The sequence below is a fragment of the Sphingomonas sp. P3_C6 genome, assembly GCF_056402595.1.
In genome coordinates, this window is the sequence record NZ_JBFUHB010000008.1 from 114235 (window position 1) to 157712 (window position 43478).

Annotated in this window: 45 protein-coding genes (1 of these 45 running past the window's edge); 25 read left to right on the plus strand and 20 right to left on the minus strand. The window is 66.6% G+C overall.

All coding sequences use genetic code 11. The features are described 5' to 3' along the window. A protein-coding gene (locus AC1DT7_RS10960; protein ID WP_478035978.1) for a catalase crosses the window boundary here: on the plus strand, positions 1 to 157 show its 3' portion. Its footprint begins 1928 nt before the window's first position; the window shows 157 of its 2085 coding nt (coding positions 1929–2085); its start codon lies beyond the left edge, outside the window; its stop codon occupies positions 155 to 157. Between the two features lie 65 nt (positions 158 to 222). Next, complete coding sequence (locus tag AC1DT7_RS10965) at positions 223 to 1302, plus strand: sensor histidine kinase (protein ID WP_478035979.1); 1080 nt, start codon at positions 223 to 225, stop codon at positions 1300 to 1302. 21 nt (positions 1303 to 1323) lie between these two features. Here the strand turns inward: AC1DT7_RS10965 and AC1DT7_RS10970 are convergent, their stop codons facing one another. Continuing rightward, entirely contained in the window at positions 1324 to 2460 is a 1137-nt protein-coding gene (locus AC1DT7_RS10970; protein WP_478035980.1) for an aminotransferase class I/II-fold pyridoxal phosphate-dependent enzyme, read from the minus strand. Between the two features lie 198 nt (positions 2461 to 2658). Between AC1DT7_RS10970 and AC1DT7_RS10975 the strand changes: the two genes are divergently transcribed. Both AC1DT7_RS10975 and AC1DT7_RS10980 read left to right on the plus strand, forming a co-directional pair. Then, entirely contained in the window at positions 2659 to 3606 is a 948-nt protein-coding gene (locus AC1DT7_RS10975; protein ID WP_478035981.1) for a diguanylate cyclase domain-containing protein, read from the plus strand. A gap of 63 nt (positions 3607 to 3669) precedes the next feature. Continuing rightward, positions 3670 to 4227 carry a DUF2939 domain-containing protein gene (locus tag AC1DT7_RS10980; RefSeq protein ID WP_478035982.1) on the plus strand — a complete coding sequence of 186 codons (558 nt, stop codon included), beginning with the start codon at positions 3670 to 3672 and terminating at the stop codon, positions 4225 to 4227. Positions 4228 to 4278: 51 nt separating this feature from the next. Here AC1DT7_RS10980 and AC1DT7_RS10985 read toward each other — a convergent pair whose 3' ends face one another. The 4 genes from AC1DT7_RS10985 to AC1DT7_RS11000 all read right to left on the minus strand — a co-directional run bounded on the left by AC1DT7_RS10985 (position 4279) and on the right by AC1DT7_RS11000 (position 10477). After that, positions 4279 to 6228: a sialate O-acetylesterase gene (locus AC1DT7_RS10985; RefSeq protein WP_478035983.1), complete on the minus strand. Its 1950-nt coding sequence runs from the start codon at positions 6226 to 6228 to the stop codon at positions 4279 to 4281. 278 nt (positions 6229 to 6506) lie between these two features. Then, entirely contained in the window at positions 6507 to 7424 is a 918-nt protein-coding gene (locus AC1DT7_RS10990; RefSeq protein ID WP_478035984.1) for a polysaccharide deacetylase family protein, read from the minus strand. A 14-nt stretch (positions 7425 to 7438) separates the two neighbouring features. Beyond that, positions 7439 to 8689, minus strand: a complete 1251-nt coding sequence (locus AC1DT7_RS10995; protein ID WP_478035985.1) for an SGNH/GDSL hydrolase family protein — start codon at positions 8687 to 8689, stop codon at positions 7439 to 7441. A gap of 180 nt (positions 8690 to 8869) precedes the next feature. Then, positions 8870 to 10477 carry an alpha-glucosidase gene (locus AC1DT7_RS11000; protein ID WP_478035986.1) on the minus strand — a complete coding sequence of 536 codons (1608 nt, stop codon included), beginning with the start codon at positions 10475 to 10477 and terminating at the stop codon, positions 8870 to 8872. A gap of 149 nt (positions 10478 to 10626) precedes the next feature. Here AC1DT7_RS11000 and AC1DT7_RS11005 point away from each other — a divergent pair, with 149 nt between their 5' ends. The 4 genes from AC1DT7_RS11005 to AC1DT7_RS11020 all read left to right on the plus strand — a co-directional run bounded on the left by AC1DT7_RS11005 (position 10627) and on the right by AC1DT7_RS11020 (position 16450). Further along, the gene (locus tag AC1DT7_RS11005; protein ID WP_478035987.1) at positions 10627 to 11970 is read left to right on the plus strand and encodes an MFS transporter; all 1344 of its coding nucleotides are present in this window, start codon (positions 10627 to 10629) and stop codon (positions 11968 to 11970) included. A gap of 100 nt (positions 11971 to 12070) precedes the next feature. Next, positions 12071 to 13120 (plus strand): alpha/beta hydrolase, encoded by a 1050-nt coding sequence (locus AC1DT7_RS11010; protein WP_478035988.1) that lies wholly within the window; start codon positions 12071 to 12073, stop codon positions 13118 to 13120. A gap of 62 nt (positions 13121 to 13182) precedes the next feature. Beyond that, positions 13183 to 15867, plus strand: coding sequence for a glycoside hydrolase family 3 C-terminal domain-containing protein (locus AC1DT7_RS11015; RefSeq protein WP_478035989.1), 2685 nt, complete (start codon positions 13183 to 13185; stop codon positions 15865 to 15867). A 346-nt stretch (positions 15868 to 16213) separates the two neighbouring features. Continuing rightward, a complete protein-coding gene (locus tag AC1DT7_RS11020) occupies positions 16214 to 16450 on the plus strand; it encodes a DUF6894 family protein (protein WP_478035990.1) in 237 nt (78 codons plus the stop codon). Between the two features lie 21 nt (positions 16451 to 16471). On the opposite strand, the gene AC1DT7_RS11025 is transcribed toward AC1DT7_RS11020, so the two are convergent. Further along, on the minus strand, positions 16472 to 16750 hold the full coding sequence (locus AC1DT7_RS11025; RefSeq protein ID WP_478035991.1) for a hypothetical protein: 279 nt from the start codon (positions 16748 to 16750) through the stop codon (positions 16472 to 16474). Positions 16751 to 17034: 284 nt separating this feature from the next. Between AC1DT7_RS11025 and AC1DT7_RS11030 the strand changes: the two genes are divergently transcribed. Further along, the gene (locus AC1DT7_RS11030; protein WP_478035992.1) at positions 17035 to 17421 is read left to right on the plus strand and encodes a DUF6180 family protein; all 387 of its coding nucleotides are present in this window, start codon (positions 17035 to 17037) and stop codon (positions 17419 to 17421) included. Positions 17422 to 17451: 30 nt separating this feature from the next. Here the strand turns inward: AC1DT7_RS11030 and AC1DT7_RS11035 are convergent, their stop codons facing one another. Then, positions 17452 to 17796: a hypothetical protein gene (locus AC1DT7_RS11035; RefSeq protein WP_478035993.1), complete on the minus strand. Its 345-nt coding sequence runs from the start codon at positions 17794 to 17796 to the stop codon at positions 17452 to 17454. A 196-nt stretch (positions 17797 to 17992) separates the two neighbouring features. Between AC1DT7_RS11035 and AC1DT7_RS11040 the strand changes: the two genes are divergently transcribed. From AC1DT7_RS11040 to AC1DT7_RS11050, 3 genes are all read left to right on the plus strand, one after another. After that, the gene (locus AC1DT7_RS11040; RefSeq protein WP_478035994.1) at positions 17993 to 18328 is read left to right on the plus strand and encodes a hypothetical protein; all 336 of its coding nucleotides are present in this window, start codon (positions 17993 to 17995) and stop codon (positions 18326 to 18328) included. A gap of 377 nt (positions 18329 to 18705) precedes the next feature. Next, complete coding sequence (locus tag AC1DT7_RS11045; RefSeq protein WP_478035995.1) at positions 18706 to 19749, plus strand: rod shape-determining protein; 1044 nt, start codon at positions 18706 to 18708, stop codon at positions 19747 to 19749. A 139-nt stretch (positions 19750 to 19888) separates the two neighbouring features. Continuing rightward, positions 19889 to 20494: an outer membrane protein gene (locus tag AC1DT7_RS11050; RefSeq protein ID WP_478035996.1), complete on the plus strand. Its 606-nt coding sequence runs from the start codon at positions 19889 to 19891 to the stop codon at positions 20492 to 20494. A gap of 326 nt (positions 20495 to 20820) precedes the next feature. On the opposite strand, the gene AC1DT7_RS11055 is transcribed toward AC1DT7_RS11050, so the two are convergent. The 4 genes from AC1DT7_RS11055 to AC1DT7_RS11070 all read right to left on the minus strand — a co-directional run bounded on the left by AC1DT7_RS11055 (position 20821) and on the right by AC1DT7_RS11070 (position 23455). Then, positions 20821 to 21207 carry a VOC family protein gene (locus tag AC1DT7_RS11055; RefSeq protein WP_478035997.1) on the minus strand — a complete coding sequence of 129 codons (387 nt, stop codon included), beginning with the start codon at positions 21205 to 21207 and terminating at the stop codon, positions 20821 to 20823. Positions 21208 to 21379: 172 nt separating this feature from the next. Continuing rightward, a complete protein-coding gene (locus AC1DT7_RS11060) occupies positions 21380 to 22213 on the minus strand; it encodes an aldo/keto reductase (protein WP_478035998.1) in 834 nt (277 codons plus the stop codon). A 3-nt stretch (positions 22214 to 22216) separates the two neighbouring features. After that, positions 22217 to 22669 (minus strand): thioredoxin TrxC, encoded by a 453-nt coding sequence (gene trxC / locus AC1DT7_RS11065; protein ID WP_478035999.1) that lies wholly within the window; start codon positions 22667 to 22669, stop codon positions 22217 to 22219. Between the two features lie 63 nt (positions 22670 to 22732). After that, positions 22733 to 23455, minus strand: a complete 723-nt coding sequence (locus tag AC1DT7_RS11070; RefSeq protein WP_478036000.1) for a hypothetical protein — start codon at positions 23453 to 23455, stop codon at positions 22733 to 22735. 272 nt (positions 23456 to 23727) lie between these two features. Here AC1DT7_RS11070 and AC1DT7_RS11075 point away from each other — a divergent pair, with 272 nt between their 5' ends. The 3 genes from AC1DT7_RS11075 (at position 23728) to AC1DT7_RS11085 (ending at position 26357) form a co-directional block, all read left to right on the plus strand. Then, entirely contained in the window at positions 23728 to 24147 is a 420-nt protein-coding gene (locus AC1DT7_RS11075; protein WP_478036001.1) for a hypothetical protein, read from the plus strand. Further along, entirely contained in the window at positions 24144 to 24971 is an 828-nt protein-coding gene (locus AC1DT7_RS11080) for a ferredoxin--NADP reductase (protein ID WP_478036002.1), read from the plus strand. Before AC1DT7_RS11075 ends, AC1DT7_RS11080 begins: the two co-directional genes overlap by 4 nt. Positions 24972 to 25253: 282 nt before the next feature. Continuing rightward, complete coding sequence (locus AC1DT7_RS11085) at positions 25254 to 26357, plus strand: NADH:flavin oxidoreductase/NADH oxidase (protein ID WP_478036003.1); 1104 nt, start codon at positions 25254 to 25256, stop codon at positions 26355 to 26357. Between the two features lie 30 nt (positions 26358 to 26387). On the opposite strand, the gene AC1DT7_RS11090 is transcribed toward AC1DT7_RS11085, so the two are convergent. The 5 genes from AC1DT7_RS11090 to AC1DT7_RS11110 form a co-directional block, all read right to left on the minus strand. Next, positions 26388 to 27668, minus strand: a complete 1281-nt coding sequence (locus tag AC1DT7_RS11090) for an NRAMP family divalent metal transporter (RefSeq protein ID WP_478036004.1) — start codon at positions 27666 to 27668, stop codon at positions 26388 to 26390. After that, a complete protein-coding gene (locus AC1DT7_RS11095; protein WP_478036005.1) occupies positions 27668 to 27958 on the minus strand; it encodes a UvrB/UvrC motif-containing protein in 291 nt (96 codons plus the stop codon). Before AC1DT7_RS11095 ends, AC1DT7_RS11090 begins: the two co-directional genes overlap by 1 nt. Before the next feature lie 163 nt (positions 27959 to 28121). Further along, a complete protein-coding gene (locus AC1DT7_RS11100; RefSeq protein ID WP_478036006.1) occupies positions 28122 to 29279 on the minus strand; it encodes a winged helix-turn-helix domain-containing protein in 1158 nt (385 codons plus the stop codon). A 20-nt stretch (positions 29280 to 29299) separates the two neighbouring features. Beyond that, positions 29300 to 29560, minus strand: coding sequence for a hypothetical protein (locus AC1DT7_RS11105; protein WP_478036007.1), 261 nt, complete (start codon positions 29558 to 29560; stop codon positions 29300 to 29302). A 282-nt stretch (positions 29561 to 29842) separates the two neighbouring features. Then, entirely contained in the window at positions 29843 to 30916 is a 1074-nt protein-coding gene (locus AC1DT7_RS11110; RefSeq protein ID WP_478036008.1) for an FAD-binding oxidoreductase, read from the minus strand. A 145-nt stretch (positions 30917 to 31061) separates the two neighbouring features. On the opposite strand from AC1DT7_RS11110, the gene gntA reads away from it, so the two are divergent. Then, a complete protein-coding gene (gene gntA, locus AC1DT7_RS11115) occupies positions 31062 to 31769 on the plus strand; it encodes a guanitoxin biosynthesis heme-dependent pre-guanitoxin N-hydroxylase GntA (RefSeq protein WP_478036009.1) in 708 nt (235 codons plus the stop codon). Further along, positions 31766 to 32362 carry a DUF1989 domain-containing protein gene (locus AC1DT7_RS11120; protein WP_478036010.1) on the plus strand — a complete coding sequence of 199 codons (597 nt, stop codon included), beginning with the start codon at positions 31766 to 31768 and terminating at the stop codon, positions 32360 to 32362. Before gntA ends, AC1DT7_RS11120 begins: the two co-directional genes overlap by 4 nt. A gap of 15 nt (positions 32363 to 32377) precedes the next feature. Here the strand turns inward: AC1DT7_RS11120 and AC1DT7_RS11125 are convergent, their stop codons facing one another. Beyond that, positions 32378 to 32500 carry a hypothetical protein gene (locus AC1DT7_RS11125; protein WP_478036011.1) on the minus strand — a complete coding sequence of 41 codons (123 nt, stop codon included), beginning with the start codon at positions 32498 to 32500 and terminating at the stop codon, positions 32378 to 32380. 119 nt (positions 32501 to 32619) lie between these two features. Between AC1DT7_RS11125 and AC1DT7_RS11130 the strand changes: the two genes are divergently transcribed. Beyond that, positions 32620 to 33330 (plus strand): Crp/Fnr family transcriptional regulator, encoded by a 711-nt coding sequence (locus AC1DT7_RS11130; protein ID WP_478036012.1) that lies wholly within the window; start codon positions 32620 to 32622, stop codon positions 33328 to 33330. A gap of 3 nt (positions 33331 to 33333) precedes the next feature. On the opposite strand, the gene AC1DT7_RS11135 is transcribed toward AC1DT7_RS11130, so the two are convergent. After that, positions 33334 to 34569: a TolB family protein gene (locus AC1DT7_RS11135; RefSeq protein ID WP_478036013.1), complete on the minus strand. Its 1236-nt coding sequence runs from the start codon at positions 34567 to 34569 to the stop codon at positions 33334 to 33336. A gap of 137 nt (positions 34570 to 34706) precedes the next feature. Here AC1DT7_RS11135 and AC1DT7_RS11140 point away from each other — a divergent pair, with 137 nt between their 5' ends. Genes AC1DT7_RS11140 through dinB form a run of 3 tightly spaced genes read left to right on the plus strand, consistent with a single transcriptional unit; the run spans position 34707 to position 37798 of the window. Continuing rightward, positions 34707 to 36011 carry an acetamidase/formamidase family protein gene (locus tag AC1DT7_RS11140; protein ID WP_478036014.1) on the plus strand — a complete coding sequence of 435 codons (1305 nt, stop codon included), beginning with the start codon at positions 34707 to 34709 and terminating at the stop codon, positions 36009 to 36011. Between the two features lie 26 nt (positions 36012 to 36037). Continuing rightward, the gene (locus tag AC1DT7_RS11145) at positions 36038 to 36691 is read left to right on the plus strand and encodes a sulfite oxidase-like oxidoreductase (protein WP_478036015.1); all 654 of its coding nucleotides are present in this window, start codon (positions 36038 to 36040) and stop codon (positions 36689 to 36691) included. Between the two features lie 57 nt (positions 36692 to 36748). Next, positions 36749 to 37798: a DNA polymerase IV gene (gene dinB / locus AC1DT7_RS11150; protein ID WP_478036025.1), complete on the plus strand. Its 1050-nt coding sequence runs from the start codon at positions 36749 to 36751 to the stop codon at positions 37796 to 37798. 1 nt (position 37799) lies between these two features. On the opposite strand, the gene AC1DT7_RS11155 is transcribed toward dinB, so the two are convergent. Together AC1DT7_RS11155 and AC1DT7_RS11160 are read right to left on the minus strand one after the other, a co-directional pair. Beyond that, positions 37800 to 38573, minus strand: a complete 774-nt coding sequence (locus AC1DT7_RS11155) for a sulfite exporter TauE/SafE family protein (protein ID WP_478036026.1) — start codon at positions 38571 to 38573, stop codon at positions 37800 to 37802. Between the two features lie 403 nt (positions 38574 to 38976). Then, complete coding sequence (locus AC1DT7_RS11160) at positions 38977 to 39432, minus strand: winged helix-turn-helix transcriptional regulator (RefSeq protein WP_478036016.1); 456 nt, start codon at positions 39430 to 39432, stop codon at positions 38977 to 38979. 103 nt (positions 39433 to 39535) lie between these two features. Between AC1DT7_RS11160 and AC1DT7_RS11165 the strand changes: the two genes are divergently transcribed. Genes AC1DT7_RS11165 through AC1DT7_RS11180 form a run of 4 tightly spaced genes read left to right on the plus strand, consistent with a single transcriptional unit; the run spans position 39536 to position 42815 of the window. Beyond that, positions 39536 to 40360, plus strand: coding sequence for an enoyl-CoA hydratase/isomerase family protein (locus tag AC1DT7_RS11165; RefSeq protein WP_478036017.1), 825 nt, complete (start codon positions 39536 to 39538; stop codon positions 40358 to 40360). A 15-nt stretch (positions 40361 to 40375) separates the two neighbouring features. Next, positions 40376 to 41269: an alpha/beta hydrolase gene (locus tag AC1DT7_RS11170; protein WP_478036018.1), complete on the plus strand. Its 894-nt coding sequence runs from the start codon at positions 40376 to 40378 to the stop codon at positions 41267 to 41269. Positions 41270 to 41320: 51 nt separating this feature from the next. Then, on the plus strand, positions 41321 to 42415 hold the full coding sequence (locus AC1DT7_RS11175) for an NADH:flavin oxidoreductase (RefSeq protein WP_478036019.1): 1095 nt from the start codon (positions 41321 to 41323) through the stop codon (positions 42413 to 42415). Between the two features lie 49 nt (positions 42416 to 42464). Further along, positions 42465 to 42815, plus strand: coding sequence for a DUF1330 domain-containing protein (locus tag AC1DT7_RS11180; RefSeq protein WP_478036020.1), 351 nt, complete (start codon positions 42465 to 42467; stop codon positions 42813 to 42815). Positions 42816 to 43478: the final 663 nt, after the last annotated feature.

Below are 43478 nucleotides of genomic sequence, written 5' to 3' on the forward strand. Positions count from 1 at the left end.
TCTGAAGGCGATCGGCCATTCGCCCGAGGCGCAGCCGTTGCTCGACAAGGCCGGGGTCGTGCCGGACGACGGCGTCGTGCCGGCCGCCAAGGGGTTCACCGACGCGGCAGCGAAGCGCTATTGGGCACGCGAGCCCGGCGTACGCATGCTGGCCTAAGTCTTTTGGACGCCACGCCCGATTATCTGGTAGCGCATGCTTTCAGATAATCGGGACGGCTGATCATGGGTGACGATAGCGACGGTGCGCGGCCGGTCGAGCAATTGCTCGACTCCCCAGATCTTGCCGAAGCGCTGGAGAGCGACCGGTTCAAGCAGTTCCTCGACCACGTGCCCGTGGCGATTGCCGTCGCGGAACTTCACCCGAGCGAGTCCATCACCTACGCCAATCTCGAATTCGAGCGGCTCAGCGGGCAATCCGCCGGGTGGCTGGAGGGCAAGAGCTGGGAGGCGCTGCCCGGCAACGCGACCACGCCGGACGGGCGCGCGCTTAACGAGGCCGTCACCGGAAGCGAGGAATATATCGGCAGCTTCACCATCGCGCATGACGGTGACGAGACGACGGTCGATGCCTGGTCCAACGTGATCGAGGGCGATGACGGCATGCCGCTGTTCCGGCTCGTGGCCATGGCCGAGATCGGGCCGCGCACCGGCAATGAGGCGCTGGAGCAGAAGCTGCAGGACAGCGATACGCTGCTGCGCGAATTGCAGCACCGGGTGAAGAACAACCTGCAGATGATCACCGCGCTGATCCGGCTCGAAGCACGCAACCTGCCCGATGGCGCGACCGAGAAGCGCTTCGACCGGCTTGCCGGCAGGATCGATGCGCTTGCCCTGTTGTACCGGTCGCTGTCCGACGAGGGCGTTGGCGAGGGCATCGATCTCGGCAGCTATCTCAGCGGGATCGCGTCGTCGGTGATGCGCGCGCATGCCGTGGAGGGGATCCATCTGGATATGCAGGTCGATACCTGGCCGGTCTCGGTCAATGTGGCGATGCCTGCCGGGCTGGTCGTCAACGAGCTGCTGACCAATGCGCTCAAGCACGCCTTTGCCGGGCGCGAGGGCGGCACCATCACCCTGCACAGCATCGTCGACGACAGCGGATGCCGGGTCGTCGTGGCCGATGACGGGATCGGGCTGGCCGAGGGCGCGACCTGGCCCAAGGCGGGCAAGCTCGGCGCGCTGATCGTGCAGTCGCTGCGGCAGAATGCCAAGGCGCGGATCGAGGTCGAGTCGGCGCCGGGCGCGGGCATGCGCGTGACGATCTTCTTCGCGCGATCGGATGCGGCGCCGAACGAAGCCTGAGTCCCGGCTGCCGCCGTCGGATCAGTCCGCGTTGCGCTGGAGCCAGGCCCTGAACGCGGCCAGCCCCTCCGCCATGCCGGCGCGGCCGAAGCCGATGCGGAACCGGTCGGTCGGGGTCGGGCCGAGATCCGAGCCGTAGATGCCCGACGGCAGCAGCAGCACGCCGGCCTCCTCCACCAGCCTGGCCGTAAAGTCGTCGACGCTGCCGGGGCCGAGCCAGCGCGGATAGCCGACACAGCCGCCATCGGGCCGGCGCCATTCGAACAGGCCGGGATAGTCGGCGAAGAAACCGTCGAGCAGGGCGAGATTGTCGCGAACCAGCGCATTGTTGCGGGCGAGGATCGCTTCGCGGTTGCGCAGGGCGATGATCGCGAGATGCTCGCTCGGCGCCGAATTGCAGATCGACAGATAGTGTTTCATCCGCTCCATGCGGATGAGCACATCGCGGTCCGCGCAGGCGATCCAACCGATGCGCAGGCCGGGCAGGCCATAGGCCTTGGACATGACGCCCAGCGACAGGCCGCGTTCGTAGAGATCGGCGACCTGCGGCACCTGCTTGTCCGCGTCGGGGCCGAGCAGGCGGTACACCTCGTCGCTGAACAGCCACAGGCCGTGCCTGCGGCAGAGATCGACCAGCCCGTCCAGTACGTCCCGCTCGATGATCCGGCCCGTCGGGTTGTGCGGGAAGTTGATCGAGACCAGCTTCGTGTTCGGCCTGATCGCTGCGGCGACGCGCTCAAGATCGAGGCTCCAATTGTCATCCGGGTCGAGCGGCACGCCGGTGACCGCGCAGATCGACAGCGGCACCGTCTCCGCCGCCTGGTAATTGGGCGTGACGACGATGGCATGGTCGTCCGCCTCGAGCAGGATATGGCTGGCGATATAGATGCCTTCCTCAGCGCCGGCGAAGCAGAGGATGTCGGCCGCCTCGCGCCGGTCATAGGTGCGGGCGATTTCCTCGCGCAGCGCCGGCGCGCCATAGGTCTCGGTATAGCCGAGCCACAGCCGGTCGAACGCCTCGCGGTCGGCCGGGTCGGCCATGGCGAGCAGCTCGCTAAGGGTCATGCTCTGCGCGTCCGATGCCGTCAGGTGATAGCGCGCCGCGAACTCCCATTTGGAGAAATAGGTCTCGAGCCGGAAGTCCTGGAGGGCGGGCATGACGGATCCTTGGTTACGGTAACGAAGAACCGCGATAGGCGCGGGCGGTGCCGATTTCACGCCTTGAGCACGCAAAAATAAACGACACGGCTCGTGCCGATTTATTTCAAATCCTTACGCTGCGTTAACGACTTTCCCCTAGGCCGGTGTTATGAGGGGCACGGGCAGTGGAGGCGATGCGTGGATGGGGACCGCGCAATGAGCCTCGAGTGGATCCGCCAGGCGCAACACGCCGGCATGGAGCGAGGGGCAGGATCGGGGGATCTGCTCGATCGCGCTACGGCGCTGGCGGGGGTCGGCGCATGGTGTTGCGACCTGGCGGATGACACTCTCAGCTGGACGAGCGGGACCTATGCCCTGTTCGGCCTGCCGCACTGCTCCACAATCGACCGGCGCGACGTGGTCGCCATGTATGCGGATGAATCCCGCGAAACCATGGAGCTGTTGCGCGCCGATGCCATCGTCCGGCGCGGGCCATTCACGATGGACGCGAAGATCATCCGCGCCGACGGGGCCGAGCGCTGGATGCGGCTGACCGCCGATGTTGCCTGCGAGAGTGGCCGGCCGGTCAGGCTCTACGGCCTGAAACAGGACATCACCGACGACAAGGCGCGGCTCGAGACGATGCGGCGCATGGCCGAGCAGGATCCGCTGACGGGCCTGGCCAACCGCCAGCTGTTCCAGAGCCGCTTCCTCGATTGCGCCACGCCGCCAAAACCGCTGGGCGCGCTGATCCTGTTCGATGTCGACGGGTTCAAGCTGATCAACGATCGTTTCGGCCATGCGGCGGGCGATGCCTGCCTCCAGTCGATCGCCGACCGGCTGTGGGCCGGTTTTCACGATGCGCTGATGGTGGCGCGGATCGGCGGAGACGAATTCGCCGTGCTGACCGCCCCCGCCCCTCCCGGCATCCCGCTGGAGCAACGCGTCGAACGCAGGCTGACCCACCTGTCGGCCCCGATATCGTGGCACGGCGAACTGCTTCAGGTCAGCGCCTCGGCCGGGATCGCCGAAGCGCGCGATCCTTATGCGTTCGATGCCGAGGCCCTGTTCGCCGCAGCCGATGCGGCGCTCTATGCGGCGAAACATGCGGGACGGAACCGGGTGCGCCGGGCGCTGCCCGGGGTGCCGCACACCTTCATGTGAGCAGGCGATGTCGCCGCGGTCGATTGTCGGCTAAAGCCGGGATCGGCAACTATAGGGAACCGCATGAGCAGAAAATGGATCGCCGCCATGGTGGCGGCGCTGGCGCTTCTGGCCATCGCCTATGCCGGATCGCCCTATCTGGCGGCGCGTAACCTGCGCGAGGCGGCGATCGGCGCCGATGTCGACAAGCTCGATGCCGCGGTCGATTTCCCCGCGGTGCGCGACGGCCTGAAATCGCAGGTATCGGCCGCGATGACGAAGCGGCTGAACGACGACCCCGCGATGAAGGACAATCCGTTCGCAGGGCTGGGCATGGTGCTGATGCCGACGATCGTCGACCGGATGGTGGACACGCTGGTCACGCCCGACGGCATTGCGGCGCTGATCCGCCAGGGCCGGCCGGGTGCCGATACCGCCGGGCGCCGCACCCCCGACCCGGACATCACCTATCGCTACGGCTATGTCGGCATGGACCGGTTCCGGGTGCGGATGGTGAATCGCCAGCGTGACGAGCCGATGCCCTCGCTGATCTTCGAACGTCGCGGGCTTTTCTCCTGGAAGCTGGTTCGCCTCGAACTGCCCGACACCATGTTGGACAGGCCCGGCACGGCCAGGCCGTGAAGAACATCCTGTTCGTCTGCAGCCAGAACCGGCTCCGCAGCCCGACGGCCTTTAGCGGCTTGCCTTGATCGCCAGCTCGAACGGCGTGACCGGCAGGCCGCTCGCATCGGTCAGCGTACAGGTCGGGCTGTCGCCCCAGCAATAGCGGATGCGAGTGGCATCGACCGCGTCGGCCTTCACCACGACGGTCGCGCCGTCGATCCGGGCATCGGCGTAGCGGCACGATCCGGCGGCTGGGCCGCACAGCTCGAAGGCGTTGGGCCGGCCACTATACGCGGCGAGCGTACCGGTGATCTGGCCGAACGGAATGATCACTTCATTGGTAGCCCGCCGTGCGGCGCCGGGGACCGCGCCGGCCGGCGGCGCGACATCGCCATAGACGACATGGCGTGCGGCAATGGCGAGGCGGCGGCCGATATCCTGCTTGTTGGACGGGTGGAGGTTGGTCGCGTCACCGATATCGACGGTGACGATATAGGCGGCCCGCGCATCGGCCATGGCCGCGCGGCGCTGCGCCTCGCGCACCTGCGACCAGACCGATTCCACCGGCGCGGTCGGGCGCGGGCCGTAATTGGGGATCTGCACGATCAGGAAAGGCAGGTCGGCGCCGAAGCGCTGGCGCCAGTCGCCCATCATCGCGGCCATGGTCGCCTGATACTGGCTGCTGAAATAGATATCGGATTCGCCCTGATACCAGATCGCGGCCCTGAACCCGTAGCCGCCGATCGGGGCGATCATGCCGTTATAGAGCTGGGTGACGCCGTGGGTCGGACCCCAGGGCAGCTGCGGTGCGATCAGGCCGTTCGGGACCTCGGCATAGCGCCACGGGTTGGACAGCGGGACGGCGCTGCCGTCCTTCAGGCGGATCGCGCGCGTCCCGGCCGGGCCGCTCATCCCGCAATTGCGCCAGCTGCAGAAGATGTTGGTGACGATGACATTGGTGCCCGCGTGGAGCACCCCGGCGGGGATGTCGTGCAGCGCCTGTCTCGACCAGCTGGTGCCGCCGACGCCCTTGCCGTTGACCCAGCTCTGATCCTCCTCGTTGACCGCGCCGAGATCGAGGCTGGCGGGCTGCGCCGCCTGGGCCGCGGTCAGATCGACACTGGTGCGCAGCCACATCTGGCCGACGAACCCGTCGGGCGAACTGCCGGTCCACTGCGCCCAGGGGCCGAGCGCGGCCGGGGCGGTCTTCCAGTCGGTGACGCGGTAGGCGGGCTCCCACGGGTTGCCCTTCGCGGCGGCAGCGCCGTTCGCTTTCCACCAGCTTTCCCAAGTCGCATCCCAGCGGCGCTGCGCTGCCTGCGGGTCGGTGCGATACAGCGCGAGCATGTCCAGATCGGCATCATACTGGCCGAGCTTGCGCAGGCCCGGCTCGCTGACCCAGTCGCGCACGCGGCTGCCGCCCCAGGCGGCGACGACCAGGCCGACCGGGGCGTTGGTGGTCTGTTTCAACTCCCGGGCGAAATAATAGCAGCTCGCCGAGAAATTGCCGACCGTCTCGGGCGAGCCGACCGTCCAGGAGACGGGCGTGGCGAAGGTCGGGAGCGGGGCAAGGCTGTCCCTGGTGGCGATGCCGAGCTGGCGGATCTGGCCATCGTTGGCGGCGCGCATCTCGAAGGCCGCATTGCCGGCGGCGCGGACGGCGAACTGCATGTTGGACTGGCCGGTGCAGAGGAAGACGTCGCCGAGCAGGACGTCCCTGACCGACTGGGTCGCGGTGCCGCTGCTGGCCTCCAGCGTGTAGGGGCCGCCAGCGGGGAGCGCTGCAAGGGTGGTGCGCCACTGGCCGGTCTTGTCGGCTTTCGCGGTGGCGGATTCGGTGCCGAGTTTAACGGTGACGGTCGTGTTCGGGGCGGCCTGGCCATAGACGGGGATCGGCTTGTCGCGCTGGAGAACGGCATGGTCCTGGAACATGACATGGAGCAGCGGCGCGTCGGCGGCGATGGCGGGTGTCGCCAGTCCGAGAGCGCCCAGGATGATCGCGCGGAACGGCCCCTTCATCGTCACTCTCCCCCGTCCGCTCTTGTGCAGATCGTATAGGATATAGGAGCAGTGTTTCCGTGGGTTGTCCAGTGAGTCGGAAGCGCCAATTCCTCCCCGGAACGGGGAGGGGAACCACGAAGTGGTGGAGGGGCTCGGAGCGCGGCCACGTTTCCACCTATGCCAGTCTCTCAATTCGAGTCGGCATGAAGCGGGCCAGGCCGGCTCGCTCCAAGCCCCTCCACCATTCGCTGAAGACGCGAATGGTCCCCCTCCCCGAGCAAGCTCGGGCAGGAATTCTACTTGCAGATCGCGTCCAGCTCCGCCGCGTAATCGTGGCGGGCGGGGATCGGCAGGCCTTTCGCCTGGAGCTGGGATTCCGGACGACCCGGCGCGTCGGGCAGGCGCGGGTCCATATAACCCTTGTACCAGGGGTCGCGCTGCGCCTGCTCCAGCGTGACGAAGGTGAAGCCGCGGCTTTTGTAGAGGGCGATCAGTTGCGGCAGCATCTCCGCATCGAGCCCGCCCACATGCATCAGCAGGACATAGGGGATGTCATGGCCGAGCAGCGTCTTGAACACGCCGCGGCCATAGGTGATGCTGTCGTCGGCCGCGTCGAGATAGCTCTTCTTCAGCCACGCGATCGCGCGCTCGTCCTTCTTCGCGACGCAGCGGGCATAGGGCGCGTTCCACATATAGTCGCCGAAGCTCATCGTGACGCCCGCGATGCGATAGCCGCGATCGGCGAGCAGCGTGCGCACCGCCGCCTTCTTTTCCGGCGTGTCGCCTTCCGAGAGGTTGGGATAGCGGAACCAGTGCCAGTCCTGCCCCTTCATCCGATCGGCAACGACGCCTTCGCCCTTGAGCACATCCTGCTCGAACTCCGCCGTCGTGTGCGTCGCCAGGTTCATGTGCGACCAGGCATGGTTGCCGAGCGGCAGGCCTGCGGCGCGCCAGTGATCGAGCATCGCGGTCGATTCAGGCTCCTCCTCCGTCCGCACCCCGTTGACGAAGCCATAGACCGGCGGGAGCTTCGCTGCCTTCCACGCCGCGATGATCTTGTCGCCGATCTCCACCCGGGTCGTGCCCTCGGGCAAGGCGCTGTGCGAGGGCAGATCGTCCCAGGTGAACGCGATCTCCTGCGCCTGCGCCGCGCCGGCCGCGGCGACTGTCAGGCCCGTGGCGAGCGCAATGCTGCGCAGCATTTTCCCTGGCATGCTCATTCTCCGGATCAGCGGAACAGCGACAGGTCGACCGCCTCGCCCATCGCGCGATAGCCCGCGTCGCTGGGGTGGAGCGCATCGCCGCTGTCATAGGCCTTGGCCATGCGCAATGGGTCGGCCTTGTCGGCCACGGCCTTGTCGAAATCGATCACCCCGTCGAAATTGCCGGGCGTGCGGATCCAGCTATTGACGGCGGTACGCACCGCATCGCCCTCCGCCCCGTAATAGCCGGCTCCCTTATAGGGGAGCACGGTCGCGCCGATCACCTTGACGCCGCGATCATGCGCGCGGGCGATCATCTGGCGATAGGCGCCGGTGATGTCGGCGACCATGGGCAGGGTCGTCTTGGAGCGCGTCGCGCTGCCGATGTCGTTGATGCCTTCGAGGATCACGACATAGCGTATGCCGGGCACCGACAGCACGTCGCGGTCGAACCGGGCGAGCGCGGCCGGGCCGCTGCCGGTGTTGAGCAGGCGGTTGCCGGAGATGCCGGCATTGGCGACGGCGAAGCCGGTCTTGCCCGCCTTGGTCAGCCGTTCCGCCAGCACGTCCGGCCAGCGGCTGTCGGTGTCGCGGGTCGACTGCGCGCCGTCGGTGATCGAATCCCCGATGGTGACGATGGTCGCCGTCGCCCGACCGCCCGTCACGTCGATGCCGGTGAGCAGCGTGCGCATCATGCTGGTCGTACCGCCGGGCGGCGGCGTGGCGGCGGCGGCCTGGTTGCCCGGGACGACCTGCGCGGTGGCGACGCCAAGCGCATGGACGCTCAGGCTGAGCGTGTCGCCGGGCACGTAGATGCTGACCACGACCTTGGCGAGCGGGCCGGTCTTTAGCGCCACGGGATCGCTGACGACGGGTGCGCCGGCCGGGATGACCGGCGAGGCGTTGCCGTCAAAGGTGACGACCCGGTCGGAACCGGCCAGGACCTCGCCGTTCGGCCCGGCAAGGCCGATATGGACGGCGCCGATCGGCCGTGGATCGGTTGCGGTCTCGTTGGAGAGACGCAGCCGGACCGAGGTGCCCCCGGCCGAGAGACGCGCGACCATGCGGAACGTGACGTCCGATGTCGGGCCGGCCGCCGGCTGCGGTCGGGGCGGCGCCGGCTGGCCGGGCGGGGGCGGCGGTGGGAGGCCGGGGCGTTCCATCGGCACTGCCTGCCAGCTGCGTGTCCAGACTTTCGACTGGGCGCCGGCGGCGAGCGGCTGAAGCATCAACGCTGCGACGGCGAGTGACAGACAGGGACGGAAGCTTCTCAACATCTTCTCCTCTTTATGTCGTGCCGCCGCCTTGTGACGGTCAGTCCTTGCTCATTCCGGCCGGGCCGAGATAGCGGTACCATAGCGAGCGAAGAGCGCGACTCCAACTGGCTCGTACGGGGATGTTCGCTCACCTTCTCCGGCGGGCGGCGTGACATAGTGCGGCGAGTGGATAAGCGGGAGTCACGCACGCCGTTCCGCGATCACCCCGGCGAACGGGCCGAGCTGCCATGGCTCGACCTCGCCGACCTGCTCGATCACCTGCCAGGCTGCCGCATCCTCGGGCGCCCAGTCCCGCGCCGCGGCCGCAAAGCTGAACACACACAGCAGCCGTTGCGCGCCCGACACCCGCTCGAACGCCAGCACGTCCTCCGGCGTTTCGAGAAACCGGATCGCGCCCGTCCGCAATGCCTCGTTCGCCTGCCGCGTCGCCAGCAGCCGACGTGTCAGGGCAAGCATCGAGGCGCCGTACCGCTCCTGCCGGTCGACCGCGAGCGCAGCATGGTCCGGCCCGAACGGCAGCCACGGCGCGCCGGTCGAAAAGCCGAGCCCCGCCTCTCCTGCTGCCCAGGGCATCGGCGTGCGGGCGCCGTCCCGGCCGAGGGTCAGCGGCCAGTTGGCGATCGCCTCTGGGTCGCGCAGCCGGTCGAACGGGATCTCGACCTGGGTGAGGCCAAGCTCCTCGCCCTGATACAGGAAGATGTTGCCGCGCAGCGCCACGAGCAGGAGCATCTTCATCCGCGCAAACGCCACCTCATGCCCTGGCGGCGCCCAGCGGGATACGGCGCGCGGCGCGTCGTGATTTTCGAACGCCCAGCTGGGCCAGCCCATGCCGGGCGTATCGGGCCAGCGCTCCAGCACCGCGCGCACCAGCGCCGGCGTCAGCGCCTTCGCATAGAGGAAGTTGAAGCCATACGCGGTGTTCAGCCGCCGGTTGCCCTCGGTGAAGCGCTGCATCTCGGGCTCGACATCGGCACCGCCGACCTCGGCCACGGTGAACCGGCCCGGATAGCGATCGGTCAGCGCACGGACCCGTTCCAGGAACAACGGGATGTCCGGGTGCGACTGGTTGTGGAGATGGACCTGGAAGTCGAACGGCCGGGTCCGCCTGCCCCGCGCCGGGGCCCGCGCCGGATTGTCGCGCAACGCCGGATCGACCATCGCGCAACTGATCGCATCGAGCCGGAAGCCGTCCACCCCGCGGTCGAGCCAGAAGCGCGCGACGTCGAGCAACGCGTCCTGCACCGCGGGCAGATGAACGTTGAGCTGCGGCTGGCTGCTCAGGAAATTGTGCATGTAATATTGGCCGCGCCGCGCATCCCAGGTCCAGCCGGGACCGCCGAACACCGACTGCCAGTTGTTGGGCGGCGTGCCATCGGCTTTGGCGTCGGCCCATATATACCAGTCGTGACGGGCATTGGTGCGATCGGCCCGGCTCTCGGCAAACCAGGGGTGCTCGTCCGAGCTATGGGCATAGACCTGGTCGATGATCACCTTGAGCCCGAGCGCATGGGCGCGGGCGACCAGCGCATCGAAATCGGCCAGGGTGCCGAACAGCGGATCGACCCCGCGATAGTCCGACACGTCATACCCGAAATCGCGCATCGGCGAGGGGAAGAAGGGCGACAGCCAGACCGCGTCGACGCCGAGCGACGCGACATGATCGAGATGGGCAGTGATGCCGGCGAGATCGCCCACGCCGTCGCCGTTCGAGTCGGCGAAGCTGCGCGGATAGATCTGGTAGATCGCCGCCCCGCGCCACCATGGGCCACCCCGTCCGGAACTGTCCAACACCCTCTCCCTTACGGCTCCCTGCCCTTTTGCGCGCCGCGCGCGCCGGAAAGCAATCATCCGTGGAAACGGGGATTGCCCGGACGCCAAGTCACTGACATCCTGCCTTGCGAAGCAAAAAAATATAAGGCCAAAGGGGTAGAGAAGGAGTGACCGGACAGCCGCGCCAGTCCTTGGCCGGACTGTGGAACATCTCGTTCGGATTCTTCGGCATCCAGGTCGCGTTCGGCCTGCAGAACGCCAATATCAGCCGTATCTTCCAGTCGCTCGGCAGCGACGTTGGCAGCCTTGCCCTGTTGTGGATCGCGGGGCCGATAACCGGCCTGATCGTCCAGCCGCTGATCGGGCATTTCAGCGACCGCACCTGGGGCCGGTTCGGGCGGCGCCGGCCCTATTTCCTGGCCGGCACGGTGCTCGCCGCGCTGGCGCTGATCGCGATGCCGCACGCCCCGGCGCTGCTCGTCGCCGCGCTGCTGCTCTGGATGCTGGACGGGTCGATCAACGTGTCGATGGAGCCGTTCCGCGCCTTCGTCGGCGACATGGTGCCGCCGACGCAGCGAACCCTGGGCTATGCGTTTCAGACCGCCTTTATCGGCACCGGCGCGGTGCTCGGCTCGCTCGCGCCCTTTGCGATCACGGCGCTCGGCGCGAGCAATGTCGCGCCCGCAGGCACCATCCCGGATGCGGTGCGCTATTCCTTCTATCTCGGCGCGGCGGCGATCCTGGCGGCGGTGCTGTGGACCGTGCTCACCACACGCGAATATGCGCCCGAGACGCTGCGCGGCTTTGCGGGAGAGGCTCCCCCGGCATCGGAACGGGAGGGCAATCCGCTGGCCCGGATCCTGCGCGACATCGGGCAGATGCCGGATGCGATGCGGCGGCTCGCGCTCGTCCAGTTCTTCGCATGGTCCGCGCTGTTCATCATGTGGGTCTATACGACACCGGTCGTCACCCGGTACGTCTTCGCCTCTACCGACACGACGTCGAAAGCCTATAATGACGGCGCCGACTGGGTCGGCATCCTCTTCTCGGTCTATAACGGCGTCGCGGCGCTCGCCGCTTTCCTGCTGCCTGGGCTGGTGCGGCGGTTCGGGGCCGGACGGACCCATATCGCCTGCCTGCTCACCGGCGCGGCCGGCTTTGCGGCGATGCTGGCGATCCGCGATGCACACACCCTGGTCCTGCCGATGATCGCGATCGGAATCGCCTGGGCGTCGATCCTGACCATCCCCTATGCGATGCTCGCCGGCGTGCTGCCGCAGGGCAAGCTTGGCGTCTATATGGGCATCTTCAACTTCTTCGTCGTGCTGCCCCAGCTGTTCGTCGCCCTGGTGATGGGCGTCGTCATCCGCACCTTCTTTCCGGAACAGCCGATCTGGACCCTGGCGATCGCCGGTGCGCTGATGGCGCTGTCGGCCCTTGCCACGCTGCGGGTCGGCGAGCCCGTAACAGAAGCAACCGAAATGGCAGACGACGCCAACTTGGCGCTTTGACAATCCTATAGGATCGGCAATAAGCTTTTCGATAGCGCTACCACGGCGCGATTTCCGAGACGCTCGCCAAAGGGTGCCCGGCCAGGAGAGGAATGTCGCGATGCGCCTCACGCGTAGGGATATGGTCGTGGCGCTGCGAAGAACCCTGCTCGCCCTTGCGTCCATGATGATTGCCGGGGGCGCCCTCGCGCAGAACGCGAAGACCGAAGAGGTGATCGGCCCCGACTATGCCGACGCGCCGGAGATGGCAGTCAATCCGGGCCGGCCGATGGGCACGCTGCATGCCTTCGTGATGTTGTCGCAGGATTCGACGATCTATCCCGGTATTCGCCAGTTGCAGAACGAGACGACGGCGAAGCGCGATGCCTTTGGCAACCGGATCGCGGCGAAGGCGGACCTCCAGTCCGAACCGGCGCCCTATCGCCGCGAGGTCTTCGTGTACGTGCCGGCCGGCTACAGGCCGGGCACCGAGACGCCGTTCATGGTGGTGCAGGACGGGCGCGACTATGCGGCGCGGGTGGCGCTCGCGCTCGATACGCTGATCGCCCAGAAGCGGGTGCCGCCGATGGTCGCGGTGATGATCCAGTCCGGCGGCGGCGATGCGCAGGGCTCCGAGCGCGGGCTGGAGTATGACACGGTCTCGGGCCGCTATGCCGAGTTCGTCGAAAGCGAGGTGCTGCCCCGCGTCGCGCGCGATTACCACATCACCTTCACCAGGAATCCCGAAGGGCGGGCGACGATGGGCGCGAGCTCCGGCGCCGCCGCGGCCTTCTCCATGGCGTGGTTCCACCCCGAATGGTACCGGCGCGTCCTGTCCTATTCGGGCACCTTCGTGAACCAGCAGAGCCCGCCCGATCCCGCGACGCCCGAGGGCGCCTGGGACTATCATGCGCATCTGATCCCCGAGAGCCCGCGGAAGCCGATCCGCATCTGGATGCATGTCGGGAGCAAGGACCTGCATTTCGACGACCCGGAATCGACCTTCCACAACTGGCCGATGGCGAACCAGCGCATGGCCGCCGCGCTGAAGGCGAAGGGCTACGCCTATCACTATGTGTTCGCGAAGGACGCGGTTCATGTCGACCAGCGGGTAGTGGGGCAGACCCTGCCGGGCGCGATCGAATGGCTTTGGCAGGGATATCCGAAATGATCCCTGGTTCTTTCTTTTCTTTGTTCCCCGGCGAAGGCCGGGGCCCAGTTGGGGGACATATATTGGCCGACGCTGCGCATCGTAACTTCAACCTTTCCAACTGGGCCCCGGCCTTCGCCGGGGAACGAAAAAGGCTGGGACTCGGCTTCTCGCTGGCCGCGCTTGTGCTCTCCGGCACGGCCTTCGCGCAGACCGGCCCTACCCCCTGGCGCGACCCCGCCCTGCCCACCGCGCAGCGCGTCGATGCGCTGATCGCGCAGATGACGATCGAGGAGAAGGCGTCGCAGCTCGTCAACCAGGCTCGGGCGATTCCGCGGCTCGGGGTGCCCGCCTATGACTGGTGGAGCGAGGCGCTGCACGGCGTGGCGAACAACGGCTTCGCCACCGTCTTTCCCGAGCCGATCGGGCTGGCCGCGACGTTCGATGCGCCCGCCATCAAGACGATGGGCGAGGCGATCGGCACCGAGGGGCGGGTCAAGTGGAACCTGATCGAGAAGGCCGGCGGCGAGCACCGCATCATGCAGGGCCTCACCTTCTGGTCGCCCAACATCAACATCTTCCGTGATCCGCGCTGGGGCCGTGGCCAGGAAACCTATGGCGAGGACCCGTATCTGACCGCGCAGATGGGCGTGAACTTCGTGCGCGGCATGCAGGGCGACGATCCGCATTATTACCGCGTCTCCTCCACCGCGAAACATTATGCGGTGCACAGCGGCCCCGAGCCGGGCCGGCACAGCGACGACATCGCTGTGAGCCTGCATGACGAAGAGGACACCTATCTGCCGGCGTTCCGTGCGCTGGTGGTGGACGGCAAGGTGGAATCCGTGATGTGCGCCTATAACGCGATCAACGGCCAGCCCGCCTGCGCCAATGAATTCCTGCTCAAGGACCGGCTGCGCGGCGCCTGGGGCTTCAAGGGGCATGTGGTGTCGGACTGCGACTCCATCGCCGACATCGAGCGCGGGCATCATTACACCAAAACCTATGCCGAGGCGGCGGCGATCAGCCTGAAGCTGGGCGTCGACAATGACTGCGCAGAATTCGGCCGGGCGACCGGCGCGACCTCCGATTACGACCGGTATGTCGAGGCGATGAAGCAGGGTCTGGTGAGCCAGGCGGTGGTCAACGATTCGCTGCGCCGCCTGTTCACCGCGCGGATGCGGCTCGGTCTGTTCGATCCGCCTGCCATGGTGCCGTACAATGCCATCCCGGACAGCGCGCTCAACGCGCCCGAGCATGGCGCGCTCGCGACGAAGCTCGCCCGCGAGGCGATGGTGCTGCTGAAGAACAACGGCGTGCTGCCGGTGAAGCCGGCGGTGAGGAAGATCGCCGTGGTCGGCCCGCTTGCCGACCAGGTCGATGTGCTCAACGGCAATTACAACGGTACGCCGGTCGCGCCGGTGAGCGCGCTCGAGGGCATTCGAAAGGCCTTCCCGAACGCCGAGATCGTATTCGAGCCGGGCACCGACTTTCTGCGCGCGGCGGAACCGGTGCCGACGGCGGCGCTATCCACCCCGGACGGAGCACCGGGGTTGAAGGCCGAGTTCTGGCGTGGCGCGGATTTCTCCGGCACGCCGGCGGTAAGCCGCACCGATGCGATCATCGCCTATAGCCGCAACACGCCGGCGGTGATTCCCGATGCGGCAGTGGTGTCCGCGCGCTGGAGCGGCTTCGTCACCGCGCCGGACGACGGGCAGTACAAGATCGGCATCAGCGGCCGTGCCGCCAAGCTGTGGATCGACAACAAGCTGGTCGCCGACAATAGCGACCAGCAGCAGCGCGGCGCCAACCTGGTCGAGATGGCGTTCAGGAAGGGCGTGAAGCACAAGGTGCTGATCGAACAGTCGCCGAGCCGCTTCCCCCCGCGCTTCGTCTGGAACGAGGTGCGCACCGATGCCCTGGCCCGCGCCGTTGCTGCGGCGAAGGCGGCCGATCTGGTGATCGGCGTGGCCGGCATCACCTCGGCGCTCGAGGGCGAGGAGATGACGGTGAACGTGCCGGGCTTCGTCGGCGGCGACCGCACCAGCCTGGACCTGCCGGCGCCGGAAGAAGAGGTGCTGAAGGCGGTAAAGGCGACCGGCAAGCCGCTCGCCCTGGTGCTGATGAACGGATCGGCGCTGTCGGTGAACTGGGCGGCAGCCAATGCCGATGCGATCCTGGAGGCCTGGTATCCGGGACAGGCCGGCGGCACCGCGATCGGCGAGACCTTGTCGGGCGCGAACAACCCGGCGGGGCGCCTGCCGGTCACCTTCTATACCGGCACCGACCAGCTTCCGCCGTTCAAGGACTATGCGATGAAAGGGCGGACCTATCGCTACTTCACCGGCAAGCCGCTGTACCCGTTCGGCCATGGGCTGAGCTATACCAGCTTCGCTTATGGCAAGCCGATGCTCTCAACCGCGGCGGTGAAGGCGGGTGATCCGCTGGGCGTGGATGTCGAGGTGCGCAACACGGGCAAGCTCGCGGGGGATGAGGTGGTGCAACTGTACCTGACCTTCCCCGAGGCGCCGGGCGTGCCGGTGCGGGCGCTGCGCGGGTTTTCGCGGGTGCATCTGGCCCCGGGAACCGCGACCAGGGTGCATTTCGACCTGGATGCGCGCGGACTTTCCAGCGTGACCGAAGCGGGCAAGCGGATCGTGGCGCCGGGGGCGTATCGGCTGACCGTCGGCGGCGGGCAGCCGGGAACCGGGGCGCCGACCGCAGCGGCCGGGTTCCAGGTAGCGGGGACGGTGGCGTTGGCCGAATAGAATGCGGCGCGGGACCGGCGCTTCACAGTAATCGCTCCCACCATCTGTTGGAGAATGCACCATGCTGCGCGATTCCGCTGAATAGTCGCCGATTTTTGCGAGGTGATTGCGAGTGCGACGAAATTGCGCGGTTCTTGATGGCTGTGGAGCGAATACTGAGCAGCCCAGCCGTCGCAGATGAGCATTCCTTCATCAAGGACGAGCGGCGCTTCCACATCGGCACATGTGTGAAGATCTCATTTGTCACATTGTTCGCAATGACATATGTCATCCCATCGCTAGCCGGGAAATGGGGGCCCTAGCGACTGAGAGACATAGTGCTCCCGCCTTGAGGCTGGAGATAGTTATGCCACGATACTTCTTCGACATTAAAGACGGCCATGACTTTCCGGACATCCAGGGATCGGAGTGGAAGAATCTGGACGAGGTGCGAATGGAGGCCGTCAGATACTCGGCCGAAGTCTTGAAGGAGATGCCGGAACGGTTCTGGCACGCGGAACAATGGACCATGTCCGTCTTCGACGATCGTCGTAAATTGTTATTCACGCTCAAATTCTTTGCGGAATCGACCCACATCTCGTAATCGCGTCCGCCGGGGACCGCCTCAGCGGCCCGCGCGCGCCGCGTCGATCATGGTCTGCCACAATGCCTCTGCGCTGCCACGGCGCCAGTCCCGCGGGATGCTGAGGATCATGCGGTCGGTCGGGTTGCGCATTACAGCGAGGATCGCCTTCGCGTCCGTCATATAATCCTGCCAACCGGCCAGGGTCAGATCCCCCGTACCGTCCTCACCGACGCAGACGGCGTCGGGCTCATTTCTGTCACGATCGCAAAGAAACCGGGCGATCCGCTCGATCATCGTTTCTGGCATCGTTTCTGGCATGCTCAAACTCTGAATGGGTACGCGCCCCGGCCAGCCCATCGTTACGGGCTGCCGTGGTCCTATCCTGGGAATAAGGGCGACGGATGACGCCGTCGCTCCAGGGATTATCCGGACGGGGCGCGGGCACGCGCAGGCGGTGCAGCATATGGCGGGCGAATCCGGTGCCCCATTGCAGGCGACCCGACCCGCAATTCACTCCAACCGGCGAGACATGGCCGGGAGCGATGCGGCAGGATGGCGGCTCGACCGTTTAGCAAGCCAGTCTAACAGGTGGAGAGACATGCATGCGCGCAATTGCCCTGGTGCTGGCCGTGACCGTACTGGCGCCGACCGCCCCCGCGACGGCGGCGTCCGACAAGTTCGCGTTGGAATATCGGGTCGAGCGGGCCGATGCCGGCCGCCTGACCATCCCGGCCTGCCTGGCGACTGCGCAACGGGCCTCGGCACAACTGGGTTATGTGCCGATGACCGCCAAGACCTATCCCGGGCAACTCGCCGTGTTCGCCGCGGGGCCACGCGGTGGTGGTGGATCGCTGACGGTCTATTGCATCGCGGTGGAGCGCAAGACGGCGTTCGTCGTACAGGCGCTCGATTACAGCAGGCCGCAAAGCGTGGCGGCGAAGCGGGCGGCGGATGCCGTCCATCAGGCGTTGCTCAAGGCCGGGCATTAAGCCGCCGGCGGCCGGCGACCCGGCGTTCGCTCAGCCAGCCCCCGGGCGGCGGCGGGCGGTGTAGATGCCGCCAACCGTCAGGACGATGCCAAGGCCGAGCAGGAACATGGCGAGGGTGTTGCCCCCGATCTCGGCATTGTTCGCGCTGCTGATCGCACGCGCGGCGGCATCGGCGTCGGTCGCGGTCATCGCGGCGGCGAAGGCGGCTTCGTCGCAGCGCTGCAGGGTGGCGGGGTCCTGCCCCTTCAGCCGTTCCCGGCATGCGGCGATCGTCTTCGTGTCGGCACGGGGCGCGCCGCCGGTGAAGCTCATCACCGCGCCGGCCAGGGCCATCAGCACGCCGAGCACGATCAGGATCAACGGGTGTTTCTTCATGAGGCCCCTTCCTACCCCGGCGCACGCTCAGCCGTGACGCCGGACAGAGCTAACGCAAGACGGGTGAATTCGGACCATTGCCGTGGAGAAATAATCGCGCGCGCCGGATCGGACCGCGCCACCGGGCGTTCGTCGGTTGGGATGCCCGTCGCATTCACCTGGGCACCCTTCATTCCCAGACAGGAGAGATACATCGATGATCAAGCCAATAATGCTGTGCGTGGCGATGTCGGTGGCGCTGGCGGGATGCGGCGCGATGTCCGGGCCGAGCGACAAGCAGATCGAGGATCTGGCGCGGCAGGAGATGATCAGCAACCCCGGCACCGACGATCCGGCACAACGGGCCGTGATGGCCGCCGCGGCGCGCGACGCGACGATCTCCAAGAAAGGAATTTGCAACACGTCGAAGCCAGACGTCTATGCCTGCATGGTCGACGTGACCGTCAAGCTGCCCAATACCCCCGAAGCCAAGCAGACCATGGTGGTGCAGATCGGCAAGGCCGCCGATGGCGGGTGGAAGGTCGTCGAATAGACCGCGCCGGCGCCGGGCGGGCATGGTCGACGGGATCAGCGCGTAACCCTTGAGCTGGCGGTTGGCGCGCGTCGTCAGGGCGGCGACACCGGCGGGCATGTCTTATGGGGGCGGATCATGCGCCTCTCCTCGTCCACGGGCCCGGTCGCGGTGCCGTACGACAGCAGGGCTCCGGGGCGCGGGAGATGTCATTGTTCGGCCGGCGCGCTGCCAAACGGCGCGCGGCGGACATCCCTCCTCGTCGTCCGAACAGCCCGTTCGGGCGCACTGGTCCCCATTCCGACCTTGACGCTGTGCCCGGGCGCGCCCACGCCGCCGGTTCCTTACCAAATTCTGGTGGCTATTGTTCCTGGCCACCGTTCGAGTGATTGTTTTAAATGCGAATTCCTCGCCTGTTCAGCCGATCTTCCAACGACATGGCGATCGACCTCGGGACCGCCAATACCGTCGTCTATCTGCGCGACCGCGGCATCGTGCTCAACGAACCCTCGGTCGTCGCGATCGAGACGCTCGACGGCGTGCAGCGGGTGCGCGCGGTCGGGGCCGAGGCGAAGCTGATGATGGGCAAGACGCCCGACACGCTGCGCACGATCCGGCCGATGCGCGACGGGGTGATCGCCGACATCGATGTCGCCGAGCAGATGATCAAGCATTTCATCGACAAGGCGCATGGCGGGAAGAGCCGGCTGCCGCGCCATCCCGAGGTCGCGATCTGCATCCCCTCCGGCGCGACGCCGGTCGAGCGCCGCGCGATCCGCCAGGCGGCGGAGAATGCGGGCGCACGCAAGGTGCATCTGATCGAGGAGCCGATGGCGGCGGCGATCGGCGCGGGCCTGCCGGTGACCGAGCCGATCGGCGCGATGGTCGTCGATATCGGCGGCGGCACGACCGAAGTGGCGGTGCTGTCGCTGCGCGGCCTTGCCTACAGCACTTCGGCGCGGGTCGGCGGCGACCGGATGGACGATGCGATAGCCTCCTATATCCGGCGCAAGCACAATCTCATGATCGGCGAATCGACCGCCGAGCGGGTGAAGATCGAGATCGGCATGGCCGGCATCGACCGGGCGTCCGACACCCGGATCATGCGGGTGAAGGGCCGCGACCTCGTCGCCGGCGTGCCCAAGGAAGTCGAGGTCAGCCAGGCCGAGATCGCCGGGTCGCTCGAGGATCTGGTAAGTCAGGTGGTGGAGACGGTGCTCGGCGCGCTCGAACGGACCGAGCCGGAACTGGCGGCCGATCTCTACGACCAGGGCATCGTGATGACCGGCGGCGGATCCCTGCTGACGGGGATCGACGAGGTGCTCGCCCAGGCGACCGGCCTGCCGGTGATCGTCGCCGAGAATGCGCTGATCTGCGTGGCGATGGGGGCCGGCAAGGCGCTCGAGGACCCGGTCTATGGCGGGGTCATGACCGAGGCCTGATCGCACCGGCGCCGTCAGGGCGACCCGATCGCGCAGGTGTTGCCCAAAAAACACAGTCTGCAAGTTCCTGCCCGCGACGAGGGATCGGTTCCAAGGCCGAAGGGTTGAGCCCTTTCCTTAACATGAAGGCCTGTAACCTATGCGTACCATCTTGCTGATCGCGGCAGCCTCTGCCGCGCTGATTTCCGGCGCCGCCTCCGCCCAGGACACCCCGAGCGACAACGGCACCTCCTTCCGCGGCGTCCGCGTCGAGGGCAATATCGGCGGCGACCGCTTCCAGTCCCAGGGCGTGCACAACGACAAGTTCGGCTGGGGCGGCACGATCGGTTTTGACGGCCAGATCGGCAACAACATCGTGATCGGCCCGGAAGGCAGCTATTGGCACGCCAATGAAGGCACCGAGAATTGCACCGCCCGTAGCAACGGTTCGACCTGCCACAAGTCGTTCGAGGAATGGGGCGCCGCCGTGCGCGCGGGCGTTCTGGTGACGCCGAGCACCTTGATCTTCGGCAAGGGCGGCTATGTCAGCAACGAGCAGCGCAAGCGCTTCACCGCGGCCCCGGGCGGCGTATCCTTCTACGACCATTTCCGGACGGACGGCTATCAGGTCGGCGGCGGCATCGAGCACACCGTCACGGAAGGCCGCATGCCCGCCTATGTGAACGTGCAATATGTCTATTCGCAATATAGCGACCACACGTCGCGCCAGCGCCTGATGGCGGGCGTGGGCATCCGCTTCAAATAAGCGATCGCTCGGCGACCGGCGGGCGGCATGGCCGTCCGCCGGCTCGCATTCCCATCTGGCCGGAACACGGCCTTTCACAGTCCCCGGCGCCAGCCGAGGAACGGGAATGGCGGCGCAGTCTCAGTCCTTGCAGACGGGGATCAGGGCCCATCCCATCGAACCACCGATGTTCGGGACGTTCTGGTTCTCCAGTTCGATCCGCCTGCAGGGCTTGCCGTAGCGGTTTTGCACCCGCGCTTCCCGGGACGGTGCCGGCGCCGAGTGCGCTGCACCCCGGCATAGCCCTGGACGAGTCGACCGCGCGATACGCCGCGCCGCGCCTCCCGTCAGTCCTTCGGGACCCGGTACATGCCGCAGAGCTTGTTGCCGTCGGGATCGCGCAGATAGGCGAGATACAGCTTGCCGAAGCCGCCCTCACGAATGCCGGGCGGATCTTCGATCGACGTGCCGCCATGGGCGACGCCGGCCTCATGCCAGGCATCGGTCTGCTCGGGATCGCTCATCGCGAAGCCGATGGTGCCGCCATTCGCGCAACAGGCATCCCCCCCGTCGATCGGCCTGGTCACCAGGAAGATGCCGCCATTGTGCATATATATCAGACGGCCACGATCGTCCTCGATCGCGGGCCTGCCGCCGATCGCACCGAAGATCGCGTCGTAGAAGGTCTTCGATCGGGCAATGTCGTTGCTGCCGACCATCATGTGACTGAACATCGCGTTCCTCTCCCCTGTTGCCGGCGGTTGTCACCCGCCGGGGAGAGTCCGTCAAGGCGCCGTTGCGGTCCTCGCCGCGACCGGCCCCGGGCGCAACTCGGCGCGGGCTCGGTCGATGATCTGGGCGCCGCTCCATAGACCCACGCCTATGGCAGCGACGCCCTGTCGCGGCTCAGATCATCGGCAGGCTGCGGGGTTTCGGCCCCCGCGGAAAGGCGGTGTCGATCCGGTCGAAGGCGGCATCGTCCAGGACGAGATCGCCCGCGCCGGCATTGTCGGCCGCATGGTCGGGCGAGAACGCCTTGGGGATGAGGAAGGCGCGGCGGGAAAGGGCCACCAGCGCGACCTGCCGCACGGTCGCGCCATGGTCGGCGGCGATCCCGGCGAGAACCCGGCCGCCGGGGCTGGTCTCCGCCGGAAAATCGCCGCTGCCGAACGGGCTGTAGCCCACCACCGCGACGCTGTGCCGCTCGCACCACGGGATCACCGCATGCTCGATGGCCCGTTCTTCGAGATGGTACAGGACCTGGTTGCAGGCGATGCGGCCGGGCCCCGCGATGGCGAGCGCTTCGTCGAGATCCTGCTCGTCGAAATTGCTGACGCCCCAGGAGAGGATCTTGCCGTCGCTGACGAGCCGCTCGAACCCGGCGATGGTTTCCTCGAGCGGATGGTTGCCGGGCCAGTGGAGCAGATAGCAATCGAGCCGGTCGGTACCGAGCCGTGCCAGCGATCGCTCGCACGCGCTGACGGTGCCGGCACGCGAGGCATTGTGCGGCAGGACCTTGGAGACGAGGAACAGGTCGCCGCGGCGCCCGGCGATCGCCTCGCCCACGATCGCTTCGGCGTCGCCGTACATCTCGGCGGTGTCGATATGGGTCATGCCCGCATCGAACCCGCGCCGCAGTGCTGAGACTGACGCGGCGCGGTTCCGCTCGTCCATGCGCCAGCTGCCCTGGCCGATGATCGCGACGTCGCGCGCGGTGCTGCCGAAGGGGCGGAGGCGCATCGATCAGACCCCGGCCAGCGCCTGCTCGACCCAGGCGACGATCTGCTGGGTGGGCATCGCGCCCGAGGTGCGCGCGACCTCCCGCCCCTTGTGGATCAGAATCATGCTGGGAATGCCCTGGATGCCGAAGCGCGCGGCGATGGCCGGCTCGGCCTCGGTATCGAGCTTGGCGAGGCGCACGCGCGGTTCGAGCCTGACGGCCGCCGCCGCAAAGGCCGGGCTCATCATCCGGCAGGGGCCGCACCATTCAGCCCAGAAATCGATCACCACGGGCAGGTCGCTCTGCAGCGCATGCCGGTCGAAGGTCGCGGCCGTGAGATCGACGGGCTCGCCCGCGAAGAGCGGCCGGTGACATTTGCCGCAGGACGGGGCCTGGCCGAGCCGGGCGCGCGGGACGCGGTTGAGCGACCCGTCATGCGGGCAGGCGACGATCAGGGCTTCGGCAGTGTCCGGCACGCGAATCTCCCTGGCGAGTCTCCCTGGTCGTGCCAACCCCGCCGCGTGCCTGCGGTTCCCCGATCAGCCGGTCAGCGCGCCGGTCAGTGCCAACATCGGCGGGGTGAAGGCAAGCGGGCGTATCAGCGCGGTCGCGGCAGTGATGGCGCCGAAGCCCCAGAGATAGGCCGGATGGACCTTGCCGCGCGTGACCAGGTCATAGGTCACCGCTACACCGATATAGACGAGCATGATCAGCCAGATCGCCCAGATGATCCAGGTACCGAGCAGCGGCAGCGGCAGCAGCCGGCCCGCGCCGGGCGTCATGATCTGGATCGCGGCGCACAGCATCAGCCGGCGATGCCAGTCGGTGCGGCGGCGCATGCGCACGCCGGCCCAGGTGAGGCCGGCAAAGACGAGCACGGTCAGCCAGTCCATCACCAGGAAGACATTGGCCTCGAAGAATGGCGGGATTCGGTGGTTGATCGCCGCGAGCGTGTTCACGCTGACCCCGACCAGCACCATCCAGGCGACATAGAAGGCTGCGATCCAGCCGAGCCGGCGATGAAGCGCGATGCTGTCGCGATAGACCAGCAGGTTCTGCGCCACATAGATGCCGAGCCAGCCCATGAAGGTGATGCCGTGGACATGCACCCACCAGGGCGAACCGAAGCTCGACCGGCCCGCCGCGAGTTGCAGCGAGAATCCGGCGACCACCGTCGCCGAGATGACCAGCGCCATGATGAGGAAAAAACCGCGGTCCCTGACGGCCGCGTCCGGCCTGAAGCCGCCCGCAACACTTGCCATATCGCCTGCCCCCAAACGTTGCGGCATGGTTTCGAAGGCGACATGGTATCAAAGATCGCGGGGTCCCACCAGTTTTATCACGGGCGGGCCGGGATGGTTACGGCGCAGAGGACAGGGCATCCCGTCAGTCGTCACGGCGCCCCCTTTCCGCCGGGCGGGAAGAGGCGATCGGGCCGCCTCAAGCACCCTTCCCTCTTCCGCATCGGGGCTGTACGGCATTGACGCATGTCCCTTCGTTCAATAATGCGACGCACTCTCAATAAGGAGTCGTCATGTACCGCTATCTCGACCGCGCGGTCGACCGGATCGACGAGCCGGAGCGTTTCCTGCTCACGGCGATGCGGATCTGGGTCGGCGCGGCGCGCGCCGGGCGCTGCTGCTGCCAGGCGCTCCATGCCGGCTTCGCGCGGCGCGGCGTCGCCGAGGCATTGCCGGATTTCAACATGCTGATGGCGACGCTCGATCAGGACGGGTTCGGGCAGATCCGCTTCGGCGCTGCCGGGGCGGCCAGGGTGACCGACGACGAGGCGCGCCTGCTCGCGCTGTTCGCGGCGGCGCAGGAAGGGCCGATCGCCCGGCTCAAGCGCGTGGCGGCAGGGCTGGTCGTGGAGGATGCGGCGGGAACATTGGCTCAGGCCGCCGATTTCGTGGCGACAGCCATGGCAACCGGCTCTACGGCGCAACGCCCATGAACATGCCCGTACGCGCCCCGCGCACCATTCCCGACCATGCCGCCTTCCAGACCGCCCAGGTTCGCTGGGTGAAGCATTGGAACGAACATCTGTTCAGCTTCGCGATCGAACGGCCGGCAAGCTTCCGCTTCCGCTCGGGCGAGTTCGTCATGATCGGCCTGCCCGGTGACGAGGAGTCGAATGGCCGCCCGCTGATGCGCGCCTATTCGATCGCGAGCCCGGCCTGGTCCGACGAACTCGAATTCCTGTCGATCAAGGTGCCGGGCGGTCCGCTGACCTCGCGGTTGCAGATGATCCGGCCCGACGACCAGCTCTATCTGGGCAAGAAGCCGACCGGCACGCTGGTGCTCGACGCGCTGCTCGGCGGCAAGCGGCTGTTCCTGCTGTCGACCGGCACCGGCCTCGCCCCGTTCCTCAGCGTGGCGCGCGACCCCGACGTCTATGACCGGTTCGGCCAGGTGGTGATCGTCCATTCGGTGCGGCGGGTCAGCGACCTCGCTTATCATGACGAACTGACCGCGCAGCTTGCCGGCGACCCGCTGGTGGGGGACCAGGCGCTGCTGCAATTCCATTATGTGCCGACCGTGACGCGCGAGCCGTTCCGCACGACCGGGCGGATCGATGCACTGGTGGAGAATGGCCAGCTGTTCGGCCCGCCGCTGGCGGGGCTGAAGGCATTCGACCCGGAGCATGACCGGGTGATGCTGTGCGGCAGCACCGCGATGATCCGCGATACCGCGGCCTTGCTGGAGGGTTGCGGGTTCCAGGAAGGGTCGAATGCCAATCCGGGGCATTATGTGATTGAGCGCGCTTTCGTAGGCTGAGCAATCCCACCTTCCTTCCCTGCTTCCCCAGCCTTCCCTGCTTCCCCGGCGAAGGCCGGGGTCCAGTCGGGAAGGCTGATGTAACGATGCGCAACGCCAGCCATCATCGTCCCCCAACTGGACCCCGGCCCTCGCCGGGGAAGCGGGAGGGTGCCGGGATCGGCTCGTTTATCGCCTGGCCAAATCATCCTTTGATAGGTGCTGCGGTTGATTGTCCTGCCCGCTATCCCGATCTGCACGGCGCGGCGACATTCGCGCCAGATTGCTGATCGGAGACAGACGATGCCGGGCCCAAGGCTGTTCGAACCAAAGTCGATCGGCGACCTTACCCTCGCCAACCGGATCGTGATCGCGCCGATGTGCCAATATTCGGCCGTCGATGGCTGCATGAACGACTGGCACCAGATCCATCTCGGCAACCTTGCCCTGTCGGGCGCGGCGCTGCTGACGATCGAGGCGACTGCGGTGCTGCCCGAGGGCCGCATCAGCTATGCCGATGTCGGCCTGTACGACGACGCGACCGAGGCGGCGATCGCCCGGACGATCGAAAGCGTGCGGCGCTGGTCGGACATGCCGATCGCGATCCAGCTTGCCCATGCTGGCCGCAAGGCATCGACCGAGGTGCCGTGGAAGGGCGGCGCACAGATCGCCCCTAGCGACCCGCATGGCTGGCAGACAGTGGCGCCCTCCCCGCTCGGTTTCCATCACAAGGATCATGCGCCGCAGGCGCTGGACAAGGCCGGGCTCGACCGGGTGCGCGATGCCTTTGCCGCCTCCGCCCGGCGTGCGGCGCGGCTCGGCCTCGATGCGGTGCAGCTGCACTGCGCCCATGGCTATCTGCTCCACCAGTTCCTCTCGCCGATCTCGAACCGGCGCGACGATGACTATGGCGGCAGCCTGGAAAACCGGATGCGGTTTCCGCTCGAGGTGTTCGACGCGGTCCGCGCGGCCTTCCCCGCCGACAAGCCGGTGACGATGCGGCTGTCGGGCAGCGACTGGGTCGATGGCGGCTGGGACATCGAGCAGACCGTGGCCTTCGCCCAGGCGCTCGAAGCCCGTGGCTGCAACGCCGTGCATGTGTCGAGCGGCGGGCTCGACCCCAACCAGGATATTCCGGTCGGCCCAGGCTATCAGGTGCCGCTCGCCCGCGCCGTCAAGCAGGCGACCGGCCTGCCCGTGGTCGCGGTGGGGCTGATCACCGATTACGAGCAGGCCGAGGCGATCATCGGCACCGGCGATGCCGACTTCGTCGCGCTGGCGCGCGGCATCCTCTACGATCCGCGCTGGCCCTGGCATGCCGCGGCGCATCTCGGCGGACATGTGAAGGCGCCGAACCAGTATCTGCGGTCGCAGCCGCGCCGGCATCACGACCTGTTCAAGATATAGGCGGCGCCCCCGAAGCAGGACGGCCCGCCGCTACATTATCACCATCGCGACCGCGGCGGCGGCCATCACCGCCGTCGCGATCCAGCCGAAGACGAGCAGCGGCAGCCGCGCGGTGTAGTCGCCCATGATCGACCGGCGGGACACGACGATCATCATCACCGCCATGATCGGCACCGCGACCACGCCGTTGATCACCGCGCTCCAGAACAGCGCCTTGATCGGATCGAGCGACGACCAGTCGATACCGATGCCGAGCAGGGTCGATATCGCGATCACCGCATAGAAGCCCTTGGCCTCGAGCAGCCTGCTTTCGAGGCCGGTCTTCCAGCCGCGCGATTCGCCGATGGCATAGGCGGTCGAGCCGGCCAGCACCGGAATGGCGAGCATGCCGGTGCCGATGATGCCCAGGCTGAACAGCAGGAAGGCGAACTGCCCCGCGACCGGCTTGAGCGCGCTGGCTGCATCGGCGGCGCTCTGGATGTCGGTCTTGCCGGAGGCGTGGAGCGTCGCCGCGGTGCCGATCATGATCGCCAGCGCGACCAGGTTCGATACCGCCATGCCCGCAAAGGTATCGAGATTGATTCGGCGGAATTCCCCGGCCGCCTCGTCGGGCGCATCGTTCAGCGCATGCTTGGCGTCATCCCGATCGACCTCTTCCACTTCCTGCGAGCTTTGCCAGAAGAAGAGATAGGGGCTGATCGTGGTGCCGAAGATCGCGACCACGGTGGTGATCGCACTGACGCCGGCGATGGTCGGCCAGACCATGCCCCGGCCGGCCGCCGCCCAGTCGACATGCACCATCAGGATCAGCGCGACATAGGCAAGGAGCACCAGCGTCAGCCATTTCAGGATGCCGGCATAGCGGTGATAGGGCACGAAGACCTGAAGCAGCACCGACACGATTGCGAAGATGGCGGTGAAGACATGGCCGCCCGTCCCGACGACGAGCTCCGCCGCCGCCCCCATCGCCGCAAGATCTGCGCCGATGTTGATCGTGTTGGCGATGAACAGCAGAGCGACCAGACCGGTGAGGATCCAGCCAGGCAGGATCTTCGCCATGTTGCGCGCAAGGCCGGCATCGGTGACGCGCCCGATGCGCGCACTGACGAGCTGCACCGCCGTCATCAGCGGATAGGTCAGCACCATGGTCCAGAGCAGCCCGAAGCCGAACTGAGCCCCCGCCTGGGAATAGGTGGCGATGCCGCTGGGGTCGTCGTCGGCCGCGCCGGTGATCAGGCCGGGGCCGAGTTGCTTGATGAGCCCCGGCTTGCGGCCGGCCTGATCGGATTTCCCGGCCTGATCGGATTTCATTAGCGGTCCTTGGTGCGGGAGCGGCGCCCCGTGGCGCGGGTCATCGGATCGGGTTTCTGCGGTGGCGTCCAACCGGGCGGCGGCGTCATCCGCTGCTGGCTGGTGCCGAGGCCCATCCGGCCGGGCTGCTGGCGCGTCAACCCCGAGGTGTCGGCGGCCGCCGCCTCCTCGGACGAGGCACCGCTGCGCAACAGGTTGAGCCGGTCGCGCAGTCGCCTGGCTTCCTCGAAATCGAGCGCTTCGGCCGCGGCCTCCATGCGCTTCTGCAGCTCTTCGATCTCGGCGCTCATCGCCGCATAACGCCGCACCGGGGGAATGGTCCCGGACGCCGAACATCCCTCTTCCCCCGGCTCCAGTAACGGCGCGCAACGACAATCACTTCCGTCCCCTGACTGGGCCCCGGCCTCCGCCGGGGAAGGTCAGAAGAACCGGGGAAGGTTAGAAGAAGAGGCGTCACACCACCGGCCCGAGCATGACCTCGTCCAGCGCCAGCCAGTCGGCCATCCGGCGAAGCTCGATGCCCAGGCGCTCCACCGTGTCGCCCGGCGCGCCGGGTTCGAGCGTGACGCGGTGCGCCAGCAGGCGCGAGGCTTGGCGATCGGCCTTGAGGTCGACCCGCGCGACGATCCGCTCGTCGAGCAGGAAGGGCAGCACATAATAGCCGTGGATGCGCTTTTCCGCCGGCGTGTAGATCTCGATCCGATAGCGGAAGTCGAACAGCCGCTCGGTCCGCTCGCGTTCCCACACCAGCGGATCGAACGGGGCGAGCAGGGCCGCCGCCTCGATCCGGCGCGGGCGCCGTGCGTCGCGGTGGAGCCATGCCTGGCGGGTCCAGCCCTGGACCGCGACCGGTACCAATACGCCCTCTTCCGCCAGCGCGGCGACGGCGGCGCTCGCCTCTTCCGGCTTCTGGCGAAAATAGTCGCGCAGGTCGGTCGTGGTGGCGATGCCGTGCGCGCGGGCGGCAAGCTCGATCAGCGCGCGGTGCGCCTCCGGCTCGGACGGGGTCGGCAGCGACAGGATGCGCGACGGGATGACACGCTCGGTCAGGTCATAGACCCGCTCGAAGCTGCGCCGCCGGGTCGCGGTCGTGATATGGCCTGCCCAGAACAGCCATTCCAGCGCATGCTTGGTCGTGCCCCAGGCCCACCAGCCGGTGCTGCTCCTGCCTTCCTCGAAATCGGACGCGGCAAGCGGCCCTTCGGCGCGGATGCGGGCAAGGATCGCCTCGGCCTCCGGCCTGCGCTCCCCGGCAAAGGCGCGCATGCTTTTCCAGCCCGCGCCGCCGGCATCGGCGCGCGCCATGCGCCAGCGCAGCAAGGGGTGAAGCGACAGGGGAAGCAGCGATGCCTCATGCGCCCAATATTCGAACAGCCGCCGTTCCGACCTGCGCCCCCAGGCGGCGGCGTCGAGCAGGCTGCGATCGTACGTGCCCAGTCGCGAAAAGGCGGGAAGATAATGCGCGCGGGCAAGCACGTTGACGCTGTCGATCTGGTGAAGCGCAAGCCGGTCGATCGTGCGGCGCAGATGCCCCTGATCGACACGTGCGGGATGGGCGAGCCCAAAGCCTTGCGCTGCAAGGGCGATTCGCCGCGCCTGCGCCAGCGACACCGTTTCGATCGGGGTACCGGTCAGGGCTGCTCAGCCCGATAGGCGGCACGGGCATAAGCATGCGCCGCGTCGCGTTCGCGCGGGGTCTTGAACGCCGCCTCGGGATCGGGCGCGTCGCCCAGCGAATGGAGCAGGGCCCAGAGCGCGAAACGACGGCCGGGCTCCTGCTCGGTCCAGAAGGCTGTACCGAGCCTTTCTATGCCGAGTTCGAGCGCGGCATCGTCGAGCGTCTCCAGCGCCGTCGTGCCGAAATAATGGTAAAGCAGCGCGTCGAGATCCAAACCCGTTCCCCTGAGCGCCGTCCGGCGGCGTCCCGCGACCATGCCCTGCCCCGCGGCTGCCGCCAAGAACCCTTAGCGTGGGCGACAAGGCCAGCCCAACGGGCCGGGCGACACCATCACGCGCTTTAGCAGGCTGTTGAAAAAGATGATTCGGACCGACCTCAATCGTCATCCCCGCGCAGGCGGGGATCCATAGCCCATAGCGTTTCAGCGCGATACCAGAGCGCAAAGCTTATGGATTCCCGCCTGCGCGGGAATGACGAAGGTTTTCTCAACAGTCTGCTAGCGCCGAGCCGGCAGGTCGAGCAGGCCGGGCGCCAGCCGCCACGACGGATCGAGCTGGCTTTTCCAGTCACGGAGCCGGGCGAAACACTCCGTGCCGAAATGCGCCGCGACGTCGAAGCCGGGATAGAGAAGCTCGGTCTGGGCGTAGCGGCGGAAATCGGGATGCGTGCGCAGCCACAGGGTGAAATCCGCGTCGAGCGCCCTGATCGCCGCATGATCCCAGCCGCCCTCCGGCGCCGCGCCCCAGATGCCGACCGCCACCAGATCCTCCTGCGCCGGATGGATCAGCGGCGGGGTGAAACGGCCGAAAGGCAGGGAATAGGCATAGGCAGGCCGTGCCTGCCAGATATGGCGGTGCCGCTCCCCGATCGCCGCGAGTTCCCGCCGCGCCTGGCCCCACACGGCGCGCGGCACGAAGGCCGAGAACCAGATCGTCTTCTCCCAATTGTGGCGGCTGGCCGGCACGCGCCCGCGTTTCCCGAGCGGGAAGACGGCCTCGCTTCCGGCCCGTGGCCTGACGATCAGCGTCGCCGACGCGATGATGCAGAGCTGGCCCATCGAGCCGAACAGCCAGGGAAAGAGCGGATCGGTCCGCGCGACGGTGCGCACCGCACCCTCGAGGGTGACGATGTCGAGGCTCTCGACGCTCTCCCAGAACCCGCCATGCCGACGGCTTTCGGCGCCGAAGCCCCCGGCCGAGACATAGCCGCCCACCGTCGAGGCGGGCGCATCGCCGTCATTGAGGACAAGCAGTTCATAGCCGAGCGGTTCGAGCAGGCGCTGCACGTCCCACATCGTCGCCCCGGCGCCGACGGTGATGGTGCCGGAACCGTTGAAGACATAGGAATCGAGGCCCTTGGTCTCGATCAGCACCTCGCCCGAGCGCGGGATCGAGGAGCCGTTCATCGAATGGCCGGCACCACGGATACGCACCGCCATGCCGCGCCCCTTCACCTCGGCAAGGCCGGCCCATAGCGACCCCATATCGGGCGGGGCGAAGCGCCAGTAAATGCCGCTACTCTGATGAAACCCGCCATAATCGGTCATCGGCCGGGAAGTCGGTTCGAACATCGGCATTGTGGGGAAATGTCATATTCTGCCGGACCGCCCAAGTGCAGGTGGCCCCAATGTCGATCCATTTCATCGTATTCGACCTTGCTGTGGATCAACACGAATCCCGGGAACGGGCCGGTTTGCGAAGCGTCTTCCCCCGGCAATGTACTTACCAACCACCCCCCTTCACCCCTGGCAGCACCATGCTCAGGACGAATTGCAGACGATGATGCATGCCATGGTCGACGACGCGGCTTTCCCCTGCGTCGGCGCCAAGGCGGCGCTGGCGCGCGGCACCTTGCAGGTGCTTGCCTGCAACCGGATCGACAGTGCGTGGGACGATCTGCGCATCCATGACGGGTTGATCGCCTTCGCTGCGGCGTATCGGGAGGCGCCCGCCCTGTTCCGCAGCTTTGCAGTGGTGTTCGAAGGGCCCGAGGACCTGTCCGAGAGCCTGTTCGAGGCTGCCTTGTGGGAACGCGTCCAGTCGCTGTCCGACAAGGATGTGTGGCGCGGCCAGGATTATGATCCGGCGGTCAGCCCAGATCCGGAGAATCCGCATTTCTCGCTGAGCTTCGGCGGCGAGGCTTTCTTCATCGTCGGCCTGCACCCGCAGGCCAGCCGCCCGGCGCGGCGCTTCGCGCGGCCGGCGATGATCTTCAACCTGCACGACCAGTTCGAAACGCTGCGTGCGCAGGGCAAATATGAAGGAATGCGCGAGAAGATCCTGATCCGCGACGAAGCGCTTGCCGGATCGCGCAACCCGATGCTGTCGCGGCACGGCGACACGAGCGAGGCGCGGCAATATAGCGGTCGCGCGGTCGGCGCCGACTGGGCCTGCCCGTTCCGTTATGCAGGGGATGCCAAGTGACCGACGTGACCGAGATTCCCGAGCGCAGCGGCACCGCCTTCCGGCTGGCCAGGGGCGACACCCTGGTGGTGATCGATCCGCGCGGCGAGCAGGTGGCCGACCTGCTGGCGTTCAACGCGGCGGATGTGGACGAGGTGATCTCATCGGGCCGCACGCTCGACTATGCCTCGCGCATCTACCTGACGACCGGCGACAAGCTCTATTCGAACCGGTCCAATGTCCTGTTGGAGATCGTGGAAGATACCGTGGGACGGCATGATTTCCTGCTGACGCCCTGCTCGGCGGATACGTTCCGGCTGCTCTATGACGATCTGGCGCCGCATCGCGGCTGTTTCGGCAACCTGGCCGAGGCGCTGGCCCCTTATGGCATCGTGCCCGACCGCATCCCGAGCGCGTTCAACTGCTTCATGAACGTGCCGGTCGACGGCGATACGGGCGAGCTTAAAGTGCTGCCGCCGATCAGCAAGGCCGGCGACCATATCGCCTTCCGCGCCGAGGCCGACCTGATCATCGGCCTGACTGCCTGCTCCGCCCCGGATTCGAACGGCGGCAGCTTCAAGCCGATCCATTACCGGATCGAGCCGGCAGGCTAGCGCGCCTTATTCGGCTCAGCCCTGACGATCACGCGGTTCGCGGTGGCGGACTGCATCCTCGATGCCGAATGCGCTGAGGACCAGCATGAACAGGGTCATGCTGCCAATCACGAGAAGCGGGAAGGAATAGGCAAGCATTTCAAAAGCTCCATCCAGGTGAGGATGGTGGCGTGCGCCCGTTCCGGCGGCGGCGCTTTGACGGCGGTCAAATTCCCGTCTACAAGACAAGACGCGCCGGCGCCCCTATATGCCGGGACATGATCGTGACCGACATCTGCGCCGATTGCGCCGTGCGGGATCAGGCGCTGTGCGGCAGCCTGACCGACCGGGAACTGGGCGCGCTCAACACGCTCGGTCGGCGGCAGAAGGTCGCGCGGGGCGAGACGGTGATCTGGGCCGGCGCCGAGAGCGTGGTTTGCGCCAACCTGCTGTCGGGCGTGCTCAAGCTGACCGCGTCGACGCCGGACGGGCGCGAGCAGACGGTCGGCCTGCTCTACCCCGCCGATTTCGTCGGGCGGCCCTATGCGGGGGAAGCCGATGTCAGCGTCACCGCACTGACCGATGCCGAGCTCTGCGTCTTCCCGCGTGCGCCGTTCGAGAAGGTGCTGGAGGACCATGTCCGCATGGAGCGGCTGCTGCTCCAGCGCACCTTCACCGCGCTGGAGGAGGCACGAGCGCGCATGCTGATGCTGGCGCGCAGCTCGGCCGGCGAGAAGGTCGCGGCGCTGCTGCTCGGCATGGCCGACCGTGCCGCCGGATCGGGCTGCCGCGCGAGCGCCGACGGGCCGGTGACCATCGACCTGCCCTTGTCGCGCGGCCAGATCGCCGATGTGCTCGGCATGAGCATCGAGACCGTCAGCCGGCAGATGACCGCGCTGAAGGAAGCGGGCATCGTCGCCCTGCCCGGCATACGCGCGTTGACGATCCGCGACCGACCCGCGCTCGAGGCGCGGGCGGGCACGGCCTGACGATCAGTCGCGCGTCACGAAGGCGATCAGCCGTGAATCGGGCGACCAGGCTGCCTTGTCGAGCGAGCCTGCCCCGCCCCTGAACTTCGACAGGGTGATGGTCTTGTCCGGCTGGGGCACGCCGTCGGCCACGGGCATGCGGCGGAGCACGACATCGGCGGTGGCGCCGAGGGTGCGGACCGGCGCCGCGGTCGAGAGATAGACCAGCCATTTGCCGTCGGGCGACAGGCGCGGGTCGAAGGCGCTGCCCCTGGTCTCGATCCGGGTGCGGGCGCTGCCATCGGCATGGGCACGCCACAGGCCCATGCCGCTGCCGGCGGGCGCGCTCGAATAGACCCATTGGCTGGCCGGCGTCGGCGCGGCCAGCGTCGGGGTGGCGGCAACCTTCGCCACCTGGTCGCTGTCCCAGGCGACGGCGCGGTACAGCGCGCCGCCGGTGCGATAGACGATGTCCTTGCCGTCGGGCGACCAGCCGGCCACCGCGATCGGGCCGGTGCCGCGGTGGAGCACGGTCTGTTCGAACTCGTTGGCGACCTGGATCGTCTGAAGCACCGTGTCGTTCGATCGGCCCGCGGCACTGGCCGGCAGCGGCGTGATCTTCACGTTGCGGAACGCCATGGTCTCGCGCGTGCTATTGTCATGCGCGCAGACGCCGAGGCCGATATAATAGGTGCCGGTGATCTTCAGCCTGAATGATCCGCCGGCGCGACGAAGCTTGCCGTCCGGGCCGGGCACCGAGAGATAGGCATAGTCGCCGACCTTCTCGAGCTTCACCGTGCCAAGCCGGCTCGTGTTGATCCAGATGAGCCGGGTCGGCCCGCCCTTCATTTCGCGATATTGCAGCGAGAGCTGGTCGTTGCTCATGCGGATCGCATCGACATAGGCTGAATCCGGATCGAGATCCTGGCGCAGCACGATGCCACCCTTGCGGTGGAGAAAACCGCCCGCGGTCGGCGCGGGCTTCGGGCTGGTGAACTCGAGATCGGTCTGCATCGCGACATTGCCCGACATCGGTTTCCACAGGAACTGGAAGTCGTCCTGTGCCGCCCACATGTTCGTCCCGCCACCGACGACCGTGTAGGTGCCGGTCTTCGCATCATGGGTGGAAGAACCCGGGAATTGCGGATTGCCGATGTCGCGGTGATCGACGAACTGGCCCACCGGCTGCTGCGTCGCCGCCCCGGCCGCGGCGGCGGCTACGAGCGCGATCGACATGGCTATCCAGCGCGACACGGTCATTCGACGATCCTCCCCTGCACGGCGGCACTTCCGCTCGCACGGATCATATATCCTATTTCCTGATCGCGGTAACGAGCTTTGCATCCGCGTGGCCGCACGCTATCGACTACAACTGTAATCGAATATCGGAGGCCCGCATGAAAAAGCTGTTTCTGGTTGCCCTGGCCAGCCTGTCCTGTGCTGGCCCCGTATTCGCCCGGGACGGCGAAAGCGACCATTGGCTGGTCGTCACCGACATGTGGGGCACGCCCGCCTATTCGACGATGACGCTCGCCCGCGACGGCGCCCGCCTCTCCGGCGAACTGGACGGCGATCCCCTGGCCGGCGACGCATCGGGCAAGGCAGTCCGCTTCGTCGCGACCGACAGCAAGGGCACCGAATATCGCTATGCCGGCACGCGCGACGGCACGACCATGTCGGGCGAGGCGGACCTCGCCGATTCCAATACGCCCGGCGCCCGCGCCCGTCACCGCTTCACCGCGCGCCGCCTGCCCGAACGGCCCGACGGCCCGCCGCGCACCCATGATTTCAAACCCGGGGACTATTCGAACCTGTTCAGCGCCGATCGGGCGCCGGTGCTGACGATCTGGCCGGGCGACACTGTCCGCACCAGCACCGTGGATTCGGGCGGGGTCGACGCGGCGGGCGTGACGCAGGCGCTGTTCGGCAACCCGCAGACCGGCCCCTTCTATGTCGCCGGCGCGGTGGCCGGCGATACGCTGGCCATCCACATCAAGCGCCTGACGCCCAATCGCGACTATGCCGACAGCCTGGATAGCGTCGTCGGGCGGGCGCTCGGCACCGGGCTCGTCGCCAAAGCCGGCGACCTGGGCAAGCCGGTGCGCTGGAAGCTGGACCGGGCGACCGGACGCGCCAGCCCGGAAGGCGCGAGTGGCGCGATCGGGAACCTCTCCGTTCCGATGCGGCCGATGCTGGGCGGACTGGCGGTCGCGCCGGGCTTCGGATCCGCACCGATGTCGACCGGCGACACCGGCCGGACCGGCGGCAATATGGATTTCAATGAAGTGGTGGCGGGCAATATCGTCTATCTGCCGATCCAGCAGCCCGGCGCGCTGCTCTATCTCGGCGACGCGCATGCGCTTCAGGGAGACGGCGAGACGTCGCAATATGCGCTCGAGACCTCGATGGAGGTCGAGTTCAGCGTCGCGCTGATCAAGGGCCGTTCCTTCGCCAGCCCTCGCGTTGAATCCCCGACCGAGATCATGGTGCTCGGCCAGGCTGGCTCGCTCGACGAGGCGCTCAAGGCGGCTAGCACCGGGCTGATCCAGTGGCTCCAGCAGGATTACGGCCTCAGCCTGTCGCAGAGCGCTCAGCTGATGGGCGCCGCGGTGCGATTCACCGTGGCCAATCTGGCCGGCCGAAGCGTCGGCATGGCCGCCCGGATAGACAAGGCTCTTTTGCCCGAGAAGCGCGTGCTATAAACAAGGGGCAGGCAGAGGAGCGCCGGATGGACGACGAAATCCCCGAAGCGAGCAAGCTCACCCGATCGAAGCAGCGCTGGGCAAGCGAGGGCAAATTCCTGACCGGGCACGGCGCCCGCCCCGATACTGAACGCCTGCCGCCGGGGCAGCATCTGGTACGCGACTGGCCGGTGCTCGACCTGGGCCAGCAACCCGATGTACCGACCGAGCGCTGGATGCTGACGGTCGGGGGGCTGGTCGACCATCCGGTCGCGCTCGACTGGAAAGGATTCATGGCGCTGCCCCAGACCGGTATCCGCACCGACATCCACTGCGTCACCACCTGGTCCCGCTACGACAATGACTGGCAGGGCGTGCTGACCCGCGACCTGCTCGACCTGGTCCAGCCCGGGGAAGACGCGCGTTTCGTGCTGCTGCACGGCTATGACGGCTATACCACCAATATACCGCTGGCCGATTTTGCCGCGCCGAACGCGATCCTCGCCCATGGCTGGCAAGGCAAGCCGCTCGCGCGACAGCATGGCGGGCCGGCCCGGCTGGTGGTGCCGCACCTCTATTTCTGGAAGAGCGCGAAGTGGATCAAGGGCATCGACTTCCTTTCCGCCGACAAGGCCGGCTTCTGGGAGGTCAATGGCTATCACATGCGCGGTGATCCCTGGGCAGAGGAGCGCTATTCCTGAACCGTGCCGTCGGTGCCAGAAGGCGGGTCCGTGACCCGCAAGATCATCCATGTCGATATGGACGCCTTTTATGCGTCGGTGGAGCAGCGCGACGATCCGTCGCTGCGCGGCCGGCCACTCGCTGTCGGGAGCCCCAGCGGGCGCGGCGTGGTCGCGGCGGCGAGTTACGAAGCGCGGCGGTTCGGGGTGCGAAGCGCGATGCCGTCGGTGACCGCGCTTAGGCGCTGTCCGGATCTGGTGTTCGTCCCGCCGCGCTTCGAGGTGTATCGCGCTGTCTCGCAGCAGATCAGGGCTATCTTTCTTGACTATACCCCCTTGGTCGAGCCACTGTCGCTGGACGAGGCCTATCTCGACGTGACGGAGAATCTGCGTGCCCTTCCCTCGGCGACGGAGACCGCCGCCGAGATTCGCGTGCGGATCTTCGAGGCGACCGGGCTGACCGCGTCGGCGGGCATTTCCTATAACAAGTTCCTCGCCAAGCTCGCCTCGGACCAGAACAAGCCCAATGGGCAATGCGTCATCACCCCCGGCGCCGGCGCGGCATTCGTCGAGAAGCTGGAGGTCGGGCGGTTCCACGGGATCGGGCCAAAGACGGCCGAGAAGATGAACCGCCTGGGCATCTTCACCGGCGCCGACCTGCGCGCGCAGGAACTGCCGTTCCTGCAGGCGCATTTCGGCAAGGCCGGGAGCTGGTATCACGCGATCGCACGGGGCGAGGACGAGCGAATCGTGACGCCTGACCGGCCGCGCAAGTCGTCGGGGTCGGAGACGACCTATGGCGACGATCTCGTCACGCCGGAAGCGGTCGAGGCCGGGGTTCGCGCCATGGCCGATGACGTATGGGCGTGGTGCGAGAAATCGGGCGGTCGTGGCCGGACGGTGACGGTCAAATGCCGTTATGCCGATTTCCAGACGGTGACGCGCAGCCGTACCAGGCATGCGCCGGTGAACGATCGCGAGACGTTGCACGAGACGGCCGTCGCGCTGGTGCGAACGCTTTATCCGCTGCGGGCGGGAATCAGGCTGATCGGGGTGACCTTATCGACCTTCGACCGCGGCGAGGAGGAGAGCCAGCTCGATCTTCTGAGGGACGATCAGTCGGCCTGATCTAGAAGATCAGCTTGCCGCCGACGATCGCCAGCGTGCCCGCCAGGATCACGCGCGTTACCCCATCGGGAACGCGGGCTGAAATCAGGCTGCCGGCGATAATGCCGGGTACCGACCCAATCAGCAGCGACGCGAGGAGCGACAGGTCGACCGACCCCATCGCCCAATGTCCCATGCCGGCGATCAGGGTCAGCGGCACGGCATGGGCGATATCGGAACCGACGAGGCGGTTGGTCGGCAGCTTGGGGTACAGGATCAGAAGGGCGGTCATGCCGAGCGCACCCGCGCCGACCGACGACAGCGAAACCAGGACGCCGAGCACGACACCGAGCATGACGGTCAGGCGCATGATCTGCCGATCCGACGTCGTTTCGAGCGCCCCGGCATAATGGACCAGGATCTGCCGACGAAACGCCATCGCAACGGCAGTCGCGATGAGGGCGACGCCCAGCATCACCGTAACGACATGCTCGGTTCCCTCGAACGTCGTGCCGGCATAGGCAAGTGCCGCCAGCGTCACGAGCGTTGCCGGTACGCTGCCCAGTGCGAGCCTGCGGACCACTTTCCAGTCGACCGTTCCGCTGAACCCGTGGACCGCGGCCCCGACGGTTTTGGTGGCGGAGGCGTAGAGCAGATCGGTGCCGACGGCGGTGACCGGGTGGAAGCCGAAGGCGAGGACCAGCAGGGGCGTCATCAGCGACCCGCCCCCGACACCGGTCAAGCCGACCAGAAAGCCAACCGCGACGCCCGCGATCGAATAGAGCGGATTGATCACGACCGTCACCGACGCCCTCTCCGGTCAGCAAGCAGACCTGCCGAGGCTGGGCCCGACCATGGCGAGTGGTGACTGCTGCACATCGCGCTTAAAGTTGACGCTTTCGGCGTCGAGCGCGAGGTAGATTTTCTGTGGTCTACCATCGCGCGGCTGTGCGTCTGGGGGACGTTGCGTGGTGGCCCCAAAGCGGAAAATGGCTCAGAACGCGTAGTGGCCCGCGAAGCGATTGCTTTGCGGGCTGTTTGGTCTGTTGGTTGTTGGAGGTGGGATAAAAAGCCCCGCGAGGCTTTTGGCGTGGGATTTTTGACGTTGGTCGCGGGGACGTGCAACCAGTTTGATTTGTTGGTCAGGGGCCCCCGCTAAAGCGGTTTTTCGATCAGCTGCGTCGTATGCGCGACACGCCTCAAACGGTGATCCTTCGACCCACCTCCAGAACCGCATCGGAATCGCCCATCTCACGGCCATCATGCGAGCGCGCCTCAAGTCGCCTCAACGGCTTGCCGTCTCGCTGATCGGTCAGCAGCGTCATTTCCTCACCATCCTCGAACAGATGGTCTTCACCCCATTGGCGAAGCGCGAGAAGGAGGACCCGCAATCTCCTCCCCTTCTCCGTAAGGTGATATTCCCGGTGGCGTGACCCCGACGGATCGGGGCGCAACTCGAGCACGCCGTCGTCGACCAGCTTCTCGAGGCGAGCGGAGAGAATGTTCTTCGCGATGCCGAGCTGATTCTGAAAGTCGCTGAACCGCCTGGTGCCGGCAAGGGCGTTGCGGATGATCAGGATGGTCCACCGATCCCCGATCTGATCGAGCGACCGGGCCACGGGGCAGGCATCTGCTGCAAAGCGGGCACGTTTCATCGTCATTGGCTCCTTGCATCCTAATGTACGATTCATGGTTGCAATATGCAACCATGCGCCTTAGCTATCCAATGGTTGCAAATTGCAACCATGGAGTGATCGCATGGACATTCGCCTTCAAACACTCAGAACCCGCCGACAGGGAGGCGTGCTCCATGTGGCGATCGACGCCCCCCATATGAACCTTATCGGCCCCGAACTGGTCAGAGACCTCGTGTCGCTCATCGAGCATGCCGAGCAAAGCGACTGTCGCGTGGTGGTGTTCACGAGCGCAGACCCCGATTATTTTATTTCCCATGTCGATGTGACCAAGGTGGCCGAATACCGCCAGGAGGCCGCGCGGCTCGTCGGCGAAGTCTCGATCGGAATGCTGTTCCGTCGATTGAGCGAAGCTGGTTTCGTGTCCATTGCCCAGATTGAAGGGCGCGTTCGCGGGGCCGGCAGTGAGTTCATACTGGCGTGCGACATGCGCTTTGCCGCCCGGGAGACGGCCATCTTCTCCCAGATGGAATCGGCTTTCGGCCTGGTTCCCGGGGCTGGCGCGGTTCAGCACCTGACGCGTCTCATGGGGCGGGGCCGCGCACTCGAAATCATGCTGGGCGCCGACGATCATTCGGCCGAGCTGGCGGAGCGCTATGGCTGGATCAACCGGGCATTGCCGCAGGCTGAACTCGGCCCGTTCGTCACCGCCCTTGCCGAGCGCGTGGCGACCCTGCCGCAAGAAGGCGCCAGGCTCATCCGCCAGCGGGTGAACGAGATCGCATTGGCCGACGCCGACGCCTTTCGAAGGGATTCAGAGCTGTTCGGCGCGGGCGTCGCCCGTCCTGAAACCCAGCGCATCATGAAAGCGGCGATGGCCGCCGGCCTCCAGCAGCGCGAGGGCGAAATGCACCTTGGCGACATGCTCGGCAACCTCGCTCAATTTTAATCAGGGAGTCCCCTCATGTTCACCAAGCACCATGTCAGCTTTCCCGCCGAAGGGGGCATCGACCTATCCGCCTGGTTGTATCTTCCCGACGAGCGGGCGGGGAAACTGCGCGGCATCACCATGGCCCATGGCTATGCCGGAACGAAATATCACGGCATCGAACCAACCGCCGAAAAATTCGCCAAAGCCGGCTTTGCCGTGTTGCTGCACGATCACCGCGGATTCGGGGACAGCGGCGGGCAACCTCGCCAGGACGTAAATCCCTGGCAGCAGATCACGGACTGGCGGCGCGCCATCTCCTATCTTCAGGATCGGCCCGAAATAGACGAGGACCGCATCGGTCTTTGGGGCACGAGCTACGCAGGCGGGCACGCCATCGTGCTCGGCGCGACCGACCGCCGGCTCAAGGCCATCGTCTCACAGGTCCCGACCATCGATGGTCATGCGGCAGGCCTGCGCCGCGTGCCTCCGGAAAAAATAGCGGCGCTGGAGGCGCTGTTCGCCGCCGACGAGCGCGCGCAATTGCGTGGCGAGGCGCCTGCATATCAGACGATCGTCAGCCCGGATGCCGGCGAGAACTCGTCTTATCGGAGCCTCGACTCGGTCAACTTCTTCCTTCAGCCGATCCCGGACGGCATCTGGGAGAACAAGGTGACGATCCGCTCCACCCGCTGGGCGCGCATGTACAATCCGGGGCTCTGGATCGACCGCATATCCCCCACGCCGTTGATGATGATCGTCGCCGAGAAGGACACGACTGCCGCTACCGATCTTGCCCTCAGTGCCTATGAGCAGGCGCTCGAGCCCAAGAAACTCGTGATGATCAAAGGCGGCCACTATGATCCGTACATCGCTCAGCTAAGTGCGGCGACCCGGCCCGCCATCGACTGGTTCCAGGAACATCTCTGAGCCCCGTGATACACCCGGCGCGCCCAAGAATCGCATTATGAGGATATAACCATGGACGTCTCCCCCCTGTTTCGCCCGTTTCGGCTTGGCTCCCTCGACTTGCCGAACCGGATCGTCATGGCCCCGATGACGCGACGGTTCAGCCCGGGCGGCGTCCCAACCCAGGAGGTCGCAGACTATTATCGCCGCCGTGCCGAGGGAGGGGTGGGACTTATCATCACCGAAGGCACGACGATCGGACGCCCTGCAGCCTCGAATGACGCAGCCATCCCCAATTTCCACGAGCCCGATAGCCTCAGGGGCTGGGCGCGGGTCGTGTCCGAAGTGCATACGGCAGGCGGACGGATCGCGCCGCAACTCTGGCATCAGGGCATCGCCCGCAGCCCCGGCACGGGCCCGCATCCCGACGCTCCATCGGAAGGCCCGGCTGATACGCCCCCCGACTTCCGCGGGATGAGTGACGCGGATATTGCGGACACGATCGACGCGTTCGCGCAGGCAGCTGCGGCCGCCCGTGCACTCGGCTTCGATGCGGTCGAACTGCACGGCGCACATGGCTATCTTATCGACCAGTTTCTCTGGGCCGGTTCCAACACGCGAGCAGACCTTTATGGCGGTGACGCGATCGAACGGACGCGCTTCGCGGTCGAGGTCGTACGCGCCGTTCGCGACGCGATCGGCACCGATTTCCCCGTTATCTTCCGCTATTCGCAGTGGAAACAGCAGGATTATGGCGCCCGGCTGGCGGAAACGCCTGAGGCGCTGGAGCGGCTATTGGCACCCATCGCCGACGCTGGTGTCGATATATTCCACGCATCGACACGACGCTTCTGGGAGCCTGAATTTCCGGAATCCGACCTAAACCTGGCCGGATGGACGCGCAAGCTGACGGGCCGCGCAACGATCAGCGTAGGATCGGTCGGTCTTGCCGGCGCCGACTTCATCGAGCAACTCCGAGGCCAGTCGACAGGTGCGCCGGTCGGCACGCTCGATAATCTCCTTGAGCGGCTCAGTGCGGATGAATTCGACCTTATCGCCGTGGGTCGCGCCCTACTGAGCGATCCGGCCTGGCCGAAAAAGATACGCTCGGGCCAAGTCGGCGCGCTCCAGCCGTTCGACAAGGCTCAGTTCGCCTCCCTCGTTTGATCTGCCTCCCCCCGGCGGTGCCGTGCCGCAACCAGAAGGAACTGGAAGAATGAAAACCTATCTTATCAACCACCTGCGCATACCTGGCGACGTTCCGAACAGTGATGGCCTCAGCTACCTGGAGCAGGTTGAGGCGACCGTCGCACCCTATGGCGGCAAGTGGCTTGCCCAAGGACCTGGCGACGTCGTCGAGGGCGCCTGGCCGGGATCTGTCGTGCTCATGGAGTTCCCGAACCGAGAGGCCGCAACGACTTGGTATAACTCCCCCGAGTATACGGCGATCAGGCCGCTTCGCACCAATAATGCGATCTCCGACCTCATCCTGATCGACGAGATGCCCGACGGCTTCACGATCAAGGGCTTCGCCAGCGACATACGACGCTCCATCCAGAACGGATGAGCCGGCTGGCCCCTCCCGCTCGCGATGCCCGACACGGGAGGCGAGCGGGAAGCTCAAGCCGGCAACCCCACCGTCGGCGGACTGGCTCGCCCGGACGGTTCCTCGCACATGGGAATAGCAGGACGGAGGCGACCTGTGTAGGTCGCACCGGCGAAAGGCACATGCTTACACGGGACGTACGGTCGGACAGCAGTCCGTGTGCCCTTCATTCGCCCGCCGATTGATCACTCGCCATGCCATTAGGGTCTGAAGCGCAGATTTCCGTCATGCCGGACTTGTTCCGGCATCCATCGGGCCGCAGGAGCCGAAGCCCGTCGGTGCGCGGCACGATGGCGCCAGGAACAATTCCAGGGTGACGATTCAGGTCAGACGAGTCTGACTCTGGATGTGGCGGAATGGTGCACGCGGTCGGTGTTAGAGTCGGATGACATTAGCTTGATCCGTATCCGGAGTTGAGCAAGTAATTGCGGCATTCATCTGGGCTGAAGGTGTCTAGAGTCATTCTCGATCAGGTTTGCACGTACCCGGCGTGTTTGAGGTAGTTTGCACATTCGGCAGGTCTGACAGTTTCGAGGATGGTCTTGAGGGCGTTGCATATGGCGTCGAAGGATCGAGGTGCCATTCGCCTGAGCAGTTTCTTGATTTTGGCGAAGAGCTGCTCGA

Excerpts from the sequence above, each read along its gene's own strand:
- AC1DT7_RS10965 (WP_478035979.1), top strand. The coding sequence starts at position 223 with ATGGGTGACGATAGCGACGGTGCGCGGCCGGTCGAGCAATTGCTCGAC.
- AC1DT7_RS10970 (WP_478035980.1), bottom strand. The coding sequence starts at position 2,460 with ATGCCCGCCCTCCAGGACTTCCGGCTCGAGACCTATTTCTCCAAATGG.
- AC1DT7_RS10975 (WP_478035981.1), top strand. The coding sequence starts at position 2,659 with ATGAGCCTCGAGTGGATCCGCCAGGCGCAACACGCCGGCATGGAGCGA.
- AC1DT7_RS10980 (WP_478035982.1), top strand. The coding sequence starts at position 3,670 with ATGAGCAGAAAATGGATCGCCGCCATGGTGGCGGCGCTGGCGCTTCTG.
- AC1DT7_RS10985 (WP_478035983.1), bottom strand. The coding sequence starts at position 6,228 with ATGAAGGGGCCGTTCCGCGCGATCATCCTGGGCGCTCTCGGACTGGCG.
- AC1DT7_RS10990 (WP_478035984.1), bottom strand. The coding sequence starts at position 7,424 with ATGCCAGGGAAAATGCTGCGCAGCATTGCGCTCGCCACGGGCCTGACA.
- AC1DT7_RS10995 (WP_478035985.1), bottom strand. The coding sequence starts at position 8,689 with ATGTTGAGAAGCTTCCGTCCCTGTCTGTCACTCGCCGTCGCAGCGTTG.
- AC1DT7_RS11010 (WP_478035988.1), top strand. The coding sequence starts at position 12,071 with ATGCGCCTCACGCGTAGGGATATGGTCGTGGCGCTGCGAAGAACCCTG.
- AC1DT7_RS11020 (WP_478035990.1), top strand. The coding sequence starts at position 16,214 with ATGCCACGATACTTCTTCGACATTAAAGACGGCCATGACTTTCCGGAC.
- AC1DT7_RS11025 (WP_478035991.1), bottom strand. The coding sequence starts at position 16,750 with ATGCCAGAAACGATGCCAGAAACGATGATCGAGCGGATCGCCCGGTTT.
- AC1DT7_RS11030 (WP_478035992.1), top strand. The coding sequence starts at position 17,035 with ATGCGCGCAATTGCCCTGGTGCTGGCCGTGACCGTACTGGCGCCGACC.
- AC1DT7_RS11035 (WP_478035993.1), bottom strand. The coding sequence starts at position 17,796 with ATGAAGAAACACCCGTTGATCCTGATCGTGCTCGGCGTGCTGATGGCC.
- AC1DT7_RS11040 (WP_478035994.1), top strand. The coding sequence starts at position 17,993 with ATGATCAAGCCAATAATGCTGTGCGTGGCGATGTCGGTGGCGCTGGCG.
- AC1DT7_RS11045 (WP_478035995.1), top strand. The coding sequence starts at position 18,706 with ATGCGAATTCCTCGCCTGTTCAGCCGATCTTCCAACGACATGGCGATC.
- AC1DT7_RS11050 (WP_478035996.1), top strand. The coding sequence starts at position 19,889 with ATGCGTACCATCTTGCTGATCGCGGCAGCCTCTGCCGCGCTGATTTCC.
- AC1DT7_RS11055 (WP_478035997.1), bottom strand. The coding sequence starts at position 21,207 with ATGTTCAGTCACATGATGGTCGGCAGCAACGACATTGCCCGATCGAAG.
- AC1DT7_RS11060 (WP_478035998.1), bottom strand. The coding sequence starts at position 22,213 with ATGCGCCTCCGCCCCTTCGGCAGCACCGCGCGCGACGTCGCGATCATC.
- AC1DT7_RS11070 (WP_478036000.1), bottom strand. The coding sequence starts at position 23,455 with ATGGCAAGTGTTGCGGGCGGCTTCAGGCCGGACGCGGCCGTCAGGGAC.
- AC1DT7_RS11075 (WP_478036001.1), top strand. The coding sequence starts at position 23,728 with ATGTACCGCTATCTCGACCGCGCGGTCGACCGGATCGACGAGCCGGAG.
- AC1DT7_RS11080 (WP_478036002.1), top strand. The coding sequence starts at position 24,144 with ATGAACATGCCCGTACGCGCCCCGCGCACCATTCCCGACCATGCCGCC.
- AC1DT7_RS11085 (WP_478036003.1), top strand. The coding sequence starts at position 25,254 with ATGCCGGGCCCAAGGCTGTTCGAACCAAAGTCGATCGGCGACCTTACC.
- AC1DT7_RS11090 (WP_478036004.1), bottom strand. The coding sequence starts at position 27,668 with ATGAAATCCGATCAGGCCGGGAAATCCGATCAGGCCGGCCGCAAGCCG.
- AC1DT7_RS11095 (WP_478036005.1), bottom strand. The coding sequence starts at position 27,958 with ATGAGCGCCGAGATCGAAGAGCTGCAGAAGCGCATGGAGGCCGCGGCC.
- AC1DT7_RS11110 (WP_478036008.1), bottom strand. The coding sequence starts at position 30,916 with ATGTTCGAACCGACTTCCCGGCCGATGACCGATTATGGCGGGTTTCAT.
- gntA (WP_478036009.1), top strand. The coding sequence starts at position 31,062 with ATGTACTTACCAACCACCCCCCTTCACCCCTGGCAGCACCATGCTCAG.
- AC1DT7_RS11125 (WP_478036011.1), bottom strand. The coding sequence starts at position 32,500 with ATGCTTGCCTATTCCTTCCCGCTTCTCGTGATTGGCAGCATGACCCTG.
- AC1DT7_RS11130 (WP_478036012.1), top strand. The coding sequence starts at position 32,620 with ATGATCGTGACCGACATCTGCGCCGATTGCGCCGTGCGGGATCAGGCG.
- AC1DT7_RS11135 (WP_478036013.1), bottom strand. The coding sequence starts at position 34,569 with ATGACCGTGTCGCGCTGGATAGCCATGTCGATCGCGCTCGTAGCCGCC.
- AC1DT7_RS11140 (WP_478036014.1), top strand. The coding sequence starts at position 34,707 with ATGAAAAAGCTGTTTCTGGTTGCCCTGGCCAGCCTGTCCTGTGCTGGC.
- AC1DT7_RS11145 (WP_478036015.1), top strand. The coding sequence starts at position 36,038 with ATGGACGACGAAATCCCCGAAGCGAGCAAGCTCACCCGATCGAAGCAG.
- dinB (WP_478036025.1), top strand. The coding sequence starts at position 36,749 with ATGGACGCCTTTTATGCGTCGGTGGAGCAGCGCGACGATCCGTCGCTG.
- AC1DT7_RS11160 (WP_478036016.1), bottom strand. The coding sequence starts at position 39,432 with ATGAAACGTGCCCGCTTTGCAGCAGATGCCTGCCCCGTGGCCCGGTCG.
- AC1DT7_RS11165 (WP_478036017.1), top strand. The coding sequence starts at position 39,536 with ATGGACATTCGCCTTCAAACACTCAGAACCCGCCGACAGGGAGGCGTG.
- AC1DT7_RS11170 (WP_478036018.1), top strand. The coding sequence starts at position 40,376 with ATGTTCACCAAGCACCATGTCAGCTTTCCCGCCGAAGGGGGCATCGAC.
- AC1DT7_RS11175 (WP_478036019.1), top strand. The coding sequence starts at position 41,321 with ATGGACGTCTCCCCCCTGTTTCGCCCGTTTCGGCTTGGCTCCCTCGAC.
- AC1DT7_RS11180 (WP_478036020.1), top strand. The coding sequence starts at position 42,465 with ATGAAAACCTATCTTATCAACCACCTGCGCATACCTGGCGACGTTCCG.